This is a genomic window from Gordonia sp. HS-NH1, from assembly GCF_001418765.1.
In the GTDB taxonomy this organism is placed as follows: domain Bacteria; phylum Actinomycetota; class Actinomycetes; order Mycobacteriales; family Mycobacteriaceae; genus Gordonia.
The window spans coordinates 1-57,671 of the sequence record NZ_LIYC01000024.1 but is presented as its reverse complement, the minus strand read 5'-3'; the positions used below and the strand labels follow the sequence as shown (position 1 = coordinate 57,671).

Genomic DNA, 57,671 nt, shown 5'->3' with positions numbered 1-57,671 from the left:
CATCGAGGAATGCCTCGTCGACCGAGATCCCCTCCACCACCGGAGTCGTGTCGTGGAAGATGTCGAAGACCTCGCGACTGGCCTCCATGTAGGCCTCGAATCGCGGGGACACCACTACTGCGTCGGGGCACAGTGCGCGCGCCTCGTGGCCGGGCATCGGCGATCGCACGCCGCGCGCCTTGGCCTCATAGCTCGCCGCGAGGACGACTCCCCCGCCGACGAGGACGGGTCGCCCCCGCAGTGCCGGGTCGTCCCGCTGCTCGACCGACGCGTAGAACGAGTCGAGATCGGCGTGCAGGATCGACGCGTCCCGCCGCTCCCGACGCTCGATGTGCATAGAACACATGTTCGCATGCGGGTAGGACATGCACCAGGGACCCGATCCCCTCTGCGCGGACCTGCCCCCGGCAACCGAAACCCCCGTACGGTGAGGGACGTTTCGCGCAGAGAATGCCAGGAGAATCCATGGTCCCGACACCGCCGTTCTTGCCTCACACACCGTCGGATGCCGCCGCGCTCGACCGCCCATGGCGCCGCCCCGGTGCGGCGCGGTACGCGTTGACGCGTATTCGAGGAGCCCTCCGTCCGCCGGTCGAGGTGTACACGCCCGATCCGGACTCGATGGTCATCGAGCGGGACTCCGAGGTGCTCACTCGCGACGGCACCGTCCTGCGGGTCAACGTCCACCGTCCCGTGGGCGACGGCCCGTTTCCGGTGATTCTCAGTGCTCACCCGTACGGCAAGGACAATCTTCCGACCCCGAAGCGGTTCGGCAAGGGTTACACCCTGCCGTTCCAGTACCGCGCCCTGCGGCAGACCGCGCCCGTGCGCTTCTCCTCGCTGACCAGTTGGGAGTCCCCCGATCCGGCGTTCTGGACCGCGCAGGGTTACGTCGTCGTGAACGCGGATCTGCGTGGCTGCGGCCACTCCGACGGCATCGGCAGCCCCTTTGCCGATCAAGAGGGCGAGGACGTCCACGACCTGGTCGAGTGGGCGGCCGTGCAGCCGTGGAGCGCCGGGCGGGTCGCCATGCTGGGTGTCTCCTACCTGGCGATCACCCAGTGGGAAGCGGCAGCGACCCGACCACCACATCTCGTCGCGATCGTGCCCTGGGAGGGCTTCACCGACGCGTACCGGGATCTGATGCGCCCCGGCGGCATCCGGGAAACAGGCTTCATCAAGATGTGGAGTCGGGGGGTGAAGACCAACCGTCTCGCGTACGACATCAGCACCGAGACCGCCGAACATCCCCTGCGTGACGACTACTGGCGTTCGCTCGTGCCCGACCTCGCCGCCATCGAGGTACCCGCCCTGGTCTGCGGTAGTTTCTCCGACAACAACCTGCACAGCCGCGGATCGATGCGCGGCTTCGAGAAGATCTCGTCGATCGAGAAGCATCTCTACACCCACCGCGGCGGCAAGTGGGCGACGTTCTACTCCGCGGAAGCGCAGCGAGCCCAGATCGACTTCCTCGCACGACATCTGGGAGAGGACTCCACCGCGCCGCAATTGCCGGCGGTCCGACTCGAGGTCCGCGAGAGCCGGGACGCGGTGGTCGACGTCCGCGACGAGAGCCGGTGGCCGCCGGCCTCGACGCAGTGGACCTCGCTGTTCGTCGGCTCCGAAGGGCTCACATCCGATGAGCCCGACGCCGGTTCGATCTCCTTCGATCCAGCAAAAACCGCTGTGCGCTTCGGTATCACGTTCGGCGCCGACACCGAGATCTGCGGGCCGGCGGCGCTGCGCCTGTTCGTCTCCGTCACCGACGCCGACGACGTCGACCTGTTCGTCGGACTCGAGAAGTGGCATGGCACAGAGTACGTTCCGTTCGAGGGTTCCTACGGCTTCGGCCGTGACCGGATCACCACCGGCTGGCTGCGCGCTTCCCTGCGCGAGCTCGACCCCGCCCTGTCCACGCCCCACGCACCCGTCCCCACCTACGAACGCCGCCAACCCCTCGAGCCGGGCGAGATCGTGCAGGTCGACGTCCCGCTCGGCCCGTCCGCCACTGCATTCCGGCACGGCGAACAATTACGGTTGGTCATCGCCGGCCGTTGGTTGTGGCCGCGAAACCCGCTCACCGGCAATGCACCCGCGGCTTATGAAAGCGGTTCCCGTGGGCGGGCCACCGTGCACTGGGGACCGGACGCCCCGTCCCGGCTACTCGTGCCGGTCACCAGGGGGTGAGCGAGGATCGAACCGGCCGGACCTGCCGAAGTGCCAAGTGCCGAGTGCCAGTGCCAAGTGCCGAGTGCGTCAGCCTTCCATGGCCGAGAGATCCATGTACGAGACCTCCCAGGCGTGGCCGTCGAGGTCACGGAAGCTCCGCCCGTACATCCAGCCGTGGTCCTGGGTGTCCTGCCAGGCACTTCCACCGGTCGCGAGTGCCTTGTCCACCAGGGTGTCCACGGCTTCGCGCGACTCGGCCGAGATGGCCAGCAATACCTCGCGGTCCTTCGCGGTGTCCGTGATCCCCCCGGTGATGAAGCCCTGGAACTTCTCGGGCGTCATGAGCATCACGAACGACGATTCGCTGACCACCAGGCACAACGTGGTGTCGTCGCAGAAGTCGTTGTTGAACTCGAAACCCAGGCCGGTGAAGAACTCCCGGGTCGCCGGGATGTCGGTGGCGGTGGTGTTGACGAACAGCATGCGAGACATCGTGTTTCCCTTTCCGTGGCGCCCCCGTGGTGGGGCGGTCGTCATGATGGACACGCCCCGCGGCGAAAACTCATCGCCGAATCGATTCGCCGGCGACCTGTGGTGTGAGTGCGGACATGGCAGCCCGGGCAAAGCGCCCGACGTCGCTCCGAGATGCCGCAGGTCACGGGAACCGGATCAGACCGGGCACGTCGCCCGGTGAGGTCCACCCGTTCCGGGCGAAATCGGCCCAGATCCGGCGGAGCTGCCGACCGTCTCGCTCAGCCCGGTCGGCGTCGTGTCCGGCCAGGATGGGAGCCCCTGCCCAGATCTCCGGACTTCCGAACAGCAACGGGATGTCGACGGTGTGCACCGCGCGGAGTGGGTGATCGTCGGCACCCCAGTCGATGACGTACTGGGCGGCCTTACCACCGGCCCGCCGGTGTCGCCGAGCGAAGCGATCGGCCGCAGAGGTGTAGATGGCACTCGTTAGTTGATGAACGAGGCACTCGTACAGGCGGGAACCGACCACCGGCACCGCGGGCAACGACGACACCCCACCGATGGCAGCGGTGAAGAACCCGGCCTCACGGCTGTTCCAACCGATCAAGACCTCGACATCCCGGGCACGCTCCGCCCACACCGCGTCCACCTCGCTCTCAGGCGGCAGCGGATGATGACCGTACTGCGGCCCGAAAGACATGAACGCCGGTAGTCCGTGTCGTAGAATCGCTTTCGGAGCCATCATCGAATCCTGAACGGCGAGGACCTCCTCGACCGTGGCGGATTCCGACACCGTGTGCGACGCGGCGAACATGTCGGCATGCAACCGCTCGCGCCGGCGGGTGATGCCGAGCGGCGCGCTCTGGATGATGGCGCGGTGGAACAGACCCGGCACACCGTCGGCCGCCATCAGCTGCGCGATCGCGTCCCCGCCCGCCGATTCGCCGAACACGGTGACCGCGTCGGGATTTCCGCCGAATGACGAGATGTTCCGCTGCACCCAACGCAGCGCCTCGATCATGTCGAGCACGCCGAGATTCGCAGGGCGCGTGACGCCGTCGCCGAGGAAACCGAACAGACCGAGGCGATAGGTCACCGACACCACGATCACCCGCTGCTCGGCGACCAGCGCCGCCGGGTCGTGGCAGGGAGCGTCGGCGGCGCCGATGATGTAGGACCCGCCGTGTATCCAGACCATCACCGGGAGCAGCTCGTCAGGTCCCCGATCCACCGGCACCGTGACCGACACGTACTGCGCGTGCTCGTCGCCGACCATCTCGCCCAACGCGGCGTCGCCGAAGGTGTTGTGGACGATCCCCTCACCGTCGCGCTGCGGGCATGCCGGAGACCACGACGTCGCGTCGATCGGCGCGGCGGCCGGTGGCTGCGGGGACGGTTGCTCGAAGCGCGCCGCATGCGCGTAGCGAATACCCGTGGCGCGGAGGACCTGTCCGTCCACGCGAGCCATGATCGTCCCGGCGGGGCACTCGAAGGTCGGGCTCGTCAGGGGTGGCTCAGTCATACCGGTGAGCCCTCATGGGTTCGCTGTCTGCGGACGTCGCGCGTGGCACGGGATCCACGCTACATGCGGTCGGCGACCATCACAGGTGAGCCGAGCATGGTCGCCCGGCCGGGCCCGGGACCACTCAGCTCGGCAACGCCGCCCGCCCGGAGTGCTCCTCGGCCCACCGGAGCGCATGGTCGGCGACCTTCTCCCACCCCGGCTCACCGCAGGTCCAATGGGATCGTCCGGGGAACTCGTGATACTCCGTCACCGCCTTCGACCGACGGTACTTCTTCGCGTTCGACTTGTTGACCGCCGGCGGCATGATGTGGTCGGCCCCGCCGGCGATGAACAGCAGCGGTGCACGGTCGTCGCTCCGGTAGTCCACCCAGGTCTCCTGATGTCCCGGTGTGAGGTTCGCGAAGACGCCGTACTTCCACACCCACGACCCGGGGGCGGCAATCGCGTACCGGTCGTATACCGCGCGCGAATCCTCGTCGCTCAGTGTGTTGGTGAACGCGTAGTGCCACTCCGCGGGTGTGAATCCGGCGGCCTTGTGCCGGTTCGAGAAGCGCTTGAGGATCGGGAGCAGCGATCGCACTTGTGAGAGCGGTTGCGCGCGTACACCTTCGGTCGGCGCCGAGTCGATCACCACGGCGGCCGCGCCCAGACCGCGCGCGACCAGCAGCTGCGTGAGGACGCCTCCGAAGGAGTGGCCCATGATGATCGGCGGCGTCGGCAGCGCACGGATGATCTCGGTGAGATGGTCGACGGTCGCGGGCACGGTGAGGTTCGCGATCACATCGGAGTTCTCGCGCAGCGCCTCGACCTCCACCTCGAAGCCGGGATAAGCGGGCGCGATGACCCGATACCCCTTGTCCTGGTAGTAGGTGATCCACTCCTCCCAGGACCGGGGCGTGACCCACAGGCCGTGGATGAGGACGATGGTGTCGGGGGACGGTGTGGTCATGTGTTGTCTCCGTTTGTCGATGGTCGGGGTGTGGGCTCAGCGGGCGGTGTAGGTGTCGAGGAAGGTGAGCAGATCGTCGTTGAGCTCGTCCTTGTGCGTGTCGGTGATCCCGTGTGGCGCACCGGGGTAGACCTTCAGTTCGGCGCCCGCGATCTGGGCGGCGGACGCCTTGCCGCCCACCTCGAACGGCACCACCTGATCGTCGTCACCATGGATGACGAGGGCAGGCACGTCCACGGTGTCGAGGTCGGCGCGGAAGTCGGTGGCCGAGGACGCGGCGATGCTCTCGTAGGCGTTGTGGGCGCCGGCCTGCAGGCCCTGCCGCCAGAAGGCGTCGCGCATCCCCTGTGACGGATTCTGACCGGGGCGGTTGTTGCCGAAGAACGGCCCGTCGGCGAGATCCCGGTACGTCTGCGAACGATCGGCGGTCGACGCCGAACGGATGCCGTCGAACACCTCGATCGGAACCCCGCCGGGATTGTCGTCGGTCTTCAGCATGAACGGGGGCACCGCGGAGACCAGCACCAGTTGCGCCACCCGATCGGTCCCGTGCCGCCCGATGTAGCGCGTGACCTCGCCACCACCGGTGGAGAATCCGACGAGCGTGAGCTCCTCCAGATCGAGGTGCCGGATCAGTTCCGCGAGATCATCGGCATACGTGTCCATCTCGTTGCCGGACCAGGTCTGTGACGACCGTCCGTGCCCGCGTCGATCGTGTGCGATGGCCCGATATCCGTTCTGCGCCAGGAAGAGCTGTTGCGACTCCCAGCTGTCGGAGTTCAGCGGCCACCCGTGGCTGAGAACGACCGGGCGTCCGGCACCCCAGTCCTTGTAGTAGATCTCGGTTCCGTCGAGTGTGGTGACGTACGGCATGGCCCCTCCGAGTCCTCCGGTGTCGATGTGGGATCACCGTAGGAGCAAACCGGTTCGCGAAACGTGTCGAGGGTGCACTGTTCTGTGCTGTCCGTGACGCGGCACGGTCGTGGAGGCGGCCGGCGATGCGCTAGTCGGACGCGGCTCCGACGCCGGTCGGCCCCGGATGCAGGGCTCCGATCCGCAGCGTCAACAATCTGCTCTCGCTCACCGATCCTGGTTCTGGCTGGTAGACGATGAGTTGCCGGCCCGGCGCGCTCATCACGGCAAAGGCGTGGAAGCTCACGGTGATGTCGCCGACCCTCTCGTGCCTGAGGGTCTTGACCTCGGCGGTCTTGGGCGCAACGTCGTACTGCTCCCACAACCGGTCGAACTCGTCGTCCGTCCGCAGTTCCTCGATGAGCGCGGCCCGCTCCTGGGGTGACGGGTGCTGGTGCATCGTCGCCCGGAGCGATGCGACACTCGACTGCGCCGACCGGTCCCAGTCCGCGAAGAAGCGTCGTCCGGCCGGATCGAGGAAGACGTTTCGGGCATAGTTCCGGTTGTCGCCGAACGAACTGAAGAGCGCCTCGGCCTTCAGGACCGACGAGCATGACCTCACGTTTGTGAACTCAGTCCGGGCGGGCAGTGACTCAGTGTGGGACGAACGAACTCGCGAGGCTCCGCCGTACCGCGGCGCGCACGTCGGCGTCGGGATCGTCCGCGGCGGATTCGAGGATTCGCCGGACGTTGGGATCGTCACCCCAGTCCGCGAGGGTGAGGGCAGCGGCACGCCGGACGTCGTTGTGAACGTCCGCGAGAGCTGCGTCCAGGGCCTGGACCGTCGTCTCGTCCCTCGCGACCGACAACCCGCGCGCCGCGCCGACGCGCACCTGCCACGCGGTCTCCCGCAACGCCCGGACCAGGATCGGGCCGTCGGCGGCGCCGTCACCGACCACCGCCATCGCCGAGAAGGCCGCAGCCCGCACGAGCGGATCGCGGTCGGCACCGAGCCGACGCACGGCCTCCGCACCACCGGCACCGATCGTCGCCAGTCCCTCGGCCACCGCGATGCGGACCTCACGATCGGGATCCGATGCCAGGCCGGCGATCAGGCCGGACTCGTCGCGCGACACCAGCGCCCGGATGGCCTCGATGCGCACTCGGTGGTGGGGATCTCCGGTTGCGGTGACGAACAGGTCGACACGGTCGGCGCGCACGGCGCGGAGCAGGTCGATGACGGTCGCCCGGACGACCGGGTCGGTCGATTCCACGTGACCGGCGAGGGCCGACACGAACTCCACCGTCGGATCGATGATCTCCACCAGTTCCCGCAGACCCTGCGTGGCCGCGCCCCGGACGGACCCCACGGAATCCGACAGCGCCCCGACGACGGCCATCTCGAATCCGTCCGGTGTGTTCTCGGTCAGCATCGCGATCGCGGTCCGGCGGACGGTCGGGTCCGGGTCTTCCAGGTAGGGATCGAGGTCCGACGCGTGTGTCACCGACGTCCCGAGCAGTTCGACGATCCGAGGCGAACCCGGTGCGGCCGGTTCTGCGTCCCGCGGAGAAACACGGACCGGGCTCTCGACACCGCGGTACCCCGGCCCCGTCGACACGACCGGCTGTTCGATCGCGATCACCCTACGGTCGGTGGGCGGGATGTGGTCCAGGCCCTCGACCCCGACCAGGAACGGCTCCACCGGCCGTCCGAGGAACTCCATCATGCCGTCTGCCGCCTTGCGGACGTTCAGGTGGTAACCCCACTCGTCGTCCCGGCGCTCGGGTAGATCGGCGCGCTCGTGATAGAGGCCCCAGCGACTCTCGGTGCGCGTCAACGAACTCCGCGCGGCCAGCTCGGCGCAATCGCGGATGAACGACACCTCCGCGCATCGCATCAGCTCGTGCGGGGTCCGCCCGCCCATCTCCTCGATCTCGGTGCGCATGCGCTCGAAGGTCTCGATGGCGATGGCCAGCTTGTTCGACGTCTTCGGCGGCGCCACATAGTCGTTGACGAAGCGGCGCAGCTTGTACTCCACTTGCGGTTGCGGAGGCCCATCCGGATGGGTGAGCGGCCGGTAGATGAGCTCGTGGGCCTCTCGCAGCTGGTCCATCGGCAGTTCCGCGGGCGCTGTCAGGTCGCGAGCGGTGTCACTGGCGTGTTGACCGGTGAGTTCGCCGTACACGAACGCGCCGATCATGTAATTGTGTGGCACGCAGGCGAGGTCACCCGCTGCGTATAGGCCGTCGACGGTGGTGCGCCCGTGTTCGTCCACCCAGACCCCCGATGCGGAGTGTCCGCTGCACAGGCCGATCTCGGAGATGTGCATCTCGATGTCGTGGGTCCGGTAGTCGTGTCCGCGGTTGCTGTGGAACGTTCCCCGCGTGGGCCGCTCCGTGGTGTGCAGGATCGACTCGAGGGAGTCCAGCGTCTCGTCGGGAAGGTGACTCACCTTGAGGTAGATGGGACCCCGGGCGGATTCGATCTCCGATTTCACCTCCGCCATCATGTCGCCGGACCAGTAGTCGGAGTCGACGAAACGCTCACCCTCGGCGTTCACCTGGTATCCGCCGAACGGGTTCGCCACGTAGGCACACGCGGGACCGTTGTAGTCCTTGATCAGCGGGTTGATCTGGAAGCACTCGATACCACTGAGCTCGGCGCCGGCATGGTAGGCCATCGAGTACCCGTCGCCGGCGTTCGTCGGGTTCTCGTAGGTGCCATAGAGGTAGCCGGACGCGGGCAGGCCCAACCGGCCGCACGGTCCCGTCGCGAGGATCACCGTCTTCGCGCCGATCTCCACGAATTCACCGGTGCGCGTGTGTAATGCGGCCGCGCCCACAGCACGGCCGTTCGCCGTCAGGACCCGCACGGGCATCAGCCGGTTCTCGATGGTGATCTTCTCGCGCATGTCGCGCTTGCGCAGGACCCGGTAGAGCGCCTTCTTCACGTCCTTGCCTTCGGGCATCGGCAACACGTACGCCCCTGACCGGTGTACCCGCCGGACCGCGTACTCCCCGTACTCGTCCTTCTCGAACTTCACGCCATAGCGTTCCAGCCGCCCGATCATCGCGAAACCTCGAGTGGCCGTCTGATACACCGTCTTCTGGTTCACGATGCCGTCGTTCGCCCGGGTGATCTCGGCAACGTAATCCTCAGGCGTCGCCTTACCGGGGATGACGGCGTTGTTCACCCCGTCCATTCCCATCGCGAGCGCCCCGGAGTGGCGGACGTGCGCCTTGTCCAGCAGCAGAACGGTTGCGCCGTTCTCGGCGGCGGTGAGGGCGGCCATCGTCCCGGCCGTGCCGCCGCCGATGACCAGCACGTCGCAGTCGAGTCGAGTGCGATCGTCGATCTCTGGGATGTCCACGGCTGGTTCACTTCTCCAATGCATCGAGGATGGTGCGGCGTAACCGCAGTGTCGCGTCGTCGCCCCGCCGCCGCGGGTCGCGTGGGTGCGGGATGTCGACGACAGCGCGGACAGGTTCGCCTGCGCGGCCGAGCACGACCACCCGGTCACCCAGGAGCAGCGCTTCGTCCACGTCGTGGGTCACGAACACGACGGTCGAGGGGTGACCGGACAGGGTGTGCAGCAGCAGTTCCTGCATGGAGGTCCGTGTCTGCGCGTCGAGAGCGCCGAAGGGCTCGTCCATCAGAACCGCTCTCGGCGACCCGGCGAGTCCGCGGGCGAGCTGCACGCGCTGACGCATCCCGCCGGACAACGACTTCGGCAGGTGGTCGCCGAAGCCGTCCAGGCCGATCTCGGCGATCCACTGCTCGGCCTGCTCCCGGCGCTGCTGCCGCGGAATTCCGCGTAACGTCAACGCCAGCATGATGTTCCCTCGCACGGTCCGCCAGGGATGCAGGGCGTCGTCCTGGAACACCATGGCCCGATCCCGCGACGTGGTCGAAACCAGATCGCCGTCGGCCAGGATGCGTCCACCCCGAACCGGTAGCAGGCCCGCGATCGCACGCAGGAGCGTGGACTTTCCGCACCCTGACGGCCCGGTCAGGACGACGATCTCGCCGGCGCCCACGACGAGGTCGAGGCCCTCGATCACCGTCGACTCGCCGTACCCGATGCGGATGTCGGCGAGGTCGAGCCGCATCGCGCTGGCCGAGTCCCGTCTCGTCGTCGCAGTGCTCACCGTTGCTCCTGCCCTCGCGGCAGCCACCGGGTGACCCGCCGGCCGAACAGCTCGATCAGCCCGGACGTCAGGGCGCCGAGCACCCCGATGGTCAGCATCCCGACGAACACCTGCGGGTAGTCGACCACTGTGTACGCCTGCCAGGTGCGGTATCCGACGCCGAACCGGCCCGAGATCATCTCGGCGGAGATGAGGCAGATCCAGGCGACGCCGACGCCGACGGACAGTCCGCTGAACACGCCCGGGGCGATGCCGGGCAGGATCACCCGGATCACGACGTCTCGACGCGTGCCGCCCATCGTCCGGACCGAGTCCTCCCAGATCGTGGGCAGCGCCCGGACGGCATGCCGGGTCGCGACGAGGATGGGGAAGAACGCCGCCGCGAAGGTGATGAAGACCATGCCGGCCTCGTCGGTCGGCAACACCAGGATCGCGACCGGAACCAGCGCGATCGCCGGGATCGGGCGGAGAACCTCGGTGAGTGTGCCCGCCGTGAGTCTGGCCGCCCTGGAGCGTCCGAGAGCGATGCCCACCGGGATGCCGACGAGGACCGCCAGCGCGAATCCCGTACCGATCCTGATCAGTGACTGCCCGAGATCCAGGTAGTACTGGCCGGTGCCGAGAGCGCCCCAGAACGCGTGGGCGACATCGGTGAGTGAGGGAATGGTGTCGAACCTGGCCCACAGGACCACATCGTGGGTCGTCAGCAGCTGCCAGAGAACCCCGGCCGTCACCAGGACCAGTAGTCGTACTCCCCACTGCCAGAGTCGATTCGATCCGTCCCGGGTCCGTGCTGTCGCCTCGTCGGAAACCACGTCGTCGACGGGAAGCCGGGCGACCGTCGCGGTGGTCATGACGCGACCTCGGCGAGTGCCTGCTCATAGGTCACGTCGACGGCACCGGGATGCGTCGCCCGATACTGCCGCGCGCTGTCCAGGGTGGTGAATGCGACGTACCGGTTGGCCTCCCGCAGCCAGACCGCCTTGTCGGCGAACCAGCGGGTCCCCAGCTGCGGGTCGGAGATGTACGCGGCCCGGACTTCCTGTCCTTGTCGCCGAGCCCGATCGACCGCACGCAGCAAGCAGGTCGGATCGGCGGCGGGCTGCGTCCGCTCCTGCCCGCGCAGCCAGATCTCACCGGCGGTGGCCGGGTCGACCTCGACCTCGCAGACCGGGTCGTCGCCACGGATGACGGAGGCGTTGCCGGTGCGATTCACTGCTTCCGAGTAGTCCGCGCCGGCCGCGGAGAAGGTCTCCTGCAACGGCCCGGGTTCGACGAAGGTGTCCAGGTCGATCTCGTGGGGGAAGCTGCCGATCGATTTCAGGTAGGGAACATCGTTTCGTAATGCCTCGACGAGGTTCGGCTTGATACCCGGGTTGAAATCCGTTCCGCCCGGGCCGTTGTAGAGGTAGACGACCTCGGCCGGCAGCCCACTGTTCTCCGCGACGAGCTGGGCCGCGGCGAGTGGGTCGCGGCTCAGGGACTCGGTCGAATCGAGCTGCGCCCGCAGGAATGCCGCGACCACATCGGGATTCTCCCGCGCGTAGGCAGATCTCGCGACCACTCCGTGCAGCGTCGGGACACCGAGCTGAGCCCCGTCGTAGAGCAACCGGGCCTTGTCCTGGAAGACCAGCAGACCGGGCCAAGCCACGAACTGGGCGACGGCATCCACCTTGCCCGACTCCAGCGCCGACGCCCCGACCTGTGGTTGCTGGTTCTGCACCTGCACCCCAGTCGTGGGGTCGATTCCCGCACGGTCGAGAGCCTGCACGAGAGTCCCGTGACCCGCCGATCCGACGCTGGCCGAGATCGACTTCCCGCGCAGCTCGTCGATCGTCGTGGCCGGCGAATTCGGCGGCACCACAACCATGTTCAACGAACCCCGCGCGCTGGACCCCGTGACCGACAACATCTCGGTTCGGGTCGCCTCCTCGGCACCGGCCCGGGACCCGTTGATCAGCAACGGATAATCACCCATCGATCCGATGTCGATCTTGCCCGCAACCATCCCGGTCGTGATCGGTGCGCCGGTGTCGTAGTCCTGCCACTCGACCGTGTACTTCTGGCCGGTCCGCTCGGTGACCTCGGCGAGTCGCTTCTCGAACTGGCCCTCCGCGCGGAGGAGGGTGCCCGCCGTCACGGTGTTGATCGTCTTCGACTGGTAGCCGACGACGACCCGGACCGCGTCGGAATCACCGGTGTCCTCCAGCGAACAGGCCGCACTGCCAAGAGCAACAGCGAGGGTGACGGTGATCGCCGCCAGTTGTCGGGATCGGAGACGTGTTCTCATCGGGTGTCCTTCGGGCTGGGACCGGGGATGGAGGAAGTGCGGGACAGATGACGGCATGGGCCATTGCCGCCGGTTGCGTTGTGGCGCCGGCGGTGTGGGCGGGAGAACTCAGCGGAGGAGGTAGGGCATGTTGACGGTGACCGCACCCGTCGGGCACCGGACCGCACACGGGCCGCAGTACCAGCACTCGTCGACATGCATGAAGGCCTTGCCCGATTCCGGGTTGATGGCCAGCGAGTCCAGTGGACAGACCTCGACGCAGAGGGTGCAACCCTCGATGCACAGGGATTCGTCGATGGTGACCGGTACGTCGACCCGGTTGTTGACCTGGCTCATGATCCGGCCACCTCACGCCGAGCGGTGCTCCGCAGGCAGACACGGTCGCTACGCATCCGGATGTACTCGAGGTCGACGGGCCGACTCTCGTGAGCGAGGTGGGTCAGTCGTTCGAGGAGCAGAAGCGATGTCCCCGAACCGATCTCCAGGTGTGCGGCCGAATGCGGATCGGCATCGACCGCCTCGACCGTCATCGTCGCGTGTCCGAGCGGTCCGCCGGAGATCTGTTCGAGCAGCGTGAACACGTCGTTGTTCTCGAGGTCGTGCTCGAGCAGCGGGATCCCGAAGTCCGGCACGAGGTAGGTGATGTCCAGGCTGATCGGCTCGTCGTCGAGGTAGCGGAGCCGTTCGATGTAGACGGCCTGCGCATCGTCGAGTTGCAATCGCCTCGCCACCGCGCGCGGGGCGTCGACGAGGGTGGCGATCTTGACCGTGTTGCGTACCTCGCCGTGCATGCGGAACGTCTCCTTCAATCCCTGCAGCGCATCGAGACCGTGGTCGAGCTTTCGGGCCACCACATGGGTGCCGACCCGGGGCGCGCGCTCGATCAGTCGCTCTTCCGTGAGGATCGCGAGCGCATCCCGGATGGTGTTGCGGGAGACATTGAAGTCGGCGATGAGTGCGCGTTCGTCCAGCGAGTCGGCGAGGTCGCCGTCGTGGATCTGGCGCCGGAGGACGTCGGCGACCATACGGGCGTTGTCCGCCCGAAGCCGTCCGGCTGCTGTGGTCCTGAGCTGCATGGATGGCACGATAACGCGATCACGTCGACTCTGGGATCACTGTTGCCGGCGCTGGTCGCGCCCCCACCGCAATGCGCCACCGGTGATGCGCGCTGACCTGCGAGCCACGCTCGGGCGCGGGGCATTGCGCCACCCTCGCCGCCCGCGGCCGCTTTAGAATCACTCCGCACGCAATGTGGCGCCGGCCACCTCCGACGCGGCGCCGGATGGGTGGCCGGGCAGCCCGGGGTCGAAAGGCACCGCAGATTCAGGACACCGCGTTGTCGCGGCGCCACTGCGACGGCGAGATCCCGTACGCGGCCCGGAATCGCTTGGCGAAATGGGTGGCGTCGCTGAAGCCGTGGGCTCGGGCGACTGCCGGGATGGTCAGGTGTCGACGGACCACGAGTGCGTCCCGGGCGCGGTCCAGTCGCCGGCGGATGATGTAGTCGTTCAGCCGGCCCTCTGCAGAAGGCCACTCGGAGTACAGCTTCCGGGTCGACACGTGGTGGGCGGCTGCGATTGTGTCCGCGCACAGCCCGGGGTCGGTGAGATGAGCATCGATGTGGTTCTTCACCGAAATGACCAGCTCCGACGGTTGCGGCTGGTCACCGGCGTCGAGCGCCGTGAGGAGCAGGGACCTGACCACGGCACTGGTCGGAGCGGCCAGATCCGGGAGCAACTCGGGACAGTCCGCTGCCAGACGCCTCAGATGCAGGACGTGATCACGGACGAAGCCGAGCAGCGGGTTGGCGTCGCGCAGGCGATCGAGACCGCGCCGGACTGTTTCGGGAGCAAGTCCCAACCATCCCTGCGGCACCTGCAACGCCACGATCGAACCCGGGCCGTGAGCACGGAAATCGAAGGGCGACAACACATCGACGACGGTGAGTCCGCGTGGACTCGCCTCCTCGCCGGGGCCGCGACGAAGCGTCCAGCCATCGTCTCCGGGCACCGCGACCACGAGTGCCACCTCGGCTCGGCCACGGTGGGATCGTTTGCGGGACAGAGTGATCCCTTGATGGTCGGCAATGGTCAACCACATGCCCTCACCCATCGGCCAGTGCGTCGCGGTCGGCGCGTCTGGGTGACGTTCGGGTGCGACCACCGCCTCGACGCCCCTGACGTCGCGCCACGGCCCGCATCGGGAACCCTCCGGACCGGCCTGTGTCTGACCGGTGATCACGGGCTGTTCTCCTGCGCCAGGGACATCACCCGCCATGCTCTCGGTGTCATGCCGTACATCTCACGGAACCGGCGGCCGAGGAAGGACGGGTTGGTCACTCCCCACCGACGTCCGATGAGCGCGACCGACTGATGCCGGGTCTCCGGTCGGGCGAGATCGTCGCGGATACCCTCCAGGCGGCACGCGATGATCCACTGTTCGAGTCCGAAACCCGCGTCCGCGCAGAGCCGGAACAGCTTTCGGACCGAGATCCCGTGCGCGTCGGCGATCATCCCGGCCGAGAGCTGAGGATCGCCGAGATGCCGCCGCACGTAACCGCGGATACGCGGCAGGAGAACGGCTGCCATCGCGTGGCGCGCGTAATCCGGGTCGTAGGCCGACGCCAGCAACGCCCGGGCGATGTCGATCACGGACGATCCGATGGCCTCTGCCGCAATCGGGTTCGTTGCCAGCACGTCACCGTTGTTCGCCATCGCCCCGATCCGGTCGGTCATCAGCGAACAGAGCGGACTCGACGCCAGCCGGCCGGCCGCGCCGCGGATGACCTCGTGGGGGAGGTCGAGTTGTTCGAGCGGGATGTACAGGGCCTGTGATGAGCCCCTACCCGGCCAGTAATAGTCGTAGGGGGTGTTCAGGTCGCACAACATCATGTCACCGGCCCGCAGCAACTGCTGACTTCCGTATTGATCGAATCCGCCGACGCTGCGCTCCTGGACCGCGAGCGCCAGCACCTCCGACGGGCCGCTGCGGATCTGCGCCGGACTGCGCGACAGCCGGAGTCCGGTGAGGTACGAACGAAAGATGCTGGTGTCGCCGTACGGGATGCGCTCCAACGTCGCGTCCGTACGAAGCGGGTCGTCGAACTCCACCGAGGTCGGCCATATCTGGTCGAGAAACGCCGAGTAGGTCGCCTCACGCCGGTCCTTCTCCGTCACTTCGTGCGAGGCGAAGACGATGGCCATGCCCGGACCCCCTCAGCTCCGAATGTTCGCCGTGCGACGACGGGTGATCGAACAGGAAGAATACCGGCGAACACGGTGCGACGGCGGGGTTGCCGCCGGTCACGGCACAATTCCGCCTCACCCCGGCGCGACGACTCCCGCCAGAATGCGCACCGCTCAAACGCTCCGCCGCGCGGTGTGCGCCACCGCGACTTCCGCCGACACCGATCCGGCGTGCGGCCGCCCATGCGCGTCCTCGACAGGGACGCACGTCCGTGGTCGCGAGCCGCCGTCGCCGTTCACGAACCCGTCTCGGTATGGGGGTCTGCGACCGGCTTGGACTCGGCAGAATTCCGCTGGCGCAGGAAGATCGACAGGACGACGATCGCGGCGACCGCGATGAACTCACTCTGCCAGTTCTGCATGGACTCGAACCAGAACTGCGAAGTGGTCAAATAGCGCCACACCGATACGGCCGCCTCACCGTGTTCCTGCTGCTCGGCACTGTAGGCACGGGCACCGCCGACCGCGTGCAGTGCCAATGAGGCGAAGAAGAGTGCGAAGAATGCTATGGCCAGCGAGTTCTCGTAGATCTTGAGTACCCATCCGCCGCGACGGACCGGCCACGGCGTGCGGGGCTGATCAGACCCGTGAGGGTCGGCGTCTTGGGGTGCGTCGCCGTCGACGGGTTTCGATTCGGAGGATCCGCGCTGGAACAGGAACGCGGTGAGAACCACGTACATGGCCATCTGGAGGAACTCGGATTCCCAGTTCTCGAAGGTCGCCTCGATGAAGTCGCCGGTGAGGAAGTAGCCGAGAAACGACACCTGTCCGGAGCCGCCGTGGGAGAGCTGCTCGGCGTTGTAGACCTGCCAGCCGGACACGGCCATTCCGACGAAGAACACTGCGAACAGGAGCATGCACGTGATGAACAGGCCGTTGTCGCGCAGCCGGCGACTCGTCCGCTCGCCGAGCAGTGATAGCGAATCTCCTCCAACCATGCTGTCAGAGCTTATCGAGTCCGACCGCTGACGACGGCGAACATCCAGGTCACGACCCGCGAAGACGCTGTGCAACCCCGGCCCCGGTTCCGGCCGGCTCACGCCGACGGGACGATCGGGATCGACGAGGACGAGGTCCCGGCCCAGGTCGATCGATCGCCTGAGCCGGGGCCATCACGCCGGCAGTCAGTCCGGCTACGTCGCGTCGACCGCTCGGAGGACGATCCGCGAGACGGCGTCGGGTCGCGAGACCAGCGAGGCGTGGGATGCGTTGACCTCGGAGGTGCGACCGGGCGCGGCCCGTCCGGCCATGAATCGCTGCAGCGCCGGGGGGATCACCCGATCCTGTTGTGAGACGAGGTACCAGCTGGGCACCCGCGACCACGACGGCGGTCCCGACGGTTCCAGGTTGGCGCGGAGAGCCGCCGACTTCTGGTGCGCGAACATGTCGGCGGCGACCGCGGGCGTCACGTCCTGGGCGAAGATGTCCCGGAAGTACGGGCGTGCGATGTAGCCGTCGACGTTGCGTCCGGCCAGTCCGGTGGGGTCGTTCTCGACGACCTTGAGTTGCAGAGCGGGGGGCAGCAACCGGCTGCCCGGGTAGGTGATCGGGTTCAGCAGCCCTTGGACGAACTCGCCGGTGGTGGGTGCGAAGGCGGCGATGTAGACGTTGGCGCGGACGTCGGGGTCCTGGGTGTTGGTGATGACGAAGCCGCCGTAGGAGTGTCCGACAAGCACGATGGGCCCGTCGATCGTCGCGAGCTTCTTCTCGAGTTGCGCGGAGTCGTACACCGGAGACCGGAGGGGGTTGTCGAAGGTCTGCACCGCGAGTCCGCGGCCGCGCAGGTCCTGCGCGACGTCACGCCAGCCCGACGAATCCGCGAACGCCCCGTGTACCAGGACCACTGTCGGTGCGGTCGGCTGGGCCTCGGCCGGAACCACCGACAGGCCGGCGGCCGTGGCCACCAATGTCGAGACGAGCAGTGCCCGTCCGGCCAGTTTTCGAAGTGCGGTCCTGGGGTTCATGTCGGCGGCCTTTCCACGAGTCAACGGGGGTCGAGGTGGACCTTAACCACTCCCGCTGCCACGCATCTGGTCACGAGCGCACGGTTCTGTGCTGACCGCGCACGGCCCGATCTCGCGGCGCCGGTACCGACTCCGACCGCGTCCCGACGATCACCACTACTCTTGCCCTCATGACCAAGCGAACCGAACCGGACGCCGAGATCGACATCAAGCCGCGTAGTCGCGACGTCACGGACGGCTTGGAGAAGACCGCGGCCCGCGGCATGCTCCGCGCGGTGGGGATGGGTGACGACGACTGGGTGAAACCGCAGATCGGGGTCGGGTCGTCGTGGAATGAGATCACCCCGTGCAACCTGTCGCTCGATCGGCTGGCGAAGGCCGTGAAGGAAGGCGTGCACGAAGGCGGTGGATATCCGCTCGAGTTCGGCACCATCTCGGTTTCCGACGGCATCTCGATGGGCCACGAGGGCATGCACTTCTCGCTGGTCTCCCGTGAGGTGATCGCCGACAGCGTGGAAACCGTGATGAGCGCCGAACGGCTCGACGGCTCGGTCCTGCTGGCCGGATGCGACAAGTCCTTGCCCGGCATGCTCATGGCCGCGGCGCGCCTCGACCTCGCGTCGGTGTTCCTCTACGCCGGTTCCACACTGCCCGGTTACGCGACGCTGTCCGACGGCACAGAGCGTCAGGTCACCATCATCGACGCCTTCGAGGCGGTCGGCGCATGCGCCCGCGGACTGATGAGCCGCGAGGACGTGGACACCATCGAACGCGCCATCTGCCCGGGTGAGGGCGCCTGCGGCGGCATGTACACGGCCAACACGATGGCCAGCGCCGCCGAGGCCCTCGGCATGTCCCTGCCCGGCAGTGCCGCGCCCCCGGCCCCGGACAAGCGCCGCGACCAGTTCGCCCGGCGCAGCGGTGTGGCCGTCGTCGAGATGCTGCGCCGCGGGATCACCGCGCGCGACATCATGACGCGCGAGGCCTTCGAGAACGCGATCGCGGTGGTGATGGCGTTCGGCGGCTCGACCAACGCGGTGCTCCACCTTCTCGCCATCGCCAACGAGGCCGAGGTCGAACTGTCCCTCGACGACTTCATCCGCGTGGGCAGCCGCGTACCGCACCTCGCCGACGTCAAACCCTTCGGCCGGCACGTGATGACCGACGTCGATCGCATCGGCGGTGTGCCGGTGGTGATGAAGGCGCTCCTCGACGCGGGGCTCCTGCACGGCGACTGCCTGACGGTGACCGGATCGACGGTGGCCGAGAACCTGGCGCACATCGCGCCGCCGGATCCGGACGGTCAGGTCCTGCGCGCCACGAAGTCGCCCATCCATCCCACCGGCGGCATCACGATCCTCAAGGGTTCGCTGGCTCCCGAAGGCGCCGTGGTGAAGTCCGCAGGCTTCGACTCCGATGTCTTCGAGGGAACGGCACGGGTATTCGATCGGGAACGCGCCGCGATGGACGCGTTGGAAGATGGCACGATCACCGCCGGGGACGTCGTGGTCATCCGGTACGAAGGGCCCAAGGGCGGACCGGGGATGCGGGAGATGCTCGCGATCACCGGCGCCATCAAGGGCGCGGGCCTCGGCAAGGACGTGCTGCTGATGACCGACGGACGGTTCTCGGGCGGCACCACCGGCCTGTGCGTGGGTCACGTCGCACCGGAAGCGGTCGACGGTGGACCGATCGCGCTGGTCCGCGACGGCGACCGCATCCGACTCGACGTCGGCCGCGGACTCCTCGACCTCCTGGTCGACGACGACGAACTCGCATCACGTGCACAGGAATTCACTCCCCTGCCGCCGCGCTACACCCGCGGGGTGCTGGCCAAGTACTCCAAGCTCGTCACCTCCGCGTCGCAGGGGGCCGTCTGCCGCTGACCGCGGTATCGATCGTTGAGTTCGTCGAACCGACCCCGGACACCCCTCGGACAGGACTGACCCGCCCGGCGTGTTTGGGCGCCGGTTGCGTGGGTATCGCTCGGCATACCAGTTGCTCCAGAAACGTGGCCTCTGTTGATGATGTGGCCCCCTCGACCGGCGTCGGCGAGGCATGGGTGTCTGCGAGTCGGATTGCTCATCCTCTGCCGCAACCGGTCCGGGCCAACCGATCACTCCATATGCGAACTCCGGCACCGCCGGTCCGCCTCCCAACGAGTTCGAGGAGAGCCTGTGTACCTACACACTCAGCAATTGATCAACGAGATCGCCGTCGACGAGCCCGATCCGGCCGCTGCGAATGCCCTGCAGGAGGGGCTGGGCGGGCAGTTCGGCGAGATGCGCACCATGATGCAGTACCTGTTCCAGTCCATGAACTTCCGTGGTGATCCGGCGTCGAAGCCGTACCGGGATCTGCTGCAGGGAGTCGGGACCGAAGAGATCAGCCACGTCGAACTCATCGGCACCACCATCTCGCGCCTGCTCGACGGTTCGCCGGAGTATAAGGGCAAGAAGACCGATCCGGTCGACAAGCCGGGTGAGAAGGGGTCCACACCCCTCAAGATCGCGCTGGACACCAGCAACATCCATCACTACCTCGTCGGCGCACAGGGTGCACTGCCCGTCGACGCCGCCGGCAATCCCTGGTCGGGGTCCTACGTGTACAACAGCGGGAACCTCGTTCTGGATCTGCTCTACAACCTGATGCTCGAATCCACCGGGCGACTGCAGAAATGTCGGATCTACGAGATGACCGACAACAAGACAGCCCGCTCCACGATCGCCTACCTGATCGTCCGTGATCAGGCGCACGAGAACGCCTTCGCGAAGGCCCTGGAGAGCCTCGGGGTCAACTGGGGATCGATCCTGCCGATCCCGAAGACCAATGCCGAGCGGTACCCGGAGGTCAAGAAGCTGGTCGACCAGGGATTGCAGAGCGTTCAGTTCACCTTCAGCGCCGACAACCAGAGCGACGCGGCGAAGCTGTACCGCGGTGCGTCCCCCAGCGGTGACGGGACCGAACTGAGCACCGAGATCATGCCCGAGGGATTCCCCATGACCATCGCACCCGAACGGCGCGAGGAGTTCGCGCCCGGACTGGACAAGGATCTACTCGCGCTGATCCAGGCCACCGCCGAGGTCGAGATCGCAGCCGCCGACGACCCCGGCAAGAAGTAGCCACACCCGGCGGGCGGCGCACGGCCTCCGGTGCCGCCCGCCGGCGTGAGGGTCCGACGTCAGGTTGCGTTTTGTCCCGGTTTCCGGGACAAGACGCAACCGGATCGCAGACGGCCGCCGCTGAGAGCACCTAGAGTCCCAGACATGGCGAAAGACCGCGGCGCCCCGACGCCGGCATCCGGCAGACCCTCCACGTTGTCGAGAGTGTCACTGCCGCAATGGATTGCGCTCGGGCTGACGATTCTGGCGGTGGTCTTCATCGTTCAGAACCGGACCACCGTGCGTATCGAGCTGTTCTGGGTGAGCGTCGAGTCGCCGTTGTGGTTCATCCTGGCCGTCGTCTTCGTCGTCGGCTGGGTCGTGGGTGTGCTTGCCGCACGCGGACGCTACCGTCAGCGCCGGCCGCACTGAATTCCCGGGCTGTCAACGGACCCCGTTCTGGTCCTACGACGACCGGCCGGCCGGCAGCGCCTTTCGTGGAGTGAGGTGGCCCAGCAGCCAGTCGTAGATCGCGTCGCTGTTCAGCAGGGTGAAGTGGTGCGCGCCACCGATATGGAAACCCTCCTGGAACTTCAGACCACGACGCCGGCGTGTGTGCTGCCCGCGCCCACTCGGTGCGAGCACGAGACCGTCACCGAGCAGGCGTCCCAACGGGTTGTCGGGATCGCGGGTGATCGTGGCGGTGACGAAGAGATGCCGTGCGCCCGCCAGCAGCGGGACGTCGGCACCGGGCGGCTGCGACCACGCGTCGGGGTCCTGGCCCACCCAGTCGTCGTCGGTCAGGCTGCCGTGGAACAGGTCTCGCACCCCAGCACTCCGTCGACGCAGCAGGGAACCGATCGGACGCGTGACCGGCGTCCGCCGCAGCGCATTCGTGGCCAGGTGGACACCACGAGCCAGCGGCGCACCCAGATGCGGCGTGCCCAGGCACACCGTCTCCGACACCAGACCCGTCCAGTACTCGCTGCGCTGAACGGCTGTGTGACAAGCACTTCGGATGACCAACCCGCCCATCGAGTGACCGATGAGGGTCAGCCGGGTCACCGGTGCGGGCCAGAGCAGTACGAGGTCGGCGAGGAGGTCGGCGAGCGCGCGGCCGTTCTCGCTGATGTGGCGACCGGTGTTGTACCGGACCTGGACCTCGGTGGCGCCGATGTCGCCGGCCAGTTTCTCGCCGTAGGTCGCACGCTCACTTGAGGACCAGGCGAACTCCGACTCCATCAGTCCGTGCAGGAACACGACGACGTGTCCGCCCGCGTCGGGAAAGCCCGCGCGCAGCGACTCGGCGTCGAGCGCGACCGGACGGCCATCGACGCGGATCGACATGTCGGCCGTCAGGGGCGATTCCGCGGTCTCCAGTTCATCGCCGATCAGGCCGTTGAGGATGCCGAGGAGCACGGCGCCACGATGGGTGTGCGACGGCGCGCGGCCCTCCGGCCACGGCATGTGGTCCGCTGCCGACCTCCCGGCGTCGAGCGCCGCGGCGATGGAGTTGTAGGTGCCCTCGCTGACGGCGTCGTGCACCATCTGTGCCGTGTCGACGGAACTCCCCAACACCGGCCGGAGCATCCGGAAGACACCACCGGCGATGACACGATGCATCGCTCCGACGCCTCGCGTGGCAGCGCCGGCTTCGTAGAGACCGAGGTGGGTGAGCGCCCGCAGCTCGGCCTCACGCGTGGTCGTGGCGGTCATGGCCCCGAGTGTACAGATGTGCACTCAATTCCGGGGCGCAAGCGTTGGGCGTGCTCGTGTGCGTGTACACCTCGTCGAGATCAGGGTGCGATTTGTCCCGGTTTCCGGGCCAGAACGCAACTCGATCTCAGTCGGCCCGGCGTCGCGCCCGGAACACGACGTCGTGCGTGTGGTGTCCGCCTCCGGCGGCCTTCCCGCGTTCCCGCGTCTCGTCGGTCACGATGTCCCAGCCGTCGCCGAGCAGATCCGCGAAATCCCCGGGCTGGACGTACGCGTCGGGGTCGAACCCATGGGCCCGCACGCCCTCGGGGGCGTGGGCGACCACCAGCAGGGACCCGCCGGGCCCGACGGCGTCGACCAGCCGGCGAGCCGCGTCGACGTTCTCCTTCGGGATCGGGAAGTAGTGCGCCGTCACGAGATCGACGCCGGTCGCCGGCACGTCATCGGCGATCACGTCGGCACGCAACCAGGTGATCGACGGTCGTGGATCGATCTCCCGAGCCCGGTCGACGGCGACCTGGGAGATGTCGAGGGCGGTGACCTGCCATCCACGATCGGCGAGCCAGCGGGCGTCGGCGCCCTCCCCCGACCCGACATCGAGTGCGGTGCCCGGATCGATCCCGGACACCTCGGCGACGAGTGCCGGGTTGACGTCCGACGTCCAGAGCCGGTCAGCGCTGCTGTACCGCGCATCCCAGCCCTCGGCGGTACCCGGGTCGTCGGGTCTCGAGGGCTCGGTCATGGTGTCGGGACGGCTGTTCTCGGTGGCCATGCAGTCGACTGTGGCACGCGCGGTCGCGGGTGGCCAGGACCGTTGCCGAACCCGCAAGAAGTCCGGCGCGGGGTCAGGGCGGACACCGGCGGGGTCGGGGCATCACGGTCTCGCCGGTCGCCTTCGTCGACGATTGCGCCGACAGCAGGCAGACTGGTCGGCATGGCATTCCCCATTCGCATCGGTGTCCAGATCCAGCCCCAGCACGCACCCGAGTACTCGTTGATCCGCGACGCGGTTCGACGCGCCGAGGACACGGGCGTCGACGTCGCATTCAACTGGGATCACTTCTATCCGCTCTACGGCGCGCCCGAAGGCGAACACTTCGAATGCTGGACGATGCTCGGCGCGTGGGCCGAGCAGACCTCGCGCGTCGAGATCGGCGCACTCGTGACCTGCAACTCGTACCGCAACCCGGAGTTGCTCGCCGACATGGCCCGCACCGTCGACCACATCAGCGGCGGCCGCCTGATCCTGGGTGTCGGGGCCGGCTGGTTCGAGAAGGACTACGACGAGTACGGCTACGAGTTCGGCACGGTCGGTTCACGTCTGAACGACTTCGGCGCTGCGCTGCCGCGGATCAAGTCGCGTCTGGCCAAGCTCAATCCGGCTCCCACCCGCGACATCCCGATCCTGATCGGTGGCAGCGGCGAGAAGAAGACACTGCGCTACATCGCCGAGCACGGCGACGTCTGGCACGGCTTCAACGACGTCGAGCAGTACCGGCACAAGTCCAAGGTGCTGGCCGAGCACTGCGCGGCCGTGGGTCGCGACCCGGAGACCATCGAGCGGTCGTCCGGGGTGAACTTCAGCGGCGACACCGACGCACTGCTCCGCGACGCGGACGCACTCGCCGACGAGGGCGTCACTCTGCTGACCGTCGGCGTCACGGGGCCCGACTATGACCTCACCGCCCTCGAGGCGCTGTGCCGGTGGCGCGACTCGCGGAACTGACCGCGTCGCGGGCGGCGCCGTATGGCGCCGCCCGTCATTCGCTCGGCCGGACGATTGCCCGGATGCAACACCCGACCCGATGCCTCGTCGGCATCGCACGTCTGCACGACTAGGTTTGTGATCATGCATCGAGTGCCGGCACTTCGGGAACTGCTGACACGTGTGGCTTCGACGGCCGCGCTGGTAGGACTGCTGGGAGTCCTCGTGGCCCTCGCGTCACCCGGCGCGGCGTCCGCCGAACCGCCGACCCGGTTGCCGAATTACGTCGTCGACTCCGCGGACGCGATCAGTCCGGCACAACGCACCGAACTCGAGGCCGCGATCGACTCGCTCTACGGCGACCACGCGGTCCAGATGTGGATCGTGTACGTCCGCGACTTCGGCGGTCTCACCAGCGAGCAGTGGGCAGATCAGACCGCCGTCGCCAGTGAGCTGGGTGATCACGACGCCCTGCTCGCCGTCGCGACCGAGGATCGGGCCTACCGGTTCTTCGCGCCCGACAGCGCCGGCGGCCTGGATCAGTCGACGCTCGAAGAGGTGGCCAACGACGACGTCGTCCCGCAGCTGCGCGAGGAGAACTGGGCGGGAGCCGGACTGGCGGCGGTCAACGGTCTGTCCGGAGCACTCGATCCGAGCAACACCGGCATCATCGCGGCCGGTGTCGTCGGCGGGGTGGTCGTCCTCGGCGGCAGCGGCGCGTACCTCTACTCACGACGACGGAGGCAACGCCGAATCACCGAGGGCGTCGAGACGCTCCGCGAGCAGGAATTGACCGTCGACCAGTTGGCCGCCCAGCCCGTCGACGTGCTCGACCCGTGGTCGCGCGAGGTGCTCACCGACCTCGACAACGCGATCCGCACCAGCGAAGAAGAGCTGCAACTGGCCGTCGGCGAATTCGGCGAGGTCGAGACCGCACCGTTCACCGACTCCGTCCGGCAGGCCGAGCAGGCGCTGGCTCGCGCATTCGCGCTTCGGCAACGGCTCGACGACAACGTCGCCGAGACCGACGACGAGCGTCGATCGATCCTGGTGCAGATCATCACCATGTGCACCGAGATCGACAGTGTGCTGGACGATCAGGTCGACAACTTCGACGCGATGCGCAACCTCCTGATCAACGCGGACTCTCGATTCGACTCGATCACCCAGCAGCTGATCGGCCTGCGCGCTCGTCTGGAGACCGCCTCACAGCAGCTCACCGATCTCGTCGGCAAGCACGGCGAGGGCACACTGACCTCGATTCTCGACAACGTCGACCTGGCCCGCTCCCAGATCGACTTCGCAGAGGCGACCGCGGATCAGGGCCGGGCCGCGATCACCGCACCGGTCGGTCAGCAGGGTCCGGCGGTCGCCGCCATCCGGTCGGCGGAGGGTTCGATCGAGCAGGCGACGGTGCTCCTCGACGCCATCGACCACGCGGATGCCAACATTGCCGCCGCCCGCTCCCGGATGCCGGCGCTCGTCGCCGAGGTCGAGGAGGAACTCGCCGAGGCGAATGCCCTGGCCGAGGCCGGCGGCACGTCGCTGGTGACCGCGATCGAGACCGCGAGTGCGGCGGTCGCGGGTGCGCGCAGCAGCTTCGACACCGATCCCCTGGGGACCTTCACCGCGCTGGTCGACGCCGACGCCGACCTCGACGACGCACTCGCGGCAGCGCGTGATGCCGCCGCCGAGCGCGTCCGCCGCGCGCAGGTCCTCACGGCCGCACTCGAATCAGCCGGCGCCAAGGTGACCGCCGCCGCCGACTTCATCGGCACCCGCCGCGGTGCCGTCCAGTCCACCGCTCGCACCCGGCTCGCCGAGGCGCAACGCCTCCTGCAGTCCGCGACGGACGCCGCTGCCACCGACCCGCCGGCGGCAACCCAGACCGCTCGTCGCGCCGGATCTCTGGCCGACCAGGCCCTGATGGCCGCCCAGGGCGACGTGGTCAGCTGGCAGCAGTCGCAACAGCGACACCCGACCGGTTCATCGACCGCCGGCGCGGTCTTGGGCGGCATCCTCGTCGACAGTTTCCTGCGCGGCACCATCGGTGGTCGCGGCGGAGGCTTCGGCGGGGGCGGCTTCGGCGGGGGCTTCGGTAGTGGCGGACGCAGCCCCGGGTCGTTCGGCGGCTCCGGGTCCTCGGGACGGATCGGCACCGGCGGCCGCTTCTGAGGCACCGGCGCCGGGAGCGTAGCGAGCGGGCCCAATCGAAGCCTGGCGTTGTTCCACGTGGAACCAACAGGGGTGTTGGGTTGCCGTTCACACACGGGTAGCCATCGGTTCGCTTCGCCCTCCTAACGTGCTCTTCGTCGTGCGCCGGCCCCGTGGCGCGACCATGCTTCCAGAGGAGCCCGTGTGCGTATTCCGTTGCAGCTGTTCATGTCCACCGGTGAGGATGCCGGACGCTCGTCCCGCGCCTACGTGACCTGCCGATACAAGTGTGGCGACGCGTGCCGCCACGACCCGGGAAACACCAGCGACAACACCTATTTCCGCGAGATCATCCGGACCGCGGTGTCGCGTCGCAGCGTCCTCAAGACCTCCGCCGGTGCCGCGGTGGCCGTCGGCGCGACCTCGCTGCTGGCGGCGTGCGGGGACTCCGGATCATCGGACCCCGCATCCCCGAGCAGCGCATCGTCCGGAGATGCACTGCCCGGCATGAAGTTCGATGCCGTCGCACCCAATACCGAAGACGCCGTGGTGATCCCGGCGGGATACCGCCAAGAGGTCGTGATCAGGTGGGGTGACCCCATTCTGCCCGGTGCTCCCGAGTTCGACTTCGCCAACCAGACCCCGGAGGCGCAGGCCGGACAGTTCGGGTTCAACAACGACTTCGCGGGGCTCATCCCTGTGGACGGGGTCGCCGACCATCACTATCTGGTCGCCAACCTCGAGTATCCGACCGAGCCGTTCATGTTCGCCGGGTACACCGACGGCGAGCCCACCGAGCAGCAGGCCCGGATCGCCATGGCGTCGGTCGGCATCGCGATCGTCGAGGTCACCTCGCAGTCCGGGAGCGGTGCACTCACAACCGTTGTGGGGCCACGCAATCGGCGCCTCACCGCGTCCAGCCCGTTCCGCCTGACGGGACCGGCCGCGGGCAGCGAGTTCGTCAAGACCGCTGCCGACCCGGCCGGGACCACCGTCCTGGGGACCTTCGCCAACTGTTCCGGCGGACTGACCCCGTGGGGCACCATGCTCTCCGGCGAGGAGAACTTCAACAACTACTTCGCCAACCCGAGCAAGGTCACCGACCCCAAGGCGGCGGAGCGACTCGAGCGCTACTCCTTCGAGGACGACGGGGACGAGCACCACTGGGGGCGGTTCGACAAACGCTTCGATCTCGCTGTCGAACCGAACGAGGGCAATCGCTTCGGCTACATCGTCGAGGTCGACCCGCATGACCCGAATTCCGTTCCGGTCAAACACAGTTCGATGGGACGGTTCAAGCACGAGTCGGCGAACATCTATGTCGTCGGCAGCGGCCCGGACAAAGACACGGTCGTGGCCTACAGCGGTGACGACGAGAAGTTCGAGTACATCTACAAGTTCGTGTCCAGCCGGAAGATGAAGAGCGGTCTGTCACGGACCGCCCGCGCGCACAACATGGGCATCCTCGACGAGGGCACCCTCTACGTCGCCACCTTCACCGGAGACCCGACCGACCCCGTGGACGGGTCCGGAACCCCGCCCGCCTCAGGGAAGTTCACCGGCAAGGGTTCGTGGAAACCGCTGCTGACGGTCAACGCCGACGGCTCGGCTCGCTCCTACATTCCGGGGATGACCCCGGCCGAAGTGGCGGTGTTCACGCGGCAGGCCGCCGACACCGTGGGTGCGACCAAGATGGACCGCCCCGAGGACATCGAACCGAACCCGAAGACCGGCAAGGTGTACTGCGCACTGACGAACAACGACGACCGCGGCACCGACGGAGAGGCCGTTGCCGACGCCGTCAATCCGCGTACCGAGAACAAGAACGGTCAGGTTCTGGAGATGACCGACGACCACACCGGGACCGAGTTCACCTGGGAACTGCTGCTGGTGTGCGGCGACCCCGCCGCCGCCGACACCTACTACGGCGGGTTCGACAAGACCGCGGTCAGCCCCATCTCGTGCCCGGACAACGTCGCCTTCGATCCGCACGGAAACCTGTGGATCTCGACCGACGGCAATGCGCTCGACAGCAACGACGGCCTGTTCGCGGTTGCCCTCGACGGCGACCGGCGTGGGGAGACCAAGCAGTTCCTGACCGTACCCAAGGGTGGCGAGACCTGCGGCCCGATCATCGACACCAACCGCGTTCTGATCGCCGTCCAGCACCCGGGTGAGCTCGACGATCACTCCGCGGACAACCCGGCGTCGCACTGGCCGGACGGCGGCGATTCCCAGCCGCGCCCCTCCATCGTCGCCGTGTGGCGCGACGGCGGTGCCGAGATCGGGGCCTGACCGCAGAGCCCACGCTTCCGCCGAGGAAGCCGCGACCTTCCGTATGAGGTTGTGCCCTGTTCACGGGCACAACCTCATGCGGATCCAGGGGGAGCACCGTGTGGCCCCGTCCGTAAGGAGCGTCACACCGTTGGCATGCATTACTTCGAAGTTCTAAGTATTAGACTTGCTAAACGTGTCCGCTTCCGACCCCGCCCACCTCGCCCAGGCCCTGCGGCCGACGATCACGAGGCTCTACCTCGCTCTTCGTCGTCGTGCACCGTCGGTCGAGCTGACCGCGGCGCAGACGTCGGCGCTGAGCGTCCTCGCCGACCACGGGCCGATGCGCATGGGTGAATTCGCCGACCGCGAATCCATCCGCATGCCGACAGCGACGTCGGTGATCGACGGACTCACGAAACACGAGATGGTCGAACGCAGACCCGATCCGGTGGACCGTCGAGCCGTGCTCGTCGGCCTCACCGACCACGGGCGCACTCTCGTCGGGCAGATCCGTGAGCAACGCGACGTCGTCCTGACGGGCGCGCTCGCCGAACTCAGCGATCAGCAACGCGAAGCCATCGCCGCGGCTGGTCCCGCCCTGCTGGCCCTGCGCGACCAACTCGACAACCATCCGGCATCGCACGCCGCGTCCCCCGCACGCGTGTGAGCGGGAGCCGGCGCGTCGCCACCGGCCACCTCGCATTGATCTGGCAAAGGACCCCATGACAGTCACCGAACACACCCCGAGCGACACCGTCGCCAGTGGAGCCGACCGCACCGCGGCCGAGCCGTCGATGCTCGCCTCCCTGCGCGCGCAACCGCGCGCGGTGTGGATCACCGCATTCGCCGCCGTCATCGCCTTCATGGGCATCGGCCTCGTCGATCCGATCCTGCACAGCATCGCCGAAGCGCTGAATGCCCCGCCCGAGAAGCTCACGCTCCTGTTCGGTGTCTACGTCGGCGTGCAGTGCGTAGCGATGCTGCTGACCGGCTGGGCCGCATACCGTTTCGGTCCCCGACGAACTCTCACCGTCGGCTTGGTCCTCATCGTCGTCGCCGCCGGCGTCTCGGCCCTCGCCGACAACATCGACCAGCTCATCGCGTTGCGGGTGATCTGGGGCCTCGGAAACGCGTTGTTCCTCGCCACCGCACTGGCTTTCATCGTCCAGTCCGCGGTTGGCAACCGCAACAGCGCCATCATGATGTACGAGGCCGCACTGGGAATCGGCCTGGCGGTCGGCCCGCTCCTGGGCGCCACACTCGGCGAATGGACCTGGCGCGCACCGTTTGCCGGTACCGCGCTGCTCATGCTGGCCGGCGCCGTCCTCTGCGCCGTCATGCTCCCCGCCGACGGCCCGCGATCCGAACGCGTCCAGGTGCGGATCGTCGACCCGCTCAAGGTCCTGCGCAACCGCACCCTCTTCGTCACCTCCGTCGGCTCCGCGTTCTACACGGGCGCACTGTTCACCGTGATCGCCTGGGCGCCGATCGCGATGGGTCTGCGTCCCATGTACGCGGGACTGGTGTTCTTCGGCTGGGGTCTGCTCACCGCGGTTGCGGGCGTCTTCGTCGCGCCGTTGCTCGCACGGCTCATCGGCGAGAAGTCCGGTGTCCTCGTGGCCGTCTCGGTCTACGGGCTGGTGATGGTGCTGGCCGGGATCGGCACCGCAACCGACCAGGTCTGGCTGATCGGTCTGGCCGTGATCCTGTCCGGCTTCCCGTCGGGCGTGCTCAACACCCTCTTCACCGACGTCGCCATGTCGGCGGTCGGCGGCGACACCCCGCGCTCGGTCTCGAGCGCCGGGTTCAGCTTCCTCCGCTGGATGGGTGCCGCGATCGCGGCCGTACTCGTCGCCTACCTCGCCAAGTGGACCGGCTCGGAGGCGACCCCGTGGTGGTTCGCCGCCGCGTACTGCGTCGTCGCCCTCCTCGCGGTGTCGCTGGCCGAGGTCGCCCACGATCGCAAGGTCGCCGACGACGCCGCACTCATCGGCGCCGAGGAATTCTAGGCGCCGATCTGCCAATCGGTGACCAGCGCGTGAATCGCCGGGTACCGTCCGCGGGGTGACGGATTCGAAGGTGATCGTTGCCATCCGGGGCGATGCGCCGACCCTCGCCGATGCCGATGTCCTCGTCCGGGGTTGTGCCGCCGCGGGCGCGACGCGCGTCCAGGTCAACCTCGACGACGACCTGGTGTCGGGAGCCATGCGCATCGACGAACTCGACCCGCCGATCGCTGCGGTGCTGGCGTTCTGGGCCCCCGAGCCCGGCCCTGTCCTGGCGGCCGTCGACGACCACCTCGGCGTTCGGATCGATGCCTGGGCGGTCACCGATCGAGCACCGCTGGATCCGGAACTACCCGCCGACGGAACGCGCATCGACGCGCTGTCCAACATCGCGTTCCTGCGTCGTCCCGACGAACTCGACCGCGACGAGTGGCTCCGTCGGTGGTTGGACGACCACACCCAGGTCGCCATCGACACCCAGGCCACGTTCGGATATGTCCAGAACATCGTCGAACGACCGTTGACCGAGAACGCCCCGCCGGTCGCGGCCATCGTCGAAGAACTGTTCCCGATGGAGGCGGTCAGCGACATCCACGCCTTCTACGGAAGCGGCGGGGACCAGCAGGAACTCGAACGCCGGATGACCCTCATGCTCCAGAGCGTGGCCCGGTTCGGCGCGGACCGGAATCTCGACGTGGTGCCGACGTCGCGCCACGACTTCGATCTCAGCGGGTCGCGCACGTGAGCCATTCGTCTCAGACGGCCGAGTCCGGGAATGCGATCACCGACAGGAAACGCACCGGCAGCTCGACGAGTTCGACAGGCCCGTGCGCTCCCTCGCCGTCGAGCTGAAGCGAGTCGCCCGGATGCATCCGGTACACCGAGCGGCTGTGGGCGTAGTCCATCACGCCCTCGAGGACGTACAGGAATTCGGTTCCCGCGTGCTGGAACAGTGGCTGGGTGACCGACTTCTCGGTCAGCGTGACGAGTAGGCACTCGAGCCGTTTGTGCTCACCGCGCAACGAACCGAGCAGCTCGTACTCGTGGCCCTCCCGAGACCCCTCGCGGATGATCTCCGAGCCCTCACCCGATTTGACGAACACGGCCGACCGTTCCATCTCGGCGCCGCGGAACAGCGAGGTCACCGACACGTCGAACCCGTTGGCCAGGCGGGCCAGCGTACTGAGACTGCACGAGGTCTGGGCGTTCTCGATCTTCGACAACATCGCCTTGGAGATGCCGACGCGAGTCGCCATGTCCCCCACCGACAGTCCCTGCTGGCGTCGCAGACGCCGCACGTTGTGCGCGATCGCCGTCTCCAGCTCCAACTCCTCGACCGACTGGTCGACGGGCCGCTCTCGCGCTGTGCCGGATTGATTCCGGATCAAAGGGTCGTCCGTCACGCTGCCAGCATAGTGAGAAACAACGTTTCCTGACAGTTGACACACGAAGTCAGCTCCCGTCGACGGTCGGGCCTCAGGTCATCGGAAGGCCGGGTCAGCGCATCTCGCCGGCTCCGACATACGGGAAGCGTGTCGTCAGCAGGTCTCCCTCGGCGAACCGTGAGAAACGGAAGTCCGACTCGGGGATACGAGGGTCCGCGCTGCGCCCGTCGACGACCAGATCGGCGATCAACCGGCCGACCGCCGGTGAGATCTTGAACCCGTGCCCACTGAATCCGCCTGCGAGCACGAGCCCGTCCAGCGGTCCACGGGAGATGATCGGGTTCCAGTCCGGCGTGACGTCGTAACACCCGGCATAGCTCGTGGTGATCGCCGGCGCGGAGAAACCGGGGAATCGCGTGCCGACCTTGTCGACCGTGAGGTCGATGAAGTCCGAGTCAGCGCGATTGCGGTAGTCGTCCGGGTCCGCGATGTCGAGGGCGGCCAGATCGCTGTTGCCGAACAAGATCTCACCGCGGACGTCGGGACGGACGTACTGCAGTGACACCAGGTCCGAGAAGACCGGCACCTCGCCGAGGTCCTCGCCCGGGTCGATCATCACGATCTGTTCGCGATGCACCTCGATCGGCACGTCGATCCCGTAGGGGGCGAGGAACGGCCTGGACCAGACGCCGGTCGCCACCACGACGGTGTCCGCGGAGATCGTCGAGCCGTCGGCGAGGCGGACACCGGTCACCCTGTCCTTGTCGACGACGAGGCCGGTCACCCTCGTGCCCTGACGGATTCGGATTCCCGTCGCCCGTGCGGAGGCCGCGAAGGCCTGCGCGGTCTGATACGCGTCGCCGTACCCGCCCCGTTCCTCCCATCCGAAGGCCGCGAACGGTTCGAGGTCGGCGGTCGGCCACATCGCGGCGACGTCGGCGACGTCGATCTCCTCGGTCTGCACACCCATCACGCGTTGTGCCGCGAGGCTCTTGCGCATGTTCTCGACATTCGCCTCCCCCACGCCCACCACGTATCCGGTCTGCCGGAAACCGATGTCCGTGCCGAAGATCTCCTCGGCCTTCTCGAAGACCTCGAGCCCGATCGCGGCCATGGCTGCCAGTGAGCCGACACCGTAGTGGCAGCGGACAATTCCCGACGACTTCCCCGTCATCCCGCCGCCGACGGTGTCGCGCTCACAGACGACCACATCGGTGACGCCGCGCTGTCCCAACGCCCACGCGGCGGCCGCGCCCTCGAGACCCCCGCCGACGATGACGACCGACGCGGACTCCGGGTTCACAGCCCGGACCCCGGAATCCAGTTCGTCCCGGCGAGCGGGACGCGGGCCATCGCCGACGCCTCGATCGAGATCGCCACGAGGTCTTCGGGTTCCAGATGCTGCAGATGTGCCTTCCCGCACGCCCGCGCGATCGTCTGGGCCTCCATCGTCATCACGCGCAGGAAGTTCGCGAGTCGCTTTCCGCCGAGGACCGGGTCGAAGCGGGCGGACAGTTCCGGGTCCTGCGTGCTGATGCCCGCGGGGTCGCGCCCGTCCTGGAAGTCGTCGTAGAAGCCGGCGGCCGAGCCCAACGCCTCGTATTCTTCGGCGTATCGGGGGTCGTTGTCACCCAACGCGATCAGCGCGGCGGTTCCGATGGCGACGGCGTCGGCGCCCAGCGCCATCGCCTTCGCGACATCTGCTCCGTTGCGGATCCCACCCGAGACGATCAGCTGCACCTCTCGATGAACTCCCAACTCCTGCAGGGCCTGCACTGCCTGAGGGATCGCGGCGAGGGTCGGGATGCCCACGTGTTCGATGAAGACGTCCTGGGTGGCGGCCGTTCCGCCCTGCATGCCGTCGACCACGACGACGTCGGCGCCGGAGTGCACGGCGAGCTTGACGTCGTAGTACGTGCGGGTGGCGCCGACCTTCACGTAGATCGGCTTCTCCCAGTCGGTGATCTCGCGCAACTCGTTGATCTTGATCGCGAGGTCGTCGGGCCCGGTCCAATCCGGGTGACGGCATGCGCTGCGCTGGTCGATACCCTGCGGCAGGGTGCGCATCCCGGCGACGCGTTCGGAGATCTTCTGTCCCAGCAGCATTCCCCCTCCGCCGGGTTTGGCGCCCTGCCCCAGAACGATCTCGATCGCGTCGGCCTTGCGCAGGTCATCGGGGTTCATCCCGTACCGCGACGGGAGATACTGGTAGACGAGATGCTTCGACTGCCCCCGCTCTTCGGGCGTCATCCCGCCGTCACCGGTGGTCGTGGAGGTGCCGACCTCCGAGGCGCCGCGACCGAGTGCTTCCTTCGCCGAGGCCGACAATGCACCGAAGCTCATCCCGGCGATCGTCACCGGGGTGGCGAGATGCAACGGGTACTTCGCATTTCGGCTACCGAGCACGACGTCGGTGTCGCAGCGCTCGCGGTAACCCTCCAGTGGATAGCGGGACATCGACGCGCCGAGGAACAGCAGATCGTCGAAATGCGGCAGCTTGCGCTTGGCGCCCCAGCCGCGGATGTCGTAGATGCCGGTCTCGGCGGCGCGCTGGATCGCGGCGATGGTCGTGCGGTCGAATGTGGCCGACTCGCGCAGGCCACGCTGTTCGATGCTCAGGTTGTCGGTCATGACGGTTCTCTTTCGTCGTGTGGTGGGTGCCATCTCCGCTCCCTGAGGAGTCCCGGAGCCTGCGGAGGGGCGTCGCGAAGGGTTTGGTGACTAGGCCACCGGACCCTTCGAGGCTCGTCGCTATCGCTCCTCGCACCTCAGGGAGCAGGATGGTCGCACCTCAGTAACTGCGGCCTGGCGGCCGTCGTGGACTACGGATGCCCCCCGCTCCCTGAGGAGCGAGCTTGCGAGCGTCACGAAGGGTTTCGCAGCCTCGGTCGCCAGACCCTTCGTGACGCGCCCTCCGCAAGCTCCGGGCGCTCCTCAGGGAGCAGGAAGCAGGTCGTTCTTTCGGATTAGGGCGCGGGGCAGGCTCAGTACGCGGACGTGTTGTCGACCTTGAAGTGGTACAGCTCGCGGGCCGATCCGTAGCGGGTGTAGTCGCGGGGGTCGTCGTCGCCGAAGCCGGCGGCCTTGAGCAGTCCGGTCAGCTCCTCGAGGTGTTCGGCGCGCACGGGCTTGGCGATGCAGTCGGCACCGAGCGAGGCGACATCGCCGCGCACATAGATGCGGGTCTCGTAGATCGAGTCGCCGAGACCGTCACCCGCGTTTCCGCGGACGACCAGACGGCCGGCCTGTGCCATGAAAGCGCTGTTGTGCCCGACGTTTCCACCGACGACGATGTCGACGCCCTTCATCGAGATGCCGCACCGTGCCGCGGCGTCGCCCTCGACGACGAGGAACCCGCCGTGCGCGGTGGCGCCCGCCGACTGGGAGGCGTTGCCCTTCACGATGACGCTGCCGCTCATCATGTTCTCGGCGACACCGGTACCGGCGTTGCCGTTGATCGTGACCTCGGCCTGCTGGTTCATCCCGGCCGCGTAGTAGCCGACGTGGCCGTTGATGGTGATCTTCAGCGGGAGGTTGACCCCGGCCGCGACGCTGTGGGCGCCGGCCGGGTTCTCGATGACGACCTCTCCCGAGATGTCGCCGTGCAGCGCCGAATTGATCTCGCGCAGCGGGGTGCCGGCGAGGTCGAAGGTGTGGTTGGGGCTCATCGTCTCAGCTTTCGCCGTGTCGGTGGAGGCGGGAACGGTAGGGGTGGTTGCCAACTCGGCGGTCATCGCGTCCATGCGTACACGACCTCGGGCTCGGGCTCCCAGATGCGGGCGTTCTCCACCCCGGGCAGTGTGGTCAGCGCGCGGTACTCACTCGCCATGGCCACCCAGTCGTCGGTCTCGGCGATCACCGCCGGTTTGCACGCGATGGCGTCACGGACCACGGCGAACGAGTCGCGGTTGGACACCAGCAGGGTGTAGAAGCCGTCGAAGTTGGCGCACACCTCTTTCAGGGCGGTCTCCACGTCCTTACCCGCCGCCAGCTGGTGTGCGACGAACCGCGCGCCCACCTCGGTGTCGTTCTCGCTGTCGAATTCCACTCCCGCGGCGCGGAGTTCGCGCCTGATCGTGGCGTGGTTGGCGAACGAGCCGTTGTGGACCAGGCACTGCTCGGGACCGACGGCGAACGGGTGCGCGCCCGAGGAGGTGACGGCTGATTCCGTCGCCATCCTCGTGTGGCCGACCCCCTGCCACCCCGACGCTGCTGCGAGTCCCCAGGATCGGGTCAGTTCCCGTGGCGCTCCGACACCCTTGAGGACGGTGAGGTCCGACCCGAAGCCCGCGACGAGTGCGTGGGGGTATGCGGCGCGTGCGGCGGCGAGCAGTTCGTCTGCCGTCACCGGGGCCGAGACCACGAGCGTGACGTCGATCGTCTGTGCCGCGACCGCCACCCCGAGCGCCGCGCTCAGAATCGCGGACACCTCCTCGGGGATCACGTCGAGTTCGAGGAGGGAGATGCAGCCGTGCCCCGGCGGTGCCCACCCGGGGTTTCCGTAGACGGCGATACCCGCCGAATCCGCTCCGCGGTCCTGCATCTCGCCGAGCATCTCGGCGAGCAACTCGCCGAGCCGGGGGTGGAGGTCCGGGTTGCGCAGATGCAGCCCGACGATTCCGCACATGGTCAGGTCCTTACGTCGAGAAGTGGATGTTGCTGTCGGAGAAACGCTTCGCTCAGGGATCGACGGTCAGAACGCCGTCAGGTACTTGTCGACCTCCCACGGCGTGACCGCCGCGTGCCAGTCGAAGAACTCGTCGCGCTTGAGGCCGGCGAAGTACGCCGAGACCCGCTGCTGATCGTCCGGCCAGTCCTCCGGGAGTGCGGCGTCGAGCGCGCCGGCGACCACCGTGTCGGTCTCGAGCGCCTCCACCGCGTGCAGGAGGGTGAGCGGGAGTTCGGCGATGTGGCCGGGACAGTTCCCGACGGCACCGGGATCGAGACTCCGCTTGATGCCGTCGAGTCCCGCTCCCAGGAGGGCGGCGACGGCCAGGTACGGATTCGCCGACCCGTCGCCACCGCGCAGTTCCACGCGTTGCTCGTCGGGCACCCGGATGTAATGCGTGCGGTCGTTGCCGCCGTAGGTGGCCCGCCGCGGAGCCCAGGACGCCCCCGAGCGGGTCGCGGTCGCTCCGGTTCGCTTGTACGAGTTGACCGTCGGTGCGATGACGGCCTGGAGCGCGGGCGCATGCTCCAGGATTCCGCCGATGAACCCGTAGGCCGTCTCCGACAGCCCCAGGCCGCGTTCGTCGTCGGTGACCTCGGGGAACACCGGGTCACCCGCCCGCGTCAGTGACAGGTGGAAGTGCAATCCCGAGCCGGTGCGCTCGGCGAAGGGCTTCGGCATGAAGGTCGCGATCATGCCCCGCTCCGCGGCCAGGGCCGAGAGCAGGTAGCGGAGCGTGACGACGCGGTCGGCGGTCGTCAGAGCGTCGGAGTAGGCGAAGTTCTGCTCGAACTGACCGTTGCCGTCTTCGTGGTCGTTGGCGTAGTTGCTCCAGCCGAGCTGGTTCATCGCGGTGGACACCGTGGTCAGGTGCTCGTACATGCGGGTCAGGCCGCGGACGTCGTAGCAGGGCTGATCCGAGTCGTCGGCGGCGTCGGCGGTCACCAAGGACCCATCGGCGGCCCGCTTGAGGAGGAAGTACTCGACCTCCGCACCGACCCACGGCTCGAAGCCTGCGTCCGCGGTCTGCGCGATGAGGGCCTTGAGGATGTTGCGGGGCGCGAAGGGCCAGGGCTTGCCCTCGACATGCGGATCGCACTGGACGACGGCGAGGCCCTCTTTGATGAACGGGATGGGCAGGAAGGAACGGACGTCGGGGATGGCGATGAGGTCGGGGTCCTTCGGCTCCTGCCCGATGGCACCGACGGCGTATCCGGCGAAACCGACTCCATCGGTGGCCAATTCGTCCACGGCCTCCACCGGCACCAGCTTGGCGCAGGGTTTGCCGCGGAGGTCGACGAACATCGCGAGGATGAACTTGGTGCCGTGCGTCGCGCAGAGATCGGCGAGGTCGCCGGTCGTCGTCTCGGTGGTTGTCATCATGTGCTCCGGGGGTCGACTCTAGGGGCTTTCGGTCCGCGTGTCCACTCTTGTGAACCTTTGTCTACTATTAGTAGACCTACTGGTTGTTTCGACCCTGTTTCGGCTCCGTGAGCGGTACGTGTCGGTTTGTCCGACAACGATGTCCGCGCGGGAGCGACGCAGACGGCTCGGGGGCCCACCGTCGAACGGTGGACCCCCGAGCCGTCGTGTGCAGGCGTCGATCAGACCCCGGCCGGTGGTGCCGAGGCCGGCGAGGACGCCGGCATCGCCTCCTCCACCCGTTCTGCCGCTCGAGCCGGTGACATCGTCGAGAGTCCGCCGGCGTGTCCGACAGAAGCGCTGGGGATCTCGTAGGCGGTCTCGGCGTGCAGTACGGCGTCGAGACCGGTCATCTCGGTCTCCTCGTCGACGCGCAGGCCCATCAGCTTGTCCAGTCCCTTGGCGATCAGCCAGGTCATCACGAACGAGTAGGTGCAGGTGATGACGATGCCGGCGAGTTCGCGCCAGACGATGTCGACGGGTCCGCCGAACAGGATTCCCTGGACACCGGCCGGCGCCGCCTCGGTGGCGAACAGCACGATGCAGAGGGTTCCGACGATGCCGCCGACACCGTGCACGGCGAAGGCGTCCAGCGTCTCGTCGATCTTGAGCCTGTTCTTGAAGCTCAGCAGGAATGCGACGACCGCGGCGGCGAAGATGCCGACGAGGAGCGCACCGAGCGGTGCCATGCTGCTGGCCGCGGGGGTGATGCCGACGAGGCCGGCGATTGTGCCGGTGATCATGCCGAGCGAGGTGACGTGCCCCTCACGCCACTTCTCGATGATCGCGAAGCCGATCATGCCCGCCGAGCCGGCCAGCAGCGTGTTCAGGATGACGGCCTGCGCCAGGAAGTTGGCACCGAGCGCACAGCTGCCGTTGAACCCGAACCAGCCGAAGAACAGGATGCCGCCGCCCATGATGGTCATCGGCACGTTGTGTGGACGTTCCATCCGTCGCTTGCGGGCACCGAGCACCACCGCCAGCGCGAGTGCTGCGACACCGGCGTTCATGTGGACCGCGGTTCCGCCCGCGTAGTCGACGATCTCGAGGTCGTTGAGCAGGAAGCCGCCGCTGTAGTTGTCGTCGACGTCGGCCGCGAAGACCCAGTGCGCCACCGGGAAGTACACCACCAGAAGCCAGATCGGAGCGAAGACGAGCCAGGACGAGAACTTCATCCGGCCGGCCGCGCCGCTGGCCACGATCGCGATCGTGATGGCCGCGAACAGGATGAACCAGGCTGCGAAGTACAGGGTCTGGGTGGCGCCGGAGGCGTCGTCGGTGAGCCAGTTGGTCAGTCCGATGTAGTCGGTCGGGTTGCCGATGATGCCCCACCCGCCTACCGACGGACCGGACACCAGCCCGTGTCCGATCACGACGTAGAGAACCGCCGTGATCGCCAGGGTGGACATGACCATCGTCATGATGTTGAGGACGTTCTTCGATCCGACCATGCCACCGTAGAAGAAGGCCAGGCCGGGGAACATCAGCAGGACGAAGACGAAGGCCGCCAGCATCCATGCCAGGTCGGCATTGGCGGCGAGTATGGGTTCCATGAGCGATCTTTCGGTTCAGGGACTCTACGAGAAGTCGAGGTGTTCGGGACCTGAGCTCACGGGCATCATTGACCGCGTAGATATGCGACGACGCTGTCGCGGTAGTCGAGGAATCCCTTGTAGGCGGCGATGTCCTCGCCGAGCGTCTCGATGACGGTCGCCAGCTGACCGGCCCACTCGGGTATTCGCTTCACGTCCTCGAGCGAGGCCATGAATGTCCGAATATTGAACGTCACCGCACCCGACATCGGCAACCGGACGAAGTGTTCGAGCTCGATTCGCAGTCGTGCGCGGGCGAAATCGCCGTCGGCGACCATGCCCGGGACGTCGGCTGCCCACTCCGGCAGTTCCTCGAGGCTGACATCGAGCTTGTGCGAGTCCGATGCCGACAGCGTCCAGTTCACCCGGCGATACACCTGATCGGCGGGTAGCCTGCGCAGGAACTGCTCGGCGCGGGCGACGATGCCTTCGCGGAGCATGCGGGGAACGGGCGCGTGGATCTGGTACATGTCCATGCCGACGTCGAACGACACCGACCAGGCGGCGGCGAACGTGACCACGCCTGCATCGAAGTACAGGTGTCCGTCGCGTTCGGTGACGAGGAGCAGGTCGTCGGGTACCTCCCGCGCCAGGAACTCCATCGGTCCGCACGGGAGAGTGGCCGCGTCGCCGAGGACGAACTCCTGGTCCGTGCCGAGAAGCCGGTTGCGCCAATGCAATCGGCCGTCGCCGTGCTCAGTCAAGGTCATATCGTCGGGATAGGCGTGGCCGAGATCGCGGAGGTAGTACAGCAGCAGGTCCCAGCACGCGAGTTCCATACCGGGGAGCACCCGCACCCGTGTCGGGTCGGCGTCGAGGATGCGACGCCGCTCGGCCATGATCTCCGGATACTCCGCACCGCCCAGATCGACCAGATGCCTGCCCCATTCGCCCGCACGCGTCGCGTGGGGGATGCGCGCCGGCTCGACGTTCACGCTGTAGGAGAACTCTTCCAGGTCGTCCGGGAAGGGCCAGGGCAGGTTCGCCAGGTGGTCCACCTTCCGGGTCGGAAACGAATCGATGCTCACAGGTCCACCTCGATGTCCTGGCCGCGCGACACACAGCACAACATGGCGTCGCCCATGGCCTTCTCGTCGTCGGTCAGTACGAAGTCGCGGTGCTCGATCCGGCCGCGTCGGACGGGGATTCGGCATTCGCCGCACACGCCCTGACGGCACCGGTTGGGCACCGGGACCCCGCTGTCGAGCAGCCGCTGCAACAGTGACACACCCGCGGGTACGTCGACACGGGCGCCGGAGGACGCGACGGTCACCGTGAACGGATCGCCGGGGTCCTGTTCCGGCGCCGTGAAGCGCTCGAGATGGACCCGCGCGCTCGGCCACCCGGCGGCCTCCGCGAGCTGTGTGTAGGTCTCGAGCAGCGACGTGGGACCGCAGGCGTAGGCGTGCGTGCCGAGCGGCTGGGCACGCAACCGGTCGGCGATGACCTCCACAGTGGCCGCGGCACCGGACACCTCGTGCAGGGTCACGGTGGGTTGCGCCGCGAGTGCACGCAGGTCGTCGATGTGGGCACCGCACCCCCGACGATAGGAGTACACGATGTCCGCCCGACGTCCGTCACGAGCGAGCGCACGGGCGTGGGACAACACCGGGGTCACCCCTATCCCGCCCGCCACCAGCAGCGCACCGTGCTGGTCGAGGACCGGCGGGAACATCGAACGCGGGCCCTCGATCTCGACGACGGCGTCCTCGACGAGGTTGTCGTGCAACCAGTCCGAGCCGCCGCCGGCACCGCGTCGCATCACCGAGATGCCGTAGCTCGTCGGGTACATCCCGTCGTCGACGAGCGAGTACGCATTCCGTTGCCCGCCGGCGGAGACGATCAGATGACTGCCCGGCTGGTACGAGGTGAGGAACGGCGCCGCGTCGTCGGCCGGCCCGAACCGGAAGTGTGTCACCTCGTCGGTGAGCCGTCGTACCGCGAGGACCCGCATCGGTCGCGGACCCGTCACATAGGCGGGATGGAGGTGGGCCGGGTACTCCCCCACGACGACCGCGGTCATGCGTCGTCTCCCACGGCGGAACCGAGGAAGCCACCGATCACGGGCGAATGATGTTCGTGCACCTCGAGATCCCGAGCACAACCGGGACACGCGACGGTACCGCCGACGACCGCGTCGACACGGAAGGTGTCGCGACAGTGCGCGCAGTAGAGCGGCAGGTCGCGCGTGTGGGTGACGTACGACGACAACTCCGCCGCCACCGCGCCGGCGGCACGCGCCATCGCCAGCGCGGTCAGCACCTCGTACTGCCCACCGGTCACCAGGATCCGGGTGCCGGTGCGGCACTCGTCCAGGGCCGAGCGCAGAGCGGAACGGTCGTGCGACCCGACGAGCGTGTCCAGGACCAGCAACCGCGTCTGGCCGGCCGCCTCGGCCGCTCCGACCCAGTTCCGGGACACGTGCGCGACTTCGGCGTCGTCCCCGATCGCCACGATGAGAAAGGCCGAGCCGGTGGTGTCGACGGCCGGCGGCGAGGCGGGCCAGCGTGGCATGCCGGGTCCGGGTGTCGCGGTCGGCGCGGGTGCGGCGGCACGAAGCCACTGTGCCGCACGATCGCGGAACTTGATGATGCCCTTGTAATCGGCCATGTCGCCGGGCAATTCGGCCAGCACCTCGGCGGATCGTCGACGCCACGCCTCGACGGTCGCGAGTTGTTCGAGCGACAGCATGTAGGTCCGGATCAGGAACATCACCGCACCCGAATCGGGGAGCCGGATGAGATGTTGCACCTCGACGCGGAGATGCACTCGCCTGCCGAACTCGTCGTCGGGCACCTGCTGGATCGTCTCCCGGTCGGGTCCCCACTCGTGATAGATCTCGGTCGAGACGTCGAGTCGGCGGTCGATCGTCAGGGTCCAGTTGGTCCGTCGGTAGGGCTCATGGGGTTGGAGACGTTTGAGGAATTCGTGCGCGCGCGTGATGACGCCCTCCTGGCGTACGCGCGGCACCGGCCCGTGGATCTCGAGAAAGCTCATCCCGACGTCGAATCCGAAGCTCCAGTCGGCGGCGAAGGTGACGACCCCGGCGTCGACGAAGAGCTGATCGTTGCGCTGGTCGAGGAGTGCGATGTCCTCCTGGACCTGAGAGGTGATGTACCGCAACGGCTCCTCGGGGAGAGTCGCGGGGTCGCCGTAGCGGAAGTGCTGCTCGATCCCCAGGATGTCGTTGCACCACGACCAGGTGTCGGCTCCGGTCGACCGCAGCCGCATCTGGTCGGGGTAGGTCGCGTCGAGCTCGCGCATCATGGTCAACATCGCATCCCACGCAGCCGGGACCATGTGCGGCAACACCGCGTGGCGGGTGGGGTCGGTGGCGAGGATCATCGCACGCCGGTCGAGCTCGGCGCGGTACTCCGAATCGACGTCGACGACTGCAGCACCCCACCGGCCCGCGGCGGTGGTCACCGGCACCTGGGCCGGCTCGACGTTCGTGCTGTACCGATAGCGGTCTTCGGGGAACGGGAACGGGAAACCGGCGACGAGGTCCGGCATCGTGCCGGCTCCGGTCGGCGGGTCGAACAGGGTCGTCACAGCGGAACCTCCAGTGTGGTTGCGGCGGCCGCGCGTGAGACGCACGGCATGATGGCGTTGCCCGCGTCCTTCTCCTCGGTGCTCAGGTAGAGGTCACGGTGGATCGGGGCGCCACCGACAACGGGTATGCGGCACTGCCCGCACACCCCCTGCCGGCAGAGGTTCGGCACGGCAACGCCGTCGCTCTCGAGGGCATCCAGCATGCTGGTCCCCGACGGCACGTCGACCGTTCGGCCCGAGGCCGTCAGCGCCACGCGGAACGGGTCGCCGTCGTCGAGGGCGCCGACACCGAACCGCTCGAAATGCACTCGCGAGCCGGGCCAGCCGGCATCCGTGGCGGCGGCGAGCACCGCGTCGATCATCGCGGACGGTCCGCAGACGTACAGGTGCGTCCCGATCGGTTGCCGCCGAAGTGCGTGTGACAGGCGGTCGGTGAAAGAGACACTGTCGGTGAACAATTCGGCACGCGACCCGGCGAGTGCGGTGACCTCGTCGAGATGCGCCGCCGCCGACTCGCGAAAGACGTAGAGAAGCTGGACATCACGATGCCAACGGGCCGCCGCGCGGAGGTGTGACACCATCGGCGTGATCCCGATCCCACCGGCGATCAGGAGGTGTTTGCGCGCCCGGGCGATCGGTGCGAACGCGCTGCGCGGCAGCCCCACCGGCACGACCGCGCCGACGTCGAGTTCGTCGTGAAGCCATCGTGATCCGCCGTTCCCGTCGTGGAGGCGGAGCACCGAGATCGAGTACTCCGACGGATGTGTGCCGTCACCGGTGAGGCTGTAGGCGTTGGTGGCGGCGCCCGCGTGCACGACCAGGTGGCTGCCCGGGACGTAGCCGGGCAGCGGCCGTCCGCCCGGGTCGGCGAAGGTGATCGTGCGGATGTCTCGCGACGGCGCGCTGACGGCGGTCACGACGAGGTCCATCGTCGTCGCGGCGGATGCCCGGCGCGGGACGGACTCGGTCATGCTCATCTCGGCGACTCCGGTGTTCATGAGACGGGTTCCTCGACTGATTCGGTGTCCGGACAGGCCGGCTGGGCGGTCTCGGCGTCGACCATGAACCCCAGATAATGTCCGGTTCGACGCGAGACGTGGTGGTACACGAGCAGGTCACGCCGGCATCCGGCGCACGGGACGACGTCGTCGACAGACGCGGTCGCGCGGGTGACCGATCGGCAGTGCGCGCAGAAGACCTCCACGACGACCTCCGGCGCAGAAGTCACCGGTACGACCGAGATCTCGTCGTCCTCGAGTCCGGCGCCGAGCGCGACCGCCCGCAGGGTCAGCGCCGATCCCGCATCCGCGGCTATCCACACCCGCACGCCGACAACGGCTTCGGCCAAGGTGCCGGCGAGCTGGGCAGCAGCGGAGTCGGCGTCGGCGTGGATACGCGTGGTGGCACGCGGAGGCAGCGCTGATTCCCAGCGTGCGAGGGTCTCGACGACGTCCCCGACACCGACCAGCACGTAGGAGCTGCCGGTCGGCGCGGGCGTCGTTTCCTCGCTCGGATCACCGGGGCGTGCCCATGTCGGCACGCTGGAGAAGGCGATCTGCGACATGGCCGCGGCTCAGAGGAGCGTGGCGTCGCGCAGCCCGGTGTAGAAGGCGAGCGCGTAGCCGGGGGTGCTGAAGTAGATCTTCGAGCCCTTCGGGAAGAAGATCGCGTCCTTGGCCTTGGCCACCGTCTTCTGCCCGGTCTCCTTGTTCTCGAGGAGGAACTCGCCTTCGAGGACCACCTTCATCTCGTCGTACTCGTATTCGTAGTACAGCGGTTCGTCGGTGTGGCGCAGCTCGAAATAGCCGCTGCACATGGGACTTCCGTCCGGGTTCTCGTAGACGTCGCCGATGAAGCCCTGGGTGCCCGGGTACTCGGCCTCGGGCATCTTCGGCAGATCCTCATATCCGCCGCTCGTCACGCGGAACTCCAACGCCTTGGCACTCTCGATGGTCACGTTGCTCCTCCATATGTTTCACGGGGCGTACTCGCGGAAGGTGATACGTCGATGACGTCGACGTACCACCCGCGACGCGGTCGACTCCCCTCAGTGGACTTTGTCCCCTGTTATGAAACAAGCGTCGTGTTTCGGAAGTGTGACGACTCTGTAATGGCGTGCTACGCGACTCGCCCACCCCCCGAGCGACGGCACTCGCGCACGATCATGTCCGGCCGCCGCGCCCCGGCGAGCGCTGTCCGTTTCGGACCCCAGCGCCCCGGGTACCGCGGTCGGCAAGCCGGTTCAGCCCCTCGCGAGCGATCCGGCCCAGGTGCCCGGTTGAGAACCCAGCCGGGCACCGCCCCGGCGTCCCGTTCTCTCCGAACCTGCGACCGTCTCGTTCGGTCCCGCTTTTCGCCCAGCGCGGCAACGTATCCCGCGACCTTGTTGCGTCTGCGACCAGACTCTGACAACATACGTTCTCAGTTTGATCGGAGGGCTCTGTGGGACATCGTCGTCAGTGGGTGACGGTTGCCGTCGCGGCCGGAGAAGCGGACGCGACAACTCGTGCGAGTGACGTCGTCGACCGCGGTGGGTTGTCTGACGTGCGTCCCACCTGTACCTCGAACCCGGACGCGTGGTTCCCGGAACAGGCCGCCGGACCCCGGAGCCTGGCGAACCGTCACGCCCTCGACGGGTGCGTCCGCTGCCCGATCCGTTCCAGCTGCGCCCGACTCGCCCTCGACGATCCGACCCATCTGACCGGGATCTGGGCGGGTGTCTACGTTCCCCCGCCGGGGAACCAGCACCGGGCGCGCACCCATGCGCTGAACCGTCTGCACTCCATCGGCTTTCCGCAGACGCACCCGCACGAGGACCGCCGGACCACAGCGTGACGCGGGACAGGTGATCGACGCCCCACGCTCGCCGACCGCGGGAGTCGCGATTACCTGAGAGGTAGTGGCTTTCACGACGCCCCGCGCCGAATCTGGGATCAGGACGATTCCCGGAGGAGGTGTCCGATGACCGCCGCACCGACCATTGCGAGCACACCGACCATCGCGAGCACGAGGCCGCCCACGCTCGTCGCACCCACGACCTCGAGCCCACGCTGGCTGACTGCGGTGATGCGGTGCGACCGGGCCCTGTCGTCCTGGTTCATCGGAGCAGGGTTCTTCTTCGCGCCGATCCTGTTGATTCTCGACCCGTGGCCGGTCGCCGTAGCCATCGCCTGGGTGGCGATCTCGGTGTCCGGGTTGTGGCTCGGCCTGCTCGGCGTGTTCATGGCCGCCGGTCTCGCCCAGGTGCTGCGCGCGGGCGACGAGATACCCGACGAGTTCTGGTCCGGTCTGCTGGACTACCGAACCCGGTGAACGGGCGGACCCGTGAGCCGGAACGCTAGGCCGGCTCGGGTACTCCGACCTTCGGCGCACCGGTTCGGCCTCGGACGAGCGCGGCCGCCGCGATGAGCACGAGCGACAGGCAGGCCGCGACGACAAACGCGAGATGAATGCCGTCGGCACCCGCCTGCAGCGGGTCCACCCCGTCGTCGACGGCCGACTGCGTACCCCGCGACATCAGCGTGATGAACAAGGCGGTCCCGGCCGCCCCGGCGACCTGCTGAACCGTGCTGACCGTCGCGCTCCCGTGTGAGTACAGTTCCGGGCTCAGCGATCCCAGCGCCGAGGTCATCAGCGGGGTCAGACCGAAAGCGATTCCGGCACTGAGGATCACGTGGGCCGCGATCACCATGCCCAACGACGATCCGGCGTCGAGCGTGGTGAGCAACCACGTGCCCGCGCTGACGGCCACCGTGCCGGGCAGAACCAGCGGTCGCGCGCCGACCTTGTCGAACAGCGCTCCCACGAACGGTGCGAGCAAACCCATCACGAGACCGCCGGGCAACAACACGAGGCCGGTGGTCAGGACGTCCTTGCCCATCACATTCTGTAGATACAGAGGCAGCAGGATGAGAGCGCCGAAGAGGGTCAGCATGAAGCCGGCCATCAGCACGACGGCCAGGCGGAACGGCGCGATCGCGAAGGTCCGAAGATCGAGCAGCGCCAGGCCGCGGTCGGCGAGCTTGAGCTGTCGCACGACGAACAGGGCCAGCGCGACGGCGCCGACGAGCAGCGGCATCCACGCCGGGATCGGGGCGTGACCGCCCGCCGATTCTCCGATGGTGCTCAGGCCGTAGACGACTCCGCCGAAGCCCAGTGCCGACAGCGGGACCGAGATGATGTCGAGCTGTGCGGGCCGCCGCTCGGTGACATTGCGGACGAACACCCCGCCGAGGATCAGCGCGCCGATCGCGATGGGCAGCACGATCCAGAACATGGCCCGCCAGCTGAGGGACTGCAGGATCAGACCGGACACCGTCGGTCCGACGGCCGGTGCGACGGCGATGACGATGGAGACCAGTCCCATCGTCCGGCCGCGGTTCTGCTCCGGGACGACGTTGAGGATCGTCGTCATGAGCAGCGGAACCATCAACGCGGTGCCGGATGCCTGGACCACGCGCGCGATGATCAGCAGCTCGAATCCCGGCGCGAGGGCGGCGACGAGGGTGCCGACGGTGAACAGGGTCATCGCCGCGATGTAGATCGACCGGAGGGTGAACCTCTGCATCAGATACCCGGTGATCGGGATGACGATCGCCATGGTCAGCAGGAAGCCGCTGGTGAGCCACTGCGCGGTGGCGGCGGTGATGTCGAGGTCGGTCATCAGGGTGGGCAACGCGACGCTGAGGATCGTCTCGTTGAGGATCACCACGAAGGCTGCGACGAGCAGCACACCGATGAGCAGCACGGCGCTGCGATCCGTGCCGGTGTCGGTTCGATTGTCGGTGCCCTGCAGGGCGGCGTTCTCGGTCACTGTCGTTCTTCCATCACGTCGGTCGTCCGGTCGATCACACGACGAAGCTACCGGATCATGGCAGTGTCTGCCAAAGTGGCAGAAAATGACACCTCGGCGAGGTGCGCGCTAGGCTCGACGCATGCCAGATTCCTCCGAGACCGGTGGGTTGCGCGCCCGCCGGCGGGATGCGACCCGCATGGAGATCCATGAGGCCGCGGTGGACTTGTTCGAGCGCAACGGTTTCGACGAGACGACGGTCGACGAGATCGCCGCCGCCGCAGGGGTCTCGCCGCGGACCTTCTTCCGCTACTTCCCGACCAAGGAAGAGTGCGTGCTCTTCGACCGCTTCGGCTTCGAGCAGGCACTGGACGCGCGTCTGGCCGACATCGATCCCGACAGTCTGGCGCTCGCCGACATCGAGAGCGTCTATCGGGCGCGCCTGGAGGGGTTCGACGACCGCAGCGACGACGTGTCGGCACACTTCCTTCGAGTGCAGAAGCTGGTGCTGGCGACCCCGACCCTGAGCCGCGCGGCACTCGGCCGACACGCCGACACCTGTCGGCGACGACCCGAGTCGCTCGGCGATCGCAGCTCGGCGCGGACCAAGAGTCAGATCCGGATGATCCTCGAGATCGCCAACCTCGAGGTCCAGTGCGCGTTCGAGGAGTGGGTCGAGTTGAACGAAACCGGCCAGGGCCCCGCACTGCTGGACGTCTACGACGATGTCTGTCGTCGTATCCGGGAGTTGTAGGCCGTACGTCCTGGAAGCTCAGTCAAGCCAATCCAGTACAGATGCCGCGGTCCAGCTCTGCTGCATACTGCCGAGCGGCTCACCGGTGAACGGCTCGTAGTACTCCGCGAACGAACCGTCGGTGGCTTGACGGAGTCCCTCCTCGCGCAGACGTGCGGACCGCTCGGTCCAGCCGCGGCGGGCGAAGGCCCAACTGAAGAGCCAGGTCATCACCGGCCAGACCGGACCGCGCCAGTACTCGCGGGGGCGGAAGTCCGCCGAGATCGGTGACGTCGACGGCGGGACCGCGTAGCGCAGGTCCGGGTGGCCGCAATACCGCGGACCGTCGAAGAGGCGCAGCAGTGCGCGTTCGCGTTCCCGGGAGAGGCCGCCGCACAGCAGCGGCGCGAACACCGCGATCGTCTCGGTGTTGATCCACGAGTTGGCCCGCAGGTCGAAATCCCTTGCGGCGCCGTTGCGGTCGTTGGCGGCAGAGACAACACCGGCCCGGAAGCGGTCGGCCCACGCGCGGAGGTCCCGCACATCCGACCGCGGCTTGGAGTAGTCCTCGCCGATCGTCGCGAGCACGTCGCAGGCGACGGCGAAGATCGCGCTGACGAAGACGTCCTCGACGGCGAAGCTCATCGCCTTCGGGAGCAGCTCGTCGTCGTAGTTCGCGCGCTTCATCTGCTCGACGAGCCAGATGTAGCGGTCGTATTCGAGGTCGGTGGGACGCATCGAGAAGTCGTCGACATGGTCGAGGTCGGCGCGTTGGTACGGCGGAAGGTCTTCCCCAGGAACGACATTGGCGTATGCCGAATCCCAGCGGGGGGAATTGTCCATACCCGATTCCCAGCCGTGGAAGATCGTGATCCGGCCGCGCCCGTTGGGATCTCGTGCGTGCGCGAGCCAGCGGTGCCATCGGACGAGGGAACTCCAGCGCCGGTCGATGAACTCGTTGGCGACGGCACGCGTGGTGCGACCGTGGCGCCGGGAGTGATCGAGGATCCGCTGTACCGCTATCGCGTGTACCGGTGGCTGGGTGATGCCGGAGGTGTCGGGGAAATCCGGCGCGCACTCGGCCAGCCGGGCGCACTCCCAGCGACCCGGCCCGGGGAAGTAACCGTCGCGACCGTTCGCGAACACGATGTGCGGGATCATGCCGTTGCGCCACTGCGCCGACAGCAGGGTGTCCATCTCGATGACAGCCCGCTCCACCGACAACGGTGCGAGGCCGACCGTCACGAACGCCGCATCCCAGCTCCACATGTGCGGATACAACTTCGGTGCAGCGCTTGTCATCGTGCCCAGGTCATTGCCTCGGAGCAGGTACGCGGCACGTGCCGACAACTGCGTTGGGGTGAATCCGTACCTGGCCACGTCGACGATTGTGCCCCGCCCCGTCGGCCTCTGCTCATCGAGCCCGACGGGGCTCCCGGTCACCGAACCCCCGTAGGGTCGGGGTGTGCCCACCGCGTTGATCACCGGGGCGAGCCGTGGCCTCGGAGCCGAGATCGCCCGCCAGCTCGCACCGACCCACGACCTCCTGCTGGGCGGTCGCCCCTCCCCCGAACTCGATCGACTGGCCACCGAACTCGACGGCGCGAGCACCTTCGCCGTCGACCTCACCGAATACGACGAGGTCGAGGCCGCCGTGGAGGCCATCAGCGAACTCGACGTGCTCGTCCACAACGCCGGGGTGGCCAGTAGCCTCGAGCCGGTCGCGGAGACCCCGGTCGAGGAATGGCACCACATCCTCGAGGTGAACCTCGTCGCCGTCGCCGAACTCACGCGGCTGCTCCTGCCCGCCCTGCGGGCGGCCGGCGGCCACGTGGTGTTCATCAACTCGGGTGCGGGACGCCGGGTGAACGCCGGATGGACACCGTATGCCGCGAGCAAGTTCGGGGTCCGCGCTCTCGCCGACGGTTTACGCGCCGAGGAACCGGCCCTCCGGGTGACGTCCGTCTTCCCCGGGCGGATCGACACGGACATGCAGCGCGACATCGTCGCCATCGAAGGAAACGAGTACGACGGGTCGAAGTTCTTGCGGCCCGCGACCGTCGCCCGTGCGGTCGTACAGGCCGTCCACACCCCGGCCGACGCCCATCCGGAGGAGATCGTGCTGAGGCCCACGGGTCGGGGCTGACCCGCCCGAACCGGCTTCGCCCGACCCGGTCTAGGACGACCGGACGATGTCACCCAGTTTCCAGCTCCGGTCGAAGTAGCTCTCCAGCGGACCGTACAGACGGAAGTACGAGAACCAGTGCTGACCGGGGACGGTCTGTATCCAGTTGTTCTCCCGGCCGGCCGGTGCGTGCGGCCCGAAAAAGAGGTCCACGGAGCCGTCGTCGTTGTAGTCGAGATCGGCGTCTCGCGATCCGCGGTCGCCGCGCTGCTGCTCGTTGTCGACGAGACATCGCGTGTCGGCGTCGTACACCGTTGCCGACCAGAACAGTTTCGCCGGCGGGTCTGCGGGGACGCGCAGGGTGTAGTCCTGTCCGCCGTCGAGCCATTGGTCGTCACTGTCGGTGTAGCAACTCAGATACGCCTGCCCGAGCCCCGGGGTCGTACTCTTCATCGCTGCGGAGAAGCTCACCGCCTCGTAGAACCACGCGGCTCTCTCGAGGAGCTGATCGTGGAATCGGGCACGTTGACTCGACTGGTCCAGTGCCAGCACGAGGTCCCAGTGCCGGTCCGGCCAGTACGTCGAACCCGGGAACCGCTTGGCGAACGTATTCGCCTGAGCCATCAGTTCCCCGGCGGCAGCAGCGGTCTCGAGGATCGACGTCACCCGGGAGTCGGGCTCGAACGGTTTGCCTTTCTCGATGCCCAGCGCGGCGAGCATGGCCATGTAGAACCGGTCGCGCTCGTCGACGACTTCGCGCTGATAGATGTCGTGCAACCGGACCCAGTAGTCGAGTCCCCGGGGTTGATCCCCCGACCAAGGCCGTCCCTCGGGGGACACCACCCTCGTCGCCGGCGGAGCGGCCCGCTCGGCGAACGGGTAGATCCGGACCTGCTCGACGAGGTGCTGGGCTCGCGCTGGGTCCGGGTCGAGGGTGCGAAAACCGAACATGATGTTCATCCCGCTGGCGTGCTGGACGTAGAAACCGTCAGCCGAATCGGGCACAGACCCGCCCGGAGGGATGACGAGGTGCTTGCCCCCCATCCCGCCATCGGGCCCCATCTCCCCCATGACCCCGATCTCTCGCTGCCAGAAGTCCGACAGGCCACCCGCGGTCGGTCCGGGCGGGAGCTCGATCACCAGCGGACCGGTCTCACCCAGGTCGAAGAAATTCAGGATGTACGGGGTGGTGGCGTTGGCCGTGATCAGACCGAGCCGATCCCGGTAAGTCACATAGTGGACGATGTCGGATTCCGTGGCGCCGAACACCTCCCGGTGGACCTTCTGCCACTGCGCATAGGACACCAACGGCAGCGCCCAGAGGTAGACCTGACAAGCCATCTGATAGTCGAGTTCGTCGAACACGACGGGTAGGTCGTCCCGGTGCGGGAGTTCGCCGTCGCGGCGGACCTGCCCCAATCGACCCGGTAATGCACTCACAGGAACCTCCGGACTTCGGCACGCGCGATCGACGTGGATTGCCAGAATGCCGGCACGGCCGACCATGCCAGTGTGCATCAGCACGGCGCGCGACACGGCCTTTGCAGTAGTCGGCGCGGCGGCCGGCGAGCCAGGTTCCGAAGCTGGACGACGCTGGGGAATGGAACGTACAGTTCGTGCTCGGGTGCACCGGGACCCGTCGCCTTCGTGCTGCGGACCGCCTACCTCCCGGTGAACATGGTGATCACACCCCCGCCGTCGCTGACGGTTCGGATTGCGTTGTTCGAGTACGGATGCTGCCGCACACCGCCTGCGGTCGGCGAGACCGTCACGGGCACACTCTTCGCCCATCCCACCGCGTCTGACCGGTCGCCGGTACGCGTGACCGGCTGGGACCGCGATCGCGACCTGGTCACTGTCGATGGAGGGGTCGCGCGGTGGGAACCCACCCGCGGCAACCCCTTCGACCAAACCGTCGGCATCTGGCTGTCCTGGCACTCCGACGGCCTACCCGGCGTCGAGGCCACCGCAACCATCACCCGCGTCGGCCAGATCTACCTCGGCACGACTGCCGACCCAGGCGGCGAGACCGTCCGGCCGGCGGAGCGCGTCGAGAGGTTTCCCGAACCCCTGATCACCCCGGCCGGCGCGTTCGAACCCGGCGGCGCCGTCGTGACACTCACCGACCTCGTGCTCGTCGAACCCACCCCACAGCAGATCACCGACTACCGGGCAGAACTGGAAATCGCCAGGCGAACACTCCACATCACCGCACCACCGACGTATTTCGGGCCCACCGTTGCTCACCGCGGGGACCGGATCGCCGTCGACCTCGACAATCCCGCGGCCCAGATCAGAAACCGGCCTCCCGACATCGGCGGACTCGTCACCGGCGTCATACGCCAGATCGACGAAGCTGTCCCCGGCCCGGCCGGAATCATCGCCTACCGGCGCGCACCAGCCGGCACCCCCACGTCGGACATCACCAACGACATGTTCGTCGTCCTGGTCCTCGACGAGCGATCATGACCCAGCGGCAACATCCCCAGCGAGGACGCAGTCCATTTCGAGTGCTCGAAGTTGCTGTTGCAGAGATGAACTGGAATCTGAGTGAGGTCGGCCCGGGTGTTGCGGCCGGGGTCAGGCGACGTCGCCGTCCTGCCGGCGGCGTCGGCGTTCGAGTTCACCTCGTCGGCGCTGCTCCTCAGCGCGTGCGCGGACCTGTCGCAGGAACTCCGCATCGGCGGCCGGGTCCTGCGGCACATACCTGCCCGGCCGGTCATACTCCGGGAACTCCGACACCACCGCACGCGACGGCCGACGCTCACCCGGGCCACGTCGCGCTCGGCGCCGACGGCGAGCACGAGGACGGCCGAAGATCAGCCACACCACCGTCCCGACGATCGGCACCGCGATGATCATCAACAACCATCCCCACCGCGGGAACAACCGAACGCCGGTGTCGTCGCGGCACAACACATCGATCAGCCCGACCACCCACGCCAACAGGACCAGACCAACAATCACCGAGGAGTAGGGCAGCGCCGGACTACCGATCAGCATCAGATCCCACAACACCGCGTACACACCCACTTCACCCGAACCGACACCAACCTCCGCGCATGCTTTCACACCCGGTTCGAAACGGATATACACAGTTTCGAGGACAACTCGCCGGGCCCGGGCCCGGGAGTTCCCGTTTCTGTGAAAGCCCGCAACTAAACCCAATATCGGGTCTGAATTGCTATAGTTAGCTCTGCAAAGCATCGTGTTGACTGCGCAGCTATTCGGGGAGCAGCAATGGCAACAAATGAAACGCCGAGCGAGGAAACGGCCGCGCATTCTCAGGGCGGTGTCGCACGTCCCGGCTGGAGCCTGGGGACGCGAGCAACGATTGTTCTGGCCGCAGTCACAGTCGTGCTGTTTGTCCTACATGTTCTTGTGTCGGCTCCTGCCTGGCTCGTGTGGATAGCCGGCGGGTTCACGCTGGCTGCGTTCGTCGTGGCGTTGATCCGACGAGCGCAACGCTCCGCCGAGCTTGAGCAAGACCTCTACTGAGCACCGCCTCGCCGCGGGCGGGCATGTAGTGGCGGACGTTCCTGGATTCTGCGTACTTTCGTCGCTGGTGGCGAACTATTCTGCCGTGCAGTGCGATTCGCCGAATCCACTTACTATCAAACAGACCTCGCGCGCGGCCGTCATCGGGTTACGCTGTCCGAGTAGTGCTTACGCATCATCTGGGTGAGCCCGTGTCGTACAGGGACTCCAGTTTGGTGAGCATTCTGTGCATGTGTGGATCGAACCGGCCAGGGTCATCCGCCCTGATTTCCGCTGCTGACCACCAGCGCACCGATCGGTACTCGTCATAGTCGACCGTCAGCATTGTGTGCTCGGGCAGTTCAAGCAGATACCAGAGACTAACGTCGTTGTGGACGTTCGCCGAGCCGACAGTGTCAGTGATCGTCACAAACAGAGGATGAGGCCCGGTCGACGGGTTGAAGTTCGCTGACACCCCGAGCTCCTCGAGGCACTCACGCTCGACTGTTGCTGCCGGATGCTCACCTGGCTCCACATGTCCCCCCGACGGAAGCCACTTGCCGGCTTTGATGTGGTCACCCAGCAGGAATGATCGACTACCGGGATCGGTGATCAGGAAGTACGCGACCAGATGGCGGACAGGTGCGACAGGATCGGCCGTCCGACGAAACACATCCGACGTCGACGTCAACCACCGCAAAACCTCGACTCGATGCGCTGTCTCGAGCTCGTCGATCGGCATCAACGCCCGCACCTCGTCCGAGATCGCAGCGACAATGCCGGCGTGGTCCTGGATGGGCATGGCAGCAACTTTAGGAGGCTCGGACGCTCACGCCGGAGTCACCACTCGCCCTCAGCGGGTAGCACGAGGCACCGAACGGACAAATTGGCGGTTCTCGTTGGTTGAACTCTGTTGTCCGCCAACTGTTTTACGGAGCTTCTGACATGATCCACCGATCACGCGTCGAGCCCTGAGGGCGCGCCAGATCGGCCTACTCGGGTCGCGCGGGATGACGACGACAACGCTGAACTGCGACTGGGTCCGTTGTGTCGTCATGCCGGTGGCGTGTTCGGCCAACGAGAGTGTTATTTCGCGAGACGCTGTTCGGTGATCATCGACGTGACGAGGTCGCGCTTGCGGGTGAGGTCGGCCATCGCATTGTCGATGTCGAGGAGTTCATCTCGGATCAGTGCTGCCACCTTGGGGCACATTTCCACCTGATCGCCGTTCACACACGGCAGCACGTGACGAATCGTATCGATGGAGAAACCAGCCGCGAGCAGCCGTTTGATGCGGCCGACCTGTTCTACCGTTCCCTCGCCGAAGTCGCGGTACCCGTTGCTGTTCCGGGCTGTGGCGAGCAATCCGTGGGCGTCGTAGTGTCGCAGCGACCGCGCGGACACACCTGTCAGCCGCTGCACCTCACCGATTCTCATGGCCTCGCCTCCTGGTACGAACTTGCCCGCCCACCGTGTGACCCTGCGCACGCCGCAGCGGTTGGTGCCGATTCACCCTTGACCCTCACATTGGGGTCAGAGTTTAGCGTCGATCGACATGAGCCACTCGACAGCGCGCACCGAACCCGACACCGTCGCCACGGGCGTCGGGCCGCCCCTCGTGCTGGCACACGGTGCGGGTGGTTCGATCAGCCTGAATTTCGGTCATGTGATCGATGCGATGTCGTCTCACAGGCGCATGGTGGGCGTGAACTACCCCGGTTCAGGGACCACACCGCGGGCGTCAGACCCCCTCGACCTCGGCGATCTCGCCGACTCCCTGGTTGCCGCAGCGGTCGCCGACGGCCACGAACGTTTCCCGGTAGTCGGGCTCTCTCTGGGATGTGCCGTCGCCCTCACCGCAGCGCATCGGCACCCAGAGCGGGTATCCGGACTCGTCCTGACCGTCGGATTCGCCCGCGCTGACGCGCAGATTCGGTTGGTGGTCGACTTGTGGCGATCGCTCGCTGCGACAGATCCGCTGATGCTGGCGAGACTCCTGGTGATGCTCTCTGCGCCCACCGTCCTCGCCGGATTGACCCTCGACGCGCTGGAGCACGCAGTCCAGGACACCGCTGCGACACTTCCCGCGGGAGGACCCGATCAGGCCCTGCTCGCGGTGTCTCTCGACGTAACCGCCGCCGCGGCCGGAATCAGCGTTCCGGCAACGGTGATAGTGGCGGGGCAGGATCGCATCGTGCTCCCCACCACCACTCGCGCGTTGGCGCACACGATCCCCGGCGCAAATATGATCGAGTATCCCGGCGCCGGTCACATTTTCACACCCGATGAAACCGCGGTGTGGATCACGGACATCAATGACTTTCTAGACACACACCGTCTATGACCGGCGCGCGTTCGGATCCGGCCGTCGTTGCAGGCTGGACCAGGGCCTCCGCCACCTTGGCCGGTGCGCTGTTTGTCTACATGACAGCCGAGATGTTCCCGGTGGGCGTGGTGCCCGAGCTCGCTGTGGCGCTGGGCTGCTCCCAAGCGGCCGCGGGCACCCTGCTCGCGGTGTACGCGATAGCGGCCGGCGCCGCGATCATTCCGGTGGTCTTACTGACGCGCCACCGAGATCGCCGCCAGCTCATCGTCGTCTCGCTGCTCGTCTTGGCCGCATCCCAGGTGGCCTTCGCGCTCGCCGACAATTTGTGGTGGGCCTATACCGCTCGCGTGGTCGCCGCCATTCCCCACGGCTTGTTGTGGTCAACAGTCCCCACAGTCGCCGCGTCGATGAACGTGGGAGCACCGGGCCGGGCGACAGCAAGGGTTTTCGTCGGCGGGGCGTTGGGCCTTGTCATCGGGGCCCCGGCCGTCACCGCAGCAACCGGCGTGATCGGATGGCGCGCGACCGCAGTGTCGGTGGGTTTTGTCGCGGCCCTGCTCGCCGTCGCCGCCCGGGTGACCCTCACGTCCGGGGGCGCCGCCACGCACGCCGATTCACCCCGACCGAGCCGCGTACGCCGCCTCCCGACCGTCCCGGCGCAGGTATGGGGCATCAGCGCCGCCACGGTGGCCGTGGTCACGGCCTGCTACATCCCCTACACCTACCTCTCGGTTCTGGCCGCCGACGTCGAAATCCGGTCCACGTCCTTGTCCCTACTGCAAATCGGCTACGGGGCCGCCGGTCTGATCTCGATATCGCTGGTCGGTCGCTTCCTCGACGACCGATTGCGAACTGTCCTGGCAATCATTCTCGCCGGCCTGGCAGCCGCGCTCGCCGTGATCGCCGCCGGCGGCGGGCCGTGGTTGTTCACAACGGCTGTGCTGGTCTGGGGCGCGGCATTCGCCTGCGCGGCACCGGCCCTACAAAGCGCGGTACTCGCTGTGTCCATGGCCATGAGAAAG

55 protein-coding genes (1 of these 55 running past the window's edge) are annotated in these 57,671 nt (G+C 67.4%); 18 read left to right on the top strand and 37 right to left on the bottom strand.

What is annotated here, in order from left to right; translation table 11 throughout:
- Positions 1-337, bottom strand: the beginning of a protein-coding gene (gene dinB / locus AMD30_RS16210; RefSeq protein WP_055476333.1) for a DNA polymerase IV. The gene continues 872 nt to the left of window position 1, outside the view; the window shows 337 of its 1,209 coding nt (coding positions 1-337); the start codon lies at positions 335-337; the stop codon falls past the left edge of the window.
- 128 nt (positions 338-465) lie between these two features.
- Between dinB and AMD30_RS16205 the strand changes: the two genes are divergently transcribed.
- Positions 466-2,187, top strand: coding sequence for a CocE/NonD family hydrolase (locus AMD30_RS16205; RefSeq protein WP_055476332.1), 1,722 nt, complete (start codon positions 466-468; stop codon positions 2,185-2,187).
- A gap of 69 nt (positions 2,188-2,256) precedes the next feature.
- Here the strand turns inward: AMD30_RS16205 and AMD30_RS16200 are convergent, their stop codons facing one another.
- The 15 genes from AMD30_RS16200 to AMD30_RS16130 form a co-directional block, all read right to left on the bottom strand.
- The gene (locus AMD30_RS16200) at positions 2,257-2,661 is read right to left on the bottom strand and encodes a VOC family protein (RefSeq protein WP_055476344.1); all 405 of its coding nucleotides are present in this window, start codon (positions 2,659-2,661) and stop codon (positions 2,257-2,259) included.
- Between the two features lie 163 nt (positions 2,662-2,824).
- Positions 2,825-4,165 (bottom strand): carboxylesterase family protein, encoded by a 1,341-nt coding sequence (locus AMD30_RS16195; protein ID WP_055476331.1) that lies wholly within the window; start codon positions 4,163-4,165, stop codon positions 2,825-2,827.
- Between the two features lie 124 nt (positions 4,166-4,289).
- Positions 4,290-5,117 carry an alpha/beta hydrolase gene (locus AMD30_RS16190; protein WP_055476330.1) on the bottom strand — a complete coding sequence of 276 codons (828 nt, stop codon included), beginning with the start codon at positions 5,115-5,117 and terminating at the stop codon, positions 4,290-4,292.
- 36 nt (positions 5,118-5,153) lie between these two features.
- Positions 5,154-5,990: an alpha/beta fold hydrolase gene (locus tag AMD30_RS16185; RefSeq protein ID WP_055476329.1), complete on the bottom strand. Its 837-nt coding sequence runs from the start codon at positions 5,988-5,990 to the stop codon at positions 5,154-5,156.
- A gap of 130 nt (positions 5,991-6,120) precedes the next feature.
- Positions 6,121-6,591 (bottom strand): MmyB family transcriptional regulator, encoded by a 471-nt coding sequence (locus AMD30_RS16180; protein WP_231632751.1) that lies wholly within the window; start codon positions 6,589-6,591, stop codon positions 6,121-6,123.
- 31 nt (positions 6,592-6,622) lie between these two features.
- Positions 6,623-9,364: a fumarate reductase/succinate dehydrogenase flavoprotein subunit gene (locus AMD30_RS16175; protein ID WP_442902717.1), complete on the bottom strand. Its 2,742-nt coding sequence runs from the start codon at positions 9,362-9,364 to the stop codon at positions 6,623-6,625.
- Complete coding sequence (locus tag AMD30_RS16170) at positions 9,348-10,079, bottom strand: ABC transporter ATP-binding protein (protein ID WP_055476327.1); 732 nt, start codon at positions 10,077-10,079, stop codon at positions 9,348-9,350. The genes AMD30_RS16175 and AMD30_RS16170 overlap by 17 nt, the downstream gene beginning before the upstream one ends.
- Positions 10,080-10,114: 35 nt before the next feature.
- Complete coding sequence (locus AMD30_RS16165) at positions 10,115-10,972, bottom strand: ABC transporter permease (protein WP_010843881.1); 858 nt, start codon at positions 10,970-10,972, stop codon at positions 10,115-10,117.
- Entirely contained in the window at positions 10,969-12,408 is a 1,440-nt protein-coding gene (locus AMD30_RS16160) for an ABC transporter substrate-binding protein (protein WP_055476326.1), read from the bottom strand. The genes AMD30_RS16165 and AMD30_RS16160 overlap by 4 nt, the downstream gene beginning before the upstream one ends.
- Positions 12,409-12,516: 108 nt before the next feature.
- A complete protein-coding gene (locus tag AMD30_RS16155) occupies positions 12,517-12,744 on the bottom strand; it encodes a 4Fe-4S dicluster domain-containing protein (protein ID WP_010843879.1) in 228 nt (75 codons plus the stop codon).
- A complete protein-coding gene (locus AMD30_RS16150) occupies positions 12,741-13,484 on the bottom strand; it encodes a GntR family transcriptional regulator (RefSeq protein ID WP_055476325.1) in 744 nt (247 codons plus the stop codon). Before AMD30_RS16150 ends, AMD30_RS16155 begins: the two co-directional genes overlap by 4 nt.
- Before the next feature lie 247 nt (positions 13,485-13,731).
- Positions 13,732-14,649 (bottom strand): helix-turn-helix transcriptional regulator, encoded by a 918-nt coding sequence (locus AMD30_RS16145; protein ID WP_055476324.1) that lies wholly within the window; start codon positions 14,647-14,649, stop codon positions 13,732-13,734.
- Positions 14,646-15,611, bottom strand: coding sequence for a helix-turn-helix domain-containing protein (locus AMD30_RS16140; protein WP_055476323.1), 966 nt, complete (start codon positions 15,609-15,611; stop codon positions 14,646-14,648). Before AMD30_RS16140 ends, AMD30_RS16145 begins: the two co-directional genes overlap by 4 nt.
- A 278-nt stretch (positions 15,612-15,889) precedes the next feature.
- Positions 15,890-16,591, bottom strand: a complete 702-nt coding sequence (locus AMD30_RS16135) for a DUF6766 family protein (RefSeq protein WP_055476322.1) — start codon at positions 16,589-16,591, stop codon at positions 15,890-15,892.
- Positions 16,592-16,786: 195 nt separating this feature from the next.
- Positions 16,787-17,617, bottom strand: a complete 831-nt coding sequence (locus AMD30_RS16130; RefSeq protein WP_055476321.1) for an alpha/beta fold hydrolase — start codon at positions 17,615-17,617, stop codon at positions 16,787-16,789.
- Between the two features lie 170 nt (positions 17,618-17,787).
- Between AMD30_RS16130 and ilvD the strand changes: the two genes are divergently transcribed.
- The 3 genes from ilvD (at position 17,788) to AMD30_RS16115 (ending at position 21,150) form a co-directional block, all read left to right on the top strand.
- The gene (ilvD, locus tag AMD30_RS16125; RefSeq protein ID WP_010843873.1) at positions 17,788-19,503 is read left to right on the top strand and encodes a dihydroxy-acid dehydratase; all 1,716 of its coding nucleotides are present in this window, start codon (positions 17,788-17,790) and stop codon (positions 19,501-19,503) included.
- 291 nt (positions 19,504-19,794) lie between these two features.
- Positions 19,795-20,739, top strand: coding sequence for a manganese catalase family protein (locus tag AMD30_RS16120; protein ID WP_010843872.1), 945 nt, complete (start codon positions 19,795-19,797; stop codon positions 20,737-20,739).
- Positions 20,740-20,883: 144 nt separating this feature from the next.
- Positions 20,884-21,150, top strand: coding sequence for a lipopolysaccharide assembly protein LapA domain-containing protein (locus AMD30_RS16115; protein ID WP_014928644.1), 267 nt, complete (start codon positions 20,884-20,886; stop codon positions 21,148-21,150).
- A gap of 33 nt (positions 21,151-21,183) precedes the next feature.
- Here AMD30_RS16115 and AMD30_RS16110 read toward each other — a convergent pair whose 3' ends face one another.
- Together AMD30_RS16110 and AMD30_RS16105 are read right to left on the bottom strand one after the other, a co-directional pair.
- Positions 21,184-22,434, bottom strand: a complete 1,251-nt coding sequence (locus AMD30_RS16110; RefSeq protein WP_055476320.1) for an esterase/lipase family protein — start codon at positions 22,432-22,434, stop codon at positions 21,184-21,186.
- 127 nt (positions 22,435-22,561) lie between these two features.
- A complete protein-coding gene (locus tag AMD30_RS16105; protein ID WP_055476319.1) occupies positions 22,562-23,206 on the bottom strand; it encodes a class I SAM-dependent methyltransferase in 645 nt (214 codons plus the stop codon).
- Between the two features lie 162 nt (positions 23,207-23,368).
- Between AMD30_RS16105 and AMD30_RS16100 the strand changes: the two genes are divergently transcribed.
- The 6 genes from AMD30_RS16100 to AMD30_RS16075 all read left to right on the top strand — a co-directional run bounded on the left by AMD30_RS16100 (position 23,369) and on the right by AMD30_RS16075 (position 31,321).
- The gene (locus AMD30_RS16100; RefSeq protein WP_055476318.1) at positions 23,369-24,160 is read left to right on the top strand and encodes an LLM class F420-dependent oxidoreductase; all 792 of its coding nucleotides are present in this window, start codon (positions 23,369-23,371) and stop codon (positions 24,158-24,160) included.
- 123 nt (positions 24,161-24,283) lie between these two features.
- A complete protein-coding gene (locus tag AMD30_RS16095) occupies positions 24,284-26,314 on the top strand; it encodes a TPM domain-containing protein (RefSeq protein ID WP_055476343.1) in 2,031 nt (676 codons plus the stop codon).
- Positions 26,315-26,497: 183 nt separating this feature from the next.
- Positions 26,498-28,588 carry a PhoX family protein gene (locus AMD30_RS16090; protein ID WP_055476317.1) on the top strand — a complete coding sequence of 697 codons (2,091 nt, stop codon included), beginning with the start codon at positions 26,498-26,500 and terminating at the stop codon, positions 28,586-28,588.
- 175 nt (positions 28,589-28,763) lie between these two features.
- Positions 28,764-29,237, top strand: coding sequence for a MarR family winged helix-turn-helix transcriptional regulator (locus tag AMD30_RS16085; RefSeq protein ID WP_010843865.1), 474 nt, complete (start codon positions 28,764-28,766; stop codon positions 29,235-29,237).
- A 55-nt stretch (positions 29,238-29,292) separates the two neighbouring features.
- Positions 29,293-30,579 (top strand): MFS transporter, encoded by a 1,287-nt coding sequence (locus AMD30_RS16080; RefSeq protein WP_055476316.1) that lies wholly within the window; start codon positions 29,293-29,295, stop codon positions 30,577-30,579.
- 55 nt (positions 30,580-30,634) lie between these two features.
- Complete coding sequence (locus AMD30_RS16075) at positions 30,635-31,321, top strand: EthD domain-containing protein (RefSeq protein ID WP_055476315.1); 687 nt, start codon at positions 30,635-30,637, stop codon at positions 31,319-31,321.
- A 10-nt stretch (positions 31,322-31,331) separates the two neighbouring features.
- On the opposite strand, the gene AMD30_RS16070 is transcribed toward AMD30_RS16075, so the two are convergent.
- From AMD30_RS16070 to AMD30_RS16010, 13 genes are all read right to left on the bottom strand, one after another.
- Positions 31,332-31,979 (bottom strand): helix-turn-helix domain-containing protein, encoded by a 648-nt coding sequence (locus AMD30_RS16070; protein ID WP_425307037.1) that lies wholly within the window; start codon positions 31,977-31,979, stop codon positions 31,332-31,334.
- A gap of 94 nt (positions 31,980-32,073) precedes the next feature.
- Entirely contained in the window at positions 32,074-33,264 is a 1,191-nt protein-coding gene (locus AMD30_RS16065) for an NAD(P)/FAD-dependent oxidoreductase (RefSeq protein WP_055476314.1), read from the bottom strand.
- Positions 33,261-34,592 (bottom strand): FMN-binding glutamate synthase family protein, encoded by a 1,332-nt coding sequence (locus AMD30_RS16060; protein WP_010843860.1) that lies wholly within the window; start codon positions 34,590-34,592, stop codon positions 33,261-33,263. Before AMD30_RS16060 ends, AMD30_RS16065 begins: the two co-directional genes overlap by 4 nt.
- A gap of 353 nt (positions 34,593-34,945) precedes the next feature.
- The gene (locus tag AMD30_RS16055) at positions 34,946-35,704 is read right to left on the bottom strand and encodes a protein glxC (protein WP_055476313.1); all 759 of its coding nucleotides are present in this window, start codon (positions 35,702-35,704) and stop codon (positions 34,946-34,948) included.
- The gene (locus AMD30_RS16050; RefSeq protein WP_055476312.1) at positions 35,692-36,588 is read right to left on the bottom strand and encodes a glutamine amidotransferase; all 897 of its coding nucleotides are present in this window, start codon (positions 36,586-36,588) and stop codon (positions 35,692-35,694) included. Before AMD30_RS16050 ends, AMD30_RS16055 begins: the two co-directional genes overlap by 13 nt.
- Before the next feature lie 66 nt (positions 36,589-36,654).
- Positions 36,655-38,013, bottom strand: a complete 1,359-nt coding sequence (gene glnT / locus AMD30_RS16045; RefSeq protein ID WP_010843857.1) for a type III glutamate--ammonia ligase — start codon at positions 38,011-38,013, stop codon at positions 36,655-36,657.
- Positions 38,014-38,234: 221 nt separating this feature from the next.
- Positions 38,235-39,605 (bottom strand): ammonium transporter, encoded by a 1,371-nt coding sequence (locus AMD30_RS16040; RefSeq protein WP_014928656.1) that lies wholly within the window; start codon positions 39,603-39,605, stop codon positions 38,235-38,237.
- 65 nt (positions 39,606-39,670) lie between these two features.
- Positions 39,671-40,672, bottom strand: coding sequence for a heme-dependent oxidative N-demethylase family protein (locus AMD30_RS16035; protein WP_084817295.1), 1,002 nt, complete (start codon positions 40,670-40,672; stop codon positions 39,671-39,673).
- Positions 40,669-41,667 (bottom strand): PDR/VanB family oxidoreductase, encoded by a 999-nt coding sequence (locus tag AMD30_RS16030; RefSeq protein ID WP_055476311.1) that lies wholly within the window; start codon positions 41,665-41,667, stop codon positions 40,669-40,671. Before AMD30_RS16030 ends, AMD30_RS16035 begins: the two co-directional genes overlap by 4 nt.
- Positions 41,664-43,157, bottom strand: coding sequence for a heme-dependent oxidative N-demethylase family protein (locus AMD30_RS16025; protein WP_044508279.1), 1,494 nt, complete (start codon positions 43,155-43,157; stop codon positions 41,664-41,666). The genes AMD30_RS16030 and AMD30_RS16025 overlap by 4 nt, the downstream gene beginning before the upstream one ends.
- A 35-nt stretch (positions 43,158-43,192) precedes the next feature.
- Positions 43,193-44,194 carry a PDR/VanB family oxidoreductase gene (locus AMD30_RS16020; protein WP_055476310.1) on the bottom strand — a complete coding sequence of 334 codons (1,002 nt, stop codon included), beginning with the start codon at positions 44,192-44,194 and terminating at the stop codon, positions 43,193-43,195.
- The gene (locus AMD30_RS16015; protein ID WP_055476309.1) at positions 44,191-44,760 is read right to left on the bottom strand and encodes a dimethylamine monooxygenase subunit DmmA family protein; all 570 of its coding nucleotides are present in this window, start codon (positions 44,758-44,760) and stop codon (positions 44,191-44,193) included. Before AMD30_RS16015 ends, AMD30_RS16020 begins: the two co-directional genes overlap by 4 nt.
- Positions 44,761-44,769: 9 nt before the next feature.
- Positions 44,770-45,153: a cupin domain-containing protein gene (locus AMD30_RS16010; RefSeq protein WP_055476308.1), complete on the bottom strand. Its 384-nt coding sequence runs from the start codon at positions 45,151-45,153 to the stop codon at positions 44,770-44,772.
- 485 nt (positions 45,154-45,638) lie between these two features.
- On the opposite strand from AMD30_RS16010, the gene AMD30_RS16005 reads away from it, so the two are divergent.
- Together AMD30_RS16005 and AMD30_RS16000 are read left to right on the top strand one after the other, a co-directional pair.
- Complete coding sequence (locus AMD30_RS16005) at positions 45,639-46,031, top strand: WhiB family transcriptional regulator (RefSeq protein WP_231632750.1); 393 nt, start codon at positions 45,639-45,641, stop codon at positions 46,029-46,031.
- A 126-nt stretch (positions 46,032-46,157) separates the two neighbouring features.
- Positions 46,158-46,508, top strand: a complete 351-nt coding sequence (locus AMD30_RS16000; protein ID WP_010843848.1) for a hypothetical protein — start codon at positions 46,158-46,160, stop codon at positions 46,506-46,508.
- 25 nt (positions 46,509-46,533) lie between these two features.
- Here AMD30_RS16000 and AMD30_RS15995 read toward each other — a convergent pair whose 3' ends face one another.
- Positions 46,534-48,009, bottom strand: coding sequence for an MDR family MFS transporter (locus tag AMD30_RS15995; protein WP_055476307.1), 1,476 nt, complete (start codon positions 48,007-48,009; stop codon positions 46,534-46,536).
- Positions 48,010-48,130: 121 nt separating this feature from the next.
- Between AMD30_RS15995 and AMD30_RS15990 the strand changes: the two genes are divergently transcribed.
- Positions 48,131-48,742, top strand: a complete 612-nt coding sequence (locus tag AMD30_RS15990; RefSeq protein ID WP_055476306.1) for a TetR family transcriptional regulator — start codon at positions 48,131-48,133, stop codon at positions 48,740-48,742.
- Between the two features lie 18 nt (positions 48,743-48,760).
- Here AMD30_RS15990 and ggh read toward each other — a convergent pair whose 3' ends face one another.
- Positions 48,761-50,101 (bottom strand): glucosylglycerate hydrolase, encoded by a 1,341-nt coding sequence (ggh, locus tag AMD30_RS15985; protein ID WP_010843846.1) that lies wholly within the window; start codon positions 50,099-50,101, stop codon positions 48,761-48,763.
- 85 nt (positions 50,102-50,186) lie between these two features.
- Here ggh and AMD30_RS15980 point away from each other — a divergent pair, with 85 nt between their 5' ends.
- Complete coding sequence (locus AMD30_RS15980; protein WP_055476305.1) at positions 50,187-50,867, top strand: SDR family oxidoreductase; 681 nt, start codon at positions 50,187-50,189, stop codon at positions 50,865-50,867.
- A gap of 30 nt (positions 50,868-50,897) precedes the next feature.
- On the opposite strand, the gene AMD30_RS15975 is transcribed toward AMD30_RS15980, so the two are convergent.
- Positions 50,898-52,286 (bottom strand): DUF1254 domain-containing protein, encoded by a 1,389-nt coding sequence (locus AMD30_RS15975; protein WP_055476340.1) that lies wholly within the window; start codon positions 52,284-52,286, stop codon positions 50,898-50,900.
- 237 nt (positions 52,287-52,523) lie between these two features.
- On the opposite strand from AMD30_RS15975, the gene AMD30_RS15970 reads away from it, so the two are divergent.
- Positions 52,524-53,315 (top strand): hypothetical protein, encoded by a 792-nt coding sequence (locus tag AMD30_RS15970; RefSeq protein ID WP_231632749.1) that lies wholly within the window; start codon positions 52,524-52,526, stop codon positions 53,313-53,315.
- Positions 53,316-53,426: 111 nt separating this feature from the next.
- Here AMD30_RS15970 and AMD30_RS15965 read toward each other — a convergent pair whose 3' ends face one another.
- Positions 53,427-53,879 carry a PLDc N-terminal domain-containing protein gene (locus tag AMD30_RS15965; RefSeq protein ID WP_231632748.1) on the bottom strand — a complete coding sequence of 151 codons (453 nt, stop codon included), beginning with the start codon at positions 53,877-53,879 and terminating at the stop codon, positions 53,427-53,429.
- A 207-nt stretch (positions 53,880-54,086) separates the two neighbouring features.
- Here AMD30_RS15965 and AMD30_RS25060 point away from each other — a divergent pair, with 207 nt between their 5' ends.
- A complete protein-coding gene (locus tag AMD30_RS25060) occupies positions 54,087-54,344 on the top strand; it encodes a hypothetical protein (RefSeq protein WP_156354298.1) in 258 nt (85 codons plus the stop codon).
- Positions 54,345-54,519: 175 nt separating this feature from the next.
- Here AMD30_RS25060 and AMD30_RS15960 read toward each other — a convergent pair whose 3' ends face one another.
- Positions 54,520-55,125: an NUDIX domain-containing protein gene (locus AMD30_RS15960; RefSeq protein WP_197282796.1), complete on the bottom strand. Its 606-nt coding sequence runs from the start codon at positions 55,123-55,125 to the stop codon at positions 54,520-54,522.
- A gap of 284 nt (positions 55,126-55,409) precedes the next feature.
- The gene (locus AMD30_RS15955) at positions 55,410-55,760 is read right to left on the bottom strand and encodes a MerR family transcriptional regulator (protein ID WP_055476303.1); all 351 of its coding nucleotides are present in this window, start codon (positions 55,758-55,760) and stop codon (positions 55,410-55,412) included.
- Between the two features lie 118 nt (positions 55,761-55,878).
- On the opposite strand from AMD30_RS15955, the gene AMD30_RS15950 reads away from it, so the two are divergent.
- The gene (locus tag AMD30_RS15950) at positions 55,879-56,667 is read left to right on the top strand and encodes an alpha/beta fold hydrolase (RefSeq protein WP_055476302.1); all 789 of its coding nucleotides are present in this window, start codon (positions 55,879-55,881) and stop codon (positions 56,665-56,667) included.
- The coding region (locus tag AMD30_RS15945) for an MFS transporter (RefSeq protein ID WP_055476301.1) at positions 56,664-57,671 on the top strand (1,008 nt) is incomplete at its 3' end. The genes AMD30_RS15950 and AMD30_RS15945, both read left to right, overlap by 4 nt.

Excerpts from the sequence above, each read along its gene's own strand:
- AMD30_RS16080 (WP_055476316.1), top strand. The coding sequence starts at position 29,293 with ATGACAGTCACCGAACACACCCCGAGCGACACCGTCGCCAGTGGAGCC.
- AMD30_RS16040 (WP_014928656.1), bottom strand. The coding sequence starts at position 39,605 with ATGGAACCCATACTCGCCGCCAATGCCGACCTGGCATGGATGCTGGCG.
- AMD30_RS15990 (WP_055476306.1), top strand. The coding sequence starts at position 48,131 with ATGCCAGATTCCTCCGAGACCGGTGGGTTGCGCGCCCGCCGGCGGGAT.
- AMD30_RS16130 (WP_055476321.1), bottom strand. The coding sequence starts at position 17,617 with ATGAACCCCAGGACCGCACTTCGAAAACTGGCCGGACGGGCACTGCTC.
- AMD30_RS16100 (WP_055476318.1), top strand. The coding sequence starts at position 23,369 with ATGGCATTCCCCATTCGCATCGGTGTCCAGATCCAGCCCCAGCACGCA.
- AMD30_RS16050 (WP_055476312.1), bottom strand. The coding sequence starts at position 36,588 with ATGTGCGGAATCGTCGGGCTGCATCTGCGCAACCCGGACCTCCACCCC.
- AMD30_RS15960 (WP_197282796.1), bottom strand. The coding sequence starts at position 55,125 with ATGCCCATCCAGGACCACGCCGGCATTGTCGCTGCGATCTCGGACGAG.
- AMD30_RS15970 (WP_231632749.1), top strand. The coding sequence starts at position 52,524 with ATGGTGATCACACCCCCGCCGTCGCTGACGGTTCGGATTGCGTTGTTC.
- AMD30_RS25060 (WP_156354298.1), top strand. The coding sequence starts at position 54,087 with ATGGCAACAAATGAAACGCCGAGCGAGGAAACGGCCGCGCATTCTCAG.
- AMD30_RS15950 (WP_055476302.1), top strand. The coding sequence starts at position 55,879 with ATGAGCCACTCGACAGCGCGCACCGAACCCGACACCGTCGCCACGGGC.
- AMD30_RS16095 (WP_055476343.1), top strand. The coding sequence starts at position 24,284 with ATGCATCGAGTGCCGGCACTTCGGGAACTGCTGACACGTGTGGCTTCG.
- AMD30_RS16135 (WP_055476322.1), bottom strand. The coding sequence starts at position 16,591 with ATGGTTGGAGGAGATTCGCTATCACTGCTCGGCGAGCGGACGAGTCGC.
- AMD30_RS16170 (WP_055476327.1), bottom strand. The coding sequence starts at position 10,079 with ATGCGGCTCGACCTCGCCGACATCCGCATCGGGTACGGCGAGTCGACG.
- AMD30_RS16150 (WP_055476325.1), bottom strand. The coding sequence starts at position 13,484 with ATGCAGCTCAGGACCACAGCAGCCGGACGGCTTCGGGCGGACAACGCC.
- ilvD (WP_010843873.1), top strand. The coding sequence starts at position 17,788 with ATGACCAAGCGAACCGAACCGGACGCCGAGATCGACATCAAGCCGCGT.
- AMD30_RS16110 (WP_055476320.1), bottom strand. The coding sequence starts at position 22,434 with ATGACCGCCACGACCACGCGTGAGGCCGAGCTGCGGGCGCTCACCCAC.
- AMD30_RS16055 (WP_055476313.1), bottom strand. The coding sequence starts at position 35,704 with ATGGACGCGATGACCGCCGAGTTGGCAACCACCCCTACCGTTCCCGCC.
- glnT (WP_010843857.1), bottom strand. The coding sequence starts at position 38,013 with ATGATGACAACCACCGAGACGACGACCGGCGACCTCGCCGATCTCTGC.
- AMD30_RS16025 (WP_044508279.1), bottom strand. The coding sequence starts at position 43,157 with ATGCCGGACCTCGTCGCCGGTTTCCCGTTCCCGTTCCCCGAAGACCGC.
- AMD30_RS16115 (WP_014928644.1), top strand. The coding sequence starts at position 20,884 with ATGGCGAAAGACCGCGGCGCCCCGACGCCGGCATCCGGCAGACCCTCC.
- AMD30_RS15955 (WP_055476303.1), bottom strand. The coding sequence starts at position 55,760 with ATGAGAATCGGTGAGGTGCAGCGGCTGACAGGTGTGTCCGCGCGGTCG.
- AMD30_RS16190 (WP_055476330.1), bottom strand. The coding sequence starts at position 5,117 with ATGACCACACCGTCCCCCGACACCATCGTCCTCATCCACGGCCTGTGG.
- AMD30_RS16205 (WP_055476332.1), top strand. The coding sequence starts at position 466 with ATGGTCCCGACACCGCCGTTCTTGCCTCACACACCGTCGGATGCCGCC.
- AMD30_RS16165 (WP_010843881.1), bottom strand. The coding sequence starts at position 10,972 with ATGACCACCGCGACGGTCGCCCGGCTTCCCGTCGACGACGTGGTTTCC.
- AMD30_RS16000 (WP_010843848.1), top strand. The coding sequence starts at position 46,158 with ATGACCGCCGCACCGACCATTGCGAGCACACCGACCATCGCGAGCACG.
- AMD30_RS16195 (WP_055476331.1), bottom strand. The coding sequence starts at position 4,165 with ATGACTGAGCCACCCCTGACGAGCCCGACCTTCGAGTGCCCCGCCGGG.
- AMD30_RS16175 (WP_442902717.1), bottom strand. The coding sequence starts at position 9,364 with ATGCATTGGAGAAGTGAACCAGCCGTGGACATCCCAGAGATCGACGAT.
- AMD30_RS16020 (WP_055476310.1), bottom strand. The coding sequence starts at position 44,194 with ATGAACACCGGAGTCGCCGAGATGAGCATGACCGAGTCCGTCCCGCGC.
- AMD30_RS16155 (WP_010843879.1), bottom strand. The coding sequence starts at position 12,744 with ATGAGCCAGGTCAACAACCGGGTCGACGTACCGGTCACCATCGACGAA.
- AMD30_RS16140 (WP_055476323.1), bottom strand. The coding sequence starts at position 15,611 with ATGGCCATCGTCTTCGCCTCGCACGAAGTGACGGAGAAGGACCGGCGT.
- AMD30_RS16185 (WP_055476329.1), bottom strand. The coding sequence starts at position 5,990 with ATGCCGTACGTCACCACACTCGACGGAACCGAGATCTACTACAAGGAC.
- AMD30_RS16015 (WP_055476309.1), bottom strand. The coding sequence starts at position 44,760 with ATGTCGCAGATCGCCTTCTCCAGCGTGCCGACATGGGCACGCCCCGGT.
- AMD30_RS16030 (WP_055476311.1), bottom strand. The coding sequence starts at position 41,667 with ATGACCGCGGTCGTCGTGGGGGAGTACCCGGCCCACCTCCATCCCGCC.
- AMD30_RS16160 (WP_055476326.1), bottom strand. The coding sequence starts at position 12,408 with ATGAGAACACGTCTCCGATCCCGACAACTGGCGGCGATCACCGTCACC.
- AMD30_RS16105 (WP_055476319.1), bottom strand. The coding sequence starts at position 23,206 with ATGGCCACCGAGAACAGCCGTCCCGACACCATGACCGAGCCCTCGAGA.
- AMD30_RS16060 (WP_010843860.1), bottom strand. The coding sequence starts at position 34,592 with ATGACCGACAACCTGAGCATCGAACAGCGTGGCCTGCGCGAGTCGGCC.
- AMD30_RS16200 (WP_055476344.1), bottom strand. The coding sequence starts at position 2,661 with ATGTCTCGCATGCTGTTCGTCAACACCACCGCCACCGACATCCCGGCG.